58 protein-coding genes (1 of these 58 running past the window's edge) are annotated in these 57671 nt (G+C 40.6%); 27 read left to right on the top strand and 31 right to left on the bottom strand.

What is annotated here, in order from left to right:
• Both prmA and F993_RS09495 read right to left on the bottom strand, forming a co-directional pair.
• Positions 1–277 carry the start of a 50S ribosomal protein L11 methyltransferase gene (prmA, locus tag F993_RS09490; RefSeq protein WP_004654478.1) on the bottom strand. 629 nt of this gene lie to the left of the window's left edge, so only the first 277 of its 906 coding nucleotides appear in the window; it begins with the start codon at positions 275–277; the stop codon falls past the left edge of the window.
• 173 nt (positions 278–450) lie between these two features.
• Entirely contained in the window at positions 451–843 is a 393-nt protein-coding gene (locus F993_RS09495) for a hypothetical protein (RefSeq protein ID WP_004654477.1), read from the bottom strand.
• 252 nt (positions 844–1095) lie between these two features.
• Between F993_RS09495 and mnmG the strand changes: the two genes are divergently transcribed.
• Entirely contained in the window at positions 1096–2976 is a 1881-nt protein-coding gene (gene mnmG, locus F993_RS09500; protein WP_004654475.1) for a tRNA uridine-5-carboxymethylaminomethyl(34) synthesis enzyme MnmG, read from the top strand.
• Positions 2977–3083: 107 nt separating this feature from the next.
• Positions 3084–3416 (top strand): DMT family transporter, encoded by a 333-nt coding sequence (locus F993_RS09505; protein ID WP_004654474.1) that lies wholly within the window; start codon positions 3084–3086, stop codon positions 3414–3416.
• Positions 3417–3483: 67 nt separating this feature from the next.
• Here F993_RS09505 and F993_RS09510 read toward each other — a convergent pair whose 3' ends face one another.
• From F993_RS09510 to F993_RS09525, 4 genes are all read right to left on the bottom strand, one after another.
• The gene (locus F993_RS09510; RefSeq protein WP_004654472.1) at positions 3484–4107 is read right to left on the bottom strand and encodes a sterol desaturase family protein; all 624 of its coding nucleotides are present in this window, start codon (positions 4105–4107) and stop codon (positions 3484–3486) included.
• 96 nt (positions 4108–4203) lie between these two features.
• On the bottom strand, positions 4204–5205 hold the full coding sequence (locus F993_RS09515; protein WP_004654470.1) for an AraC family transcriptional regulator: 1002 nt from the start codon (positions 5203–5205) through the stop codon (positions 4204–4206).
• Between the two features lie 170 nt (positions 5206–5375).
• Positions 5376–5603, bottom strand: coding sequence for a DUF6500 family protein (locus F993_RS09520; RefSeq protein ID WP_004654468.1), 228 nt, complete (start codon positions 5601–5603; stop codon positions 5376–5378).
• 156 nt (positions 5604–5759) lie between these two features.
• On the bottom strand, positions 5760–7832 hold the full coding sequence (locus tag F993_RS09525; protein WP_004654466.1) for a TonB-dependent receptor plug domain-containing protein: 2073 nt from the start codon (positions 7830–7832) through the stop codon (positions 5760–5762).
• Between the two features lie 283 nt (positions 7833–8115).
• On the opposite strand from F993_RS09525, the gene F993_RS09530 reads away from it, so the two are divergent.
• From F993_RS09530 to F993_RS09545, 4 genes are all read left to right on the top strand, one after another.
• Entirely contained in the window at positions 8116–10314 is a 2199-nt protein-coding gene (locus F993_RS09530; RefSeq protein ID WP_004654463.1) for a TonB-dependent receptor, read from the top strand.
• Positions 10315–10629: 315 nt separating this feature from the next.
• Entirely contained in the window at positions 10630–10815 is a 186-nt protein-coding gene (locus F993_RS09535) for a hypothetical protein (protein WP_004654461.1), read from the top strand.
• Between the two features lie 325 nt (positions 10816–11140).
• Positions 11141–12460, top strand: a complete 1320-nt coding sequence (locus F993_RS09540) for an NCS2 family permease (protein WP_004654459.1) — start codon at positions 11141–11143, stop codon at positions 12458–12460.
• 123 nt (positions 12461–12583) lie between these two features.
• Positions 12584–13582, top strand: a complete 999-nt coding sequence (locus F993_RS09545) for an adenosine deaminase (protein ID WP_004654457.1) — start codon at positions 12584–12586, stop codon at positions 13580–13582.
• A 42-nt stretch (positions 13583–13624) separates the two neighbouring features.
• Here F993_RS09545 and F993_RS09550 read toward each other — a convergent pair whose 3' ends face one another.
• The gene (locus F993_RS09550; protein WP_004654455.1) at positions 13625–14179 is read right to left on the bottom strand and encodes a cytochrome b; all 555 of its coding nucleotides are present in this window, start codon (positions 14177–14179) and stop codon (positions 13625–13627) included.
• A 223-nt stretch (positions 14180–14402) separates the two neighbouring features.
• On the opposite strand from F993_RS09550, the gene F993_RS09555 reads away from it, so the two are divergent.
• Positions 14403–14786, top strand: coding sequence for a hypothetical protein (locus F993_RS09555; protein WP_004654453.1), 384 nt, complete (start codon positions 14403–14405; stop codon positions 14784–14786).
• Between the two features lie 37 nt (positions 14787–14823).
• Positions 14824–15390: a ribonuclease HII gene (gene rnhB, locus F993_RS09560; protein ID WP_004654451.1), complete on the top strand. Its 567-nt coding sequence runs from the start codon at positions 14824–14826 to the stop codon at positions 15388–15390.
• 57 nt (positions 15391–15447) lie between these two features.
• Here rnhB and csrA read toward each other — a convergent pair whose 3' ends face one another.
• The 3 genes from csrA to alaS form a co-directional block, all read right to left on the bottom strand.
• Positions 15448–15711: a carbon storage regulator CsrA gene (csrA, locus tag F993_RS09565; protein ID WP_004654447.1), complete on the bottom strand. Its 264-nt coding sequence runs from the start codon at positions 15709–15711 to the stop codon at positions 15448–15450.
• Positions 15712–15948: 237 nt separating this feature from the next.
• Positions 15949–17229 carry an aspartate kinase gene (locus tag F993_RS09570; RefSeq protein ID WP_004654445.1) on the bottom strand — a complete coding sequence of 427 codons (1281 nt, stop codon included), beginning with the start codon at positions 17227–17229 and terminating at the stop codon, positions 15949–15951.
• A gap of 66 nt (positions 17230–17295) precedes the next feature.
• A complete protein-coding gene (alaS, locus tag F993_RS09575; RefSeq protein ID WP_171066005.1) occupies positions 17296–19986 on the bottom strand; it encodes an alanine--tRNA ligase in 2691 nt (896 codons plus the stop codon).
• 257 nt (positions 19987–20243) lie between these two features.
• Here alaS and F993_RS09580 point away from each other — a divergent pair, with 257 nt between their 5' ends.
• The 6 genes from F993_RS09580 to F993_RS09605 all read left to right on the top strand — a co-directional run bounded on the left by F993_RS09580 (position 20244) and on the right by F993_RS09605 (position 25546).
• The gene (locus F993_RS09580) at positions 20244–21269 is read left to right on the top strand and encodes a type I glyceraldehyde-3-phosphate dehydrogenase (RefSeq protein WP_004654439.1); all 1026 of its coding nucleotides are present in this window, start codon (positions 20244–20246) and stop codon (positions 21267–21269) included.
• A gap of 39 nt (positions 21270–21308) precedes the next feature.
• Entirely contained in the window at positions 21309–21623 is a 315-nt protein-coding gene (locus F993_RS09585) for a hypothetical protein (RefSeq protein WP_004654438.1), read from the top strand.
• A 64-nt stretch (positions 21624–21687) separates the two neighbouring features.
• Positions 21688–22194 carry a GNAT family N-acetyltransferase gene (locus tag F993_RS09590; RefSeq protein WP_004654436.1) on the top strand — a complete coding sequence of 169 codons (507 nt, stop codon included), beginning with the start codon at positions 21688–21690 and terminating at the stop codon, positions 22192–22194.
• A gap of 418 nt (positions 22195–22612) precedes the next feature.
• Positions 22613–23779, top strand: a complete 1167-nt coding sequence (locus F993_RS09595) for an ATP phosphoribosyltransferase regulatory subunit (RefSeq protein WP_004654435.1) — start codon at positions 22613–22615, stop codon at positions 23777–23779.
• A gap of 59 nt (positions 23780–23838) precedes the next feature.
• On the top strand, positions 23839–25158 hold the full coding sequence (locus tag F993_RS09600) for an adenylosuccinate synthase (RefSeq protein ID WP_004654434.1): 1320 nt from the start codon (positions 23839–23841) through the stop codon (positions 25156–25158).
• A gap of 76 nt (positions 25159–25234) precedes the next feature.
• Positions 25235–25546, top strand: coding sequence for a putative quinol monooxygenase (locus tag F993_RS09605; protein WP_004654432.1), 312 nt, complete (start codon positions 25235–25237; stop codon positions 25544–25546).
• 325 nt (positions 25547–25871) lie between these two features.
• On the opposite strand, the gene F993_RS20625 is transcribed toward F993_RS09605, so the two are convergent.
• Positions 25872–26882 carry a helix-turn-helix transcriptional regulator gene (locus F993_RS20625; protein WP_032812482.1) on the bottom strand — a complete coding sequence of 337 codons (1011 nt, stop codon included), beginning with the start codon at positions 26880–26882 and terminating at the stop codon, positions 25872–25874.
• Between the two features lie 211 nt (positions 26883–27093).
• Between F993_RS20625 and F993_RS09615 the strand changes: the two genes are divergently transcribed.
• The 4 genes from F993_RS09615 to F993_RS09630 all read left to right on the top strand — a co-directional run bounded on the left by F993_RS09615 (position 27094) and on the right by F993_RS09630 (position 30841).
• Positions 27094–28644: a circularly permuted type 2 ATP-grasp protein gene (locus tag F993_RS09615; protein WP_004654428.1), complete on the top strand. Its 1551-nt coding sequence runs from the start codon at positions 27094–27096 to the stop codon at positions 28642–28644.
• Positions 28645–28711: 67 nt separating this feature from the next.
• Entirely contained in the window at positions 28712–29314 is a 603-nt protein-coding gene (locus F993_RS09620) for an alpha-E domain-containing protein (RefSeq protein WP_004654426.1), read from the top strand.
• Positions 29311–30090, top strand: a complete 780-nt coding sequence (locus F993_RS09625) for a transglutaminase family protein (protein WP_004654425.1) — start codon at positions 29311–29313, stop codon at positions 30088–30090. Before F993_RS09620 ends, F993_RS09625 begins: the two co-directional genes overlap by 4 nt.
• A gap of 16 nt (positions 30091–30106) precedes the next feature.
• Positions 30107–30841, top strand: a complete 735-nt coding sequence (locus F993_RS09630; RefSeq protein ID WP_004654423.1) for a proteasome-type protease — start codon at positions 30107–30109, stop codon at positions 30839–30841.
• A gap of 48 nt (positions 30842–30889) precedes the next feature.
• On the opposite strand, the gene F993_RS09635 is transcribed toward F993_RS09630, so the two are convergent.
• The 4 genes from F993_RS09635 to F993_RS09650 form a co-directional block, all read right to left on the bottom strand.
• Entirely contained in the window at positions 30890–31360 is a 471-nt protein-coding gene (locus F993_RS09635; RefSeq protein ID WP_004654420.1) for a DoxX family protein, read from the bottom strand.
• 61 nt (positions 31361–31421) lie between these two features.
• Positions 31422–32495, bottom strand: a complete 1074-nt coding sequence (gene alr, locus F993_RS09640) for an alanine racemase (RefSeq protein WP_004654419.1) — start codon at positions 32493–32495, stop codon at positions 31422–31424.
• Positions 32496–32553: 58 nt separating this feature from the next.
• Positions 32554–33999 carry a replicative DNA helicase gene (dnaB, locus tag F993_RS09645; protein ID WP_004654417.1) on the bottom strand — a complete coding sequence of 482 codons (1446 nt, stop codon included), beginning with the start codon at positions 33997–33999 and terminating at the stop codon, positions 32554–32556.
• A gap of 120 nt (positions 34000–34119) precedes the next feature.
• Positions 34120–34455, bottom strand: coding sequence for a winged helix-turn-helix transcriptional regulator (locus tag F993_RS09650; RefSeq protein ID WP_004654415.1), 336 nt, complete (start codon positions 34453–34455; stop codon positions 34120–34122).
• Positions 34456–34588: 133 nt separating this feature from the next.
• Here F993_RS09650 and F993_RS09655 point away from each other — a divergent pair, with 133 nt between their 5' ends.
• A complete protein-coding gene (locus F993_RS09655; protein ID WP_032812481.1) occupies positions 34589–35143 on the top strand; it encodes an NAD(P)H-dependent oxidoreductase in 555 nt (184 codons plus the stop codon).
• Between the two features lie 91 nt (positions 35144–35234).
• Here the strand turns inward: F993_RS09655 and rplI are convergent, their stop codons facing one another.
• From rplI to rpsF, 3 genes are read right to left on the bottom strand one after another with little or no spacing between them, the layout of a single operon-like run.
• Complete coding sequence (gene rplI / locus F993_RS09660; RefSeq protein ID WP_004654410.1) at positions 35235–35681, bottom strand: 50S ribosomal protein L9; 447 nt, start codon at positions 35679–35681, stop codon at positions 35235–35237.
• A gap of 12 nt (positions 35682–35693) precedes the next feature.
• The gene (gene rpsR / locus F993_RS09665; protein WP_000090661.1) at positions 35694–35921 is read right to left on the bottom strand and encodes a 30S ribosomal protein S18; all 228 of its coding nucleotides are present in this window, start codon (positions 35919–35921) and stop codon (positions 35694–35696) included.
• A gap of 11 nt (positions 35922–35932) precedes the next feature.
• Positions 35933–36316 (bottom strand): 30S ribosomal protein S6, encoded by a 384-nt coding sequence (gene rpsF / locus F993_RS09670; protein ID WP_004654408.1) that lies wholly within the window; start codon positions 36314–36316, stop codon positions 35933–35935.
• 177 nt (positions 36317–36493) lie between these two features.
• On the opposite strand from rpsF, the gene F993_RS09675 reads away from it, so the two are divergent.
• On the top strand, positions 36494–36988 hold the full coding sequence (locus tag F993_RS09675; RefSeq protein WP_004654406.1) for a hypothetical protein: 495 nt from the start codon (positions 36494–36496) through the stop codon (positions 36986–36988).
• A 154-nt stretch (positions 36989–37142) separates the two neighbouring features.
• On the opposite strand, the gene cyoE is transcribed toward F993_RS09675, so the two are convergent.
• The 7 genes from cyoE to ppsA form a co-directional block, all read right to left on the bottom strand.
• Positions 37143–38021 carry a heme o synthase gene (cyoE, locus tag F993_RS09680; RefSeq protein ID WP_004654405.1) on the bottom strand — a complete coding sequence of 293 codons (879 nt, stop codon included), beginning with the start codon at positions 38019–38021 and terminating at the stop codon, positions 37143–37145.
• Between the two features lie 10 nt (positions 38022–38031).
• Positions 38032–38361, bottom strand: a complete 330-nt coding sequence (locus F993_RS09685; RefSeq protein ID WP_004654404.1) for a cytochrome o ubiquinol oxidase subunit IV — start codon at positions 38359–38361, stop codon at positions 38032–38034.
• Positions 38361–38981, bottom strand: a complete 621-nt coding sequence (gene cyoC, locus F993_RS09690; RefSeq protein WP_004654401.1) for a cytochrome o ubiquinol oxidase subunit III — start codon at positions 38979–38981, stop codon at positions 38361–38363. Before cyoC ends, F993_RS09685 begins: the two co-directional genes overlap by 1 nt.
• Positions 38982–38985: 4 nt before the next feature.
• Positions 38986–40977 (bottom strand): cytochrome o ubiquinol oxidase subunit I, encoded by a 1992-nt coding sequence (cyoB, locus tag F993_RS09695; protein ID WP_004654399.1) that lies wholly within the window; start codon positions 40975–40977, stop codon positions 38986–38988.
• Between the two features lie 3 nt (positions 40978–40980).
• The gene (cyoA, locus tag F993_RS09700) at positions 40981–42036 is read right to left on the bottom strand and encodes a ubiquinol oxidase subunit II (RefSeq protein ID WP_004654397.1); all 1056 of its coding nucleotides are present in this window, start codon (positions 42034–42036) and stop codon (positions 40981–40983) included.
• Positions 42037–42335: 299 nt separating this feature from the next.
• Positions 42336–43097 (bottom strand): RDD family protein, encoded by a 762-nt coding sequence (locus F993_RS09705; RefSeq protein ID WP_004654395.1) that lies wholly within the window; start codon positions 43095–43097, stop codon positions 42336–42338.
• Positions 43098–43165: 68 nt separating this feature from the next.
• Positions 43166–45544, bottom strand: a complete 2379-nt coding sequence (gene ppsA / locus F993_RS09710; protein ID WP_004654394.1) for a phosphoenolpyruvate synthase — start codon at positions 45542–45544, stop codon at positions 43166–43168.
• Between the two features lie 158 nt (positions 45545–45702).
• Between ppsA and ppsR the strand changes: the two genes are divergently transcribed.
• Together ppsR and F993_RS09720 are read left to right on the top strand one after the other, a co-directional pair.
• Entirely contained in the window at positions 45703–46539 is an 837-nt protein-coding gene (ppsR, locus tag F993_RS09715; protein WP_004654391.1) for a posphoenolpyruvate synthetase regulatory kinase/phosphorylase PpsR, read from the top strand.
• 276 nt (positions 46540–46815) lie between these two features.
• Positions 46816–48894, top strand: a complete 2079-nt coding sequence (locus F993_RS09720) for a sensor domain-containing protein (RefSeq protein WP_004654388.1) — start codon at positions 46816–46818, stop codon at positions 48892–48894.
• Between the two features lie 70 nt (positions 48895–48964).
• Here the strand turns inward: F993_RS09720 and F993_RS09725 are convergent, their stop codons facing one another.
• Together F993_RS09725 and F993_RS09730 are read right to left on the bottom strand one after the other, a co-directional pair.
• On the bottom strand, positions 48965–49966 hold the full coding sequence (locus tag F993_RS09725) for an LLM class flavin-dependent oxidoreductase (protein ID WP_004654387.1): 1002 nt from the start codon (positions 49964–49966) through the stop codon (positions 48965–48967).
• A 137-nt stretch (positions 49967–50103) separates the two neighbouring features.
• Positions 50104–50616 (bottom strand): glycine zipper 2TM domain-containing protein, encoded by a 513-nt coding sequence (locus F993_RS09730; protein ID WP_004654384.1) that lies wholly within the window; start codon positions 50614–50616, stop codon positions 50104–50106.
• A gap of 247 nt (positions 50617–50863) precedes the next feature.
• On the opposite strand from F993_RS09730, the gene F993_RS09735 reads away from it, so the two are divergent.
• Positions 50864–51586: a pseudouridine synthase gene (locus F993_RS09735; RefSeq protein ID WP_004654382.1), complete on the top strand. Its 723-nt coding sequence runs from the start codon at positions 50864–50866 to the stop codon at positions 51584–51586.
• On the opposite strand, the gene F993_RS09740 is transcribed toward F993_RS09735, so the two are convergent.
• From F993_RS09740 to F993_RS09755, 4 genes are all read right to left on the bottom strand, one after another.
• On the bottom strand, positions 51578–52021 hold the full coding sequence (locus tag F993_RS09740) for a GNAT family N-acetyltransferase (RefSeq protein ID WP_004654380.1): 444 nt from the start codon (positions 52019–52021) through the stop codon (positions 51578–51580). The genes F993_RS09735 and F993_RS09740 overlap by 9 nt on opposite strands.
• A gap of 98 nt (positions 52022–52119) precedes the next feature.
• Positions 52120–52428, bottom strand: a complete 309-nt coding sequence (locus F993_RS09745; protein ID WP_004654378.1) for a type II toxin-antitoxin system RelB/DinJ family antitoxin — start codon at positions 52426–52428, stop codon at positions 52120–52122.
• A 61-nt stretch (positions 52429–52489) separates the two neighbouring features.
• Complete coding sequence (locus F993_RS09750) at positions 52490–53449, bottom strand: pseudouridine synthase (protein WP_004654376.1); 960 nt, start codon at positions 53447–53449, stop codon at positions 52490–52492.
• An 18-nt stretch (positions 53450–53467) separates the two neighbouring features.
• A complete protein-coding gene (locus tag F993_RS09755; RefSeq protein WP_004654374.1) occupies positions 53468–53761 on the bottom strand; it encodes a hypothetical protein in 294 nt (97 codons plus the stop codon).
• A gap of 120 nt (positions 53762–53881) precedes the next feature.
• Here F993_RS09755 and tsaE point away from each other — a divergent pair, with 120 nt between their 5' ends.
• The 4 genes from tsaE to hfq form a co-directional block, all read left to right on the top strand.
• Entirely contained in the window at positions 53882–54358 is a 477-nt protein-coding gene (gene tsaE / locus F993_RS09760; protein WP_004654372.1) for a tRNA (adenosine(37)-N6)-threonylcarbamoyltransferase complex ATPase subunit type 1 TsaE, read from the top strand.
• Complete coding sequence (gene mutL / locus F993_RS09765) at positions 54348–56303, top strand: DNA mismatch repair endonuclease MutL (RefSeq protein WP_004654370.1); 1956 nt, start codon at positions 54348–54350, stop codon at positions 56301–56303. The genes tsaE and mutL overlap by 11 nt, the downstream gene beginning before the upstream one ends.
• Before the next feature lie 6 nt (positions 56304–56309).
• Positions 56310–57254 (top strand): tRNA (adenosine(37)-N6)-dimethylallyltransferase MiaA, encoded by a 945-nt coding sequence (gene miaA, locus F993_RS09770; protein WP_004654368.1) that lies wholly within the window; start codon positions 56310–56312, stop codon positions 57252–57254.
• Between the two features lie 91 nt (positions 57255–57345).
• The coding region (gene hfq / locus F993_RS20745) for an RNA chaperone Hfq (protein WP_004654367.1) at positions 57346–57671 on the top strand (326 nt) is incomplete at its 3' end.

Genomic DNA, 57671 nt, shown 5'->3' with positions numbered 1-57671 from the left:
TTTCCAGATATTCATGGCGCATAGGCACATTTGGAAGTTGTGCTTTCAGGAATGCTTCTAAAGTATCGACATCAATTGGATCATCTTCTTCTTGTTGATAAATCCCTGTGACGATAACTTTATTCCAAAGTGGTGTTTCACCTGGTAATGGCTCAAGCAAGGCTTGGTCTTCAGCATCATCTAAAGTCACGCTCACCGCGCCTAGTGACAGGAGTAATGTTTCGGTCAGTTCGACTTGGTTTTGATCAACAGTAATATGAATTTGTAGCCAGTTCACAGGAAAACCTAAATAAATGTATTTGCGCTTATTGTAATAGATTCATGCATGTTAAAGGGATTATAAAGTAGACAGATTACAATTTTAAGATGAAATATTTTGCTGTAATGCCATCTATTATATTGTTTTTATATAAAGAAGGCCTAATGAGACCTTCTTTATCAGTTTAGCGATTAAGGTGCAGTTTGTTCAACATCAGGCGCCACTGGCGGTGCAGGAGCGACAGGCGGAGCCTCCACTGGTGCAGTACTATTGTCTACAGGTGCGCTACTGACTGGGCGAGGTGCCGACTGAGTTTCAGAAAGACGACTTTGAGTTTCAACGGCTGCATTAGACGCTGGTGTTGGTGGTTGGAATGCTAATTTACCAGCTTCATTTGGCTCACATGAACCATTGAAAACAACGCCTTTAAATGCAAATGAAACTGGATCACCTTGTTTTTTGCCTTTACAGACCTGTTGATATTTTTTGGCCTGTTGATCTTGGGTTGCTTTAGTATCTGCATGTGCAGCTACGCTAAAACATAGGCTACAAATAAGAGATGAAAATAAAAGCTTTGAGTTCATATCATTGTCCTAAAGTATTTTTTATACACTTTTTAGGATAAGAAACTGGGCAGATAAAACAGTGGTGTTCCAGTTAATAGTGATGAATCGCTGTGTGAAGTCTAAGAGGAAAATGCAACATAAGGTTTCTTTTTGTATATTCTGTAGCCAGAACAGAGGCTTGCAATCCTGAACAATCTTGACGGTTTTTGGCAATTTAACGCAAAACTCCTGTATAATGCTCTGTCATTTTTTGAATACACATTTACCACTATGCACTATCCTAAAGTTTACGACGTTATCGTAATTGGCGGCGGTCACGCTGGTACGGAAGCAGCGCTTGCTGCAGCACGTATGGGAAGACAAACATTATTGTTAACGCATAACATTGAAACTTTGGGCCAGATGAGCTGTAACCCAGCAATTGGTGGTATTGGTAAATCACATCTGGTTCGCGAGATCGATGCGCTTGGTGGCGCAATGGCACTTGCTGCGGATAAAGGCGGTATTCAATTCCGTATTCTGAACTCTCGTAAAGGTGCGGCTGTGCGTGCAACGCGTGCGCAAGCAGACCGTGTACGTTATAAAGCAGCGATTCGCGAAACTTTAGAAAATCAGGCGAATCTGGATATTTTTCAGCAAGCAGCAGATGATTTAATTGTTGAAGGCGATACCGTTAAAGGTGTTGTCACGCAAATGGGCATCCGTTTTGATACCAAAACGGTGGTATTGACGACAGGTACCTTCTTGGGTGGTGTGATCCACGTTGGTCTACAAAACTCAAGTGGCGGTCGGGCGGGTGATCCACCTTCTATTGCTTTAGCTCATCGTTTACGTGAACTTAAATTACCTGTAGGGCGTTTAAAGACGGGGACTCCACCACGTATTGATGCTCGCACCGTCGATTTTTCTGTAATGACGCCACAACCGGGTGATTTCCCATCACCAGTGATGTCATTTATGGGCGATGCATCCATGCATCCTGAACAAGTGAACTGCTATATCACGCATACCAGCGAAAAAACCCATGAGATTATTCGTGGTGGTCTAGATCGTTCACCAATGTATACTGGTGTAATCGAAGGTGTTGGCCCACGCTATTGCCCATCAATTGAAGATAAGATCCATCGTTTTGCCGATAAAGATTCACATCAAGTGTTCTTGGAGCCAGAAGGCTTAGATACCCATGAGCTTTATCCAAATGGTATTTCGACTTCATTGCCATTTGATGTGCAGTTCAATTTAGTTCGTTCGATCCGTGGTATGGAAAATGCGCATATCCTTCGTCCGGGTTATGCGATTGAATATGATTACTTCAACCCACAAGCCTTGAAATTCACACTTGAAACCAAAGCGATTCAAAACCTGTATTTTGCTGGGCAAATTAACGGTACCACTGGCTATGAAGAGGCGGGTGCACAAGGGTTGCTTGCAGGCTTAAATGCTGCACGCCGTGCTTGGGAACAAGACGAGTGGACACCAAAACGTGATCAAGCCTATATGGGCGTCTTGGTCGACGACTTGATTACACTCGGAACCAAAGAACCGTATCGTATGTTTACTTCACGTGCGGAATACCGTTTGATGTTGCGTGAAGACAATGCTGATCAGCGTTTAACCTCGATTGGTCGTGAACTTGGTTTGGTTGACGATGAGCGTTGGGCAGCTTATAGCGAAAAAATGGAAGCAGTTGAGCGTGAAACCTCTCGTTTACAACATTTATGGGCAGCGCCGAATAACCCAATGGGTAAAAAATTCGTTGAAATGACAGGTGCTGATCTGAGCAAAGAATGTAGTGCGATCGATTTGCTGAAACGTCCGAATATCAATTTCAGTCAAATTGCTGAATTAACGGGTTCAGAAGTATCTGAGCAAGTGGGCGAACAAATTGAAATTGCGGTGAAATATCAAGGTTATATTAATCGTCAGCATGAAGATGTGGCTCAATTAAAACGCCTTGAAGAAACTAGAATTCCAGCTGATTTTGAATATGAGGGTATTTCAGGTTTGTCACGTGAAATTACCTTGAAGTTGAAAACGGTTCTCCCAGAAACTTTAGCGCAAGCAAGTCGTATTCCAGGTGTAACACCCGCTGCGGTACAGTTATTGATGATCACGATTCGTAAAAACAATATGGCGAAGAAATCGGCATAATTGCCCGCATCGCCTATTGCTATGAATGTTAAAACACCCTTTATAAAAGGGTGTTTTTTTCTGCGATACAAATTCTGTTAGATTGTGTTTGATTGAGAGATGAGTAAATGAACAACTGGATTATTTTATTCATTGCCATTGCTGCAGAAGTGATTGCGACATCAGCCTTAAAAAGTAGCGAAGGTTTTACCAAGCCTGTTGCTTCTATTGTGGTTGTGGTGGGTTATGTCATTGCATTTTATTGCTTATCGCTAACCTTAAAAACGATTCCTGTAGGCGTTGCATATGCGATTTGGTCAGGCGTTGGGATTGTTTTGATTACCACCGTGGCGTGGTTTGTCTTTGATCAAAAGCTGGATATTTGGGGAATTGTTGGGATTATCTTGATTATGAGCGGTGTGTTGATTCTTAATTTACTGTCTAAAACCAGCTCGCATTAACTTTGTCACAATATCAAACCGAGTCATGCAAATACTCGGTTTGATTTAATCTTCTACTACAGCGTATTTATAACGTGACCTCAATCCCTTGTCGTAAATTCTGCTGATCGAATTGCGTATTGGCATCAATTTGAGCATAGGCTTTTGGTAAGAGGCGGCGTGCTATGCGATTTACTCTTTTTTCTAACCACTTCGGCATGTTGACCGCCAATGGATTAGTTTCCGTAATCGATACATTGGTCATTACTCGCGTTCCCATAATGTAATCAAACCATGGCTTGGTTACACACCAATTGGCATTTTGATTGCTGGTCATGTGATGATCATAATGCCAAGGAATGCGTTTTTTAGCATATTCTGGATCTAGATGTGATTTGGCATGTACCTTCCAATAATTCCAAATGCCATAGTACAGACCTGTGGTAAAGAAGGGTGCAACGGGTAGAAAAATGGTGGATGCAGCAGCTAAGCCGATGAGTGCTGATTTTTCATTATACATTTCAGAATTTTTAAACATCGACTCAGCATAACCTTCATCATGAAAGTCATTTAAGCGAGCGCGTTTATGATGCGCGATATGGGTAAAGAATGGACTGTTTCTATTTTTGCTTGGAAATTCATGTAACCAGACTTTGTGAAAATACCATTCCATACCATTAGCGACAAAAATACCGACTGGAAAACCGATCATGAGAGATTACCTCGTAAAACATGGATCGGATTTTAAGAAGGTTTACAGGAATTGTTTTGACTGATCTGGCAGCTTTTATTTGCCTGTTCAATCAATTCAAATTTGTTTGCGTTGGCGATATGCCGTTGGCGTTTCCCCAGTCCAACGTTTAAATGCTCTTGAAAATGCTGAGGGCTCAGAAAAGCCAGTCAGATAAACAATCTGGTCGATGCTTTCTTGGGTTTGGGAAAGTAGTCGCCGTGCCAGACGCTCACGATAATGGGCAATGACTTTTTCATAGCTGGTATTTAACAGTTGTAAATCAGCTCTCAAGCTACGAGCGCTGCGATTTAAATGTTGCGCTACACTATTTTGATCAAATTCCCCTGATTCTAGTAAACCACTAGCCAAGATCTTTTCGATTTCATAAATCAATTGATGTTTATTTAGTAACTCAAGTTGCGAAGCAGCATGGTGTTCGTGAACTTTTAGCAACTCGGCTTCATAGGCGGGAGAGGGTGTATTCAACTGAGTTGCATTAAAGCAGATATAGCCATTACTTTGATCGAGTTTGACGGGACATCCCCAGATTTTCTGATATTCCTCTTGATCTGCTCCGTTTAGATACGGCAAACCGATTTCAAGTGCTATAAATGTTCCGTCACTAATATATTTTAAGAAGTTAAGCAGAATCCCGATTGCACATTCTAGATAATGTCGTACTGGATGATTGAGACCTGAGATCATCGCTGTTGTTTCGTTAATGATATCAAGTTGGAAGGACATCGCGTCGGTGAGCAAGGCTTGATAACGAATCGTACGTTTTAAGCCTTCACCAAATGTGGGGCTGCTCAAAAAAAGATATTCAACGACTTGTCCCCGAAAAGGAGGAATATGGTGACCTACATGCAAGCCAATATCTGAATCTTGACTGATTTGTTGTGCTGCTTGCCAAAAACGCCGTTGTGTGGCGTTGTCTCGGCGGACAAACTTATCAGGTGGTTGATCAGGTAAATGAACCCGAGCAAAGATCGCGGCGGCATCCAGATTCATTTTTTGCATGGTTTGATAGACCATCCATAAAAAGATACCTGCATCACTGGTTTTTTTTGAAGTCATAAAACAGGATAAAGATGTGTTTTAAAATAATATACGCTGTTCTTTTTAAGATAGAAATGGATTGAATTTAAATCCGAGCGGGGAAGGTACTTATGCAAAGATAAGTACCTTGTAAATTATGCTGACTCATTCCATTTTAACAACGTTGTCAATGTGATGTGTATTCAGCCTTACAATAAATCAGATTGAGCTAAGACCAGTGCTTTAATCTTGCTGGCTTTTTCAAAGTGATCCAGTCGATACTCCATGATCCACCAATGGGCAGCCTCCATGAGAAGTTCAGGATCATCATTTTTATTGGCAAAGAAAGCATAAAATGAAAGTCCTACATTGCTACCTTTTTTGGCCATTTTTTCATCGCAGATATGGATGATTTTGGCTTTTAACTCGGCTCTCATGTTGTTCTAGGCTCTGATGGATAAGTTTGGCTGCAGTATAGCATTTTACATATAAGTGATTGTCCTCGTTCGCTTTACTGCTTATTTTATTGAAATTAAAAAGTCAGCGATGCATAAGCTGACTTGAGTGGTTTTAATCATGTTAAAGCGAAAAAATTAGAATTTTTTCTCTAGTGAGAGTTGGATAGAGGGGATACTTTCATTGCTTCTCGCCTGATATAAGCTGCCATCTGTTTGATTGGTGAGGCGTTCCTTATAATGGGTGCTTAAGAGATTATTTAGATTAAGGCTTGCTGCCCAACCATGAATAAAGCGTTTGGTTGCACTGAGATCTAAGCTAAAACGTTCATTGGTGGTGCGATCATACGTTTGACCATCTAAGGCGCGGGTAAATTCAGGCGTGTAACTCACGTTCACACTGGTCGAAAGTTGCCATGGTTTATAGCTATAAGATAAGCCCGCACTGGTATTATAAGGCGCAACATCACTGGCTAAGCGTTCACGGTGTTGTTCATCTTCAATTTTGGCGCGAATCGTTGAGACTTGTCCATTGAGCATAAATGAATGCCCAGCTTCAGTTTGTTTGAGTGCATAGCGTCCAGATAATTCAACACCATAGGTGGTCGCTTGATCTTGGTTTTGTGGGCGCTCCACATAACGTGTGCCTTCAAGTGCGATGACTTTCTCGATGTAATCTTTAATTTCACGATGATACGCCGTGACGCTCACACCACCACTGGCAGAGTCATAGGCGAGGGTAGATTCAGCTGCACGGATTTTTTCTGGTTTTAGATTTGGATTGCCGCCACGATCAGGATTATTCAAGCTACCTGCATCCGTATCCGTAGAGACAGTCACATTTGGAATCAGTCGATCGGTATTTGGGCTTTTAAACGCTTGGCTTAAATTGGTCTGAATCGACCATTGCTCTGTGAGATCAAAACGATAAGCCAAAACAGGACTTAAATGTTGATCTTGATAATCAACCAAGCCTGAACGATTCAGCCATTCTTGGCGTGCACCTACAGTGATAGTTTGGCGATCTGTAAAACGCCAGCTACCCTCACCATAAACAGCATAGCGTTGTTCATCAAGACTTTTGCTCACATTGCTATCGAGTTCGTTGCTACGTGTATCAAAACCAAATTTAATTTGACGGTCTTGATCTAATTTACGAACGCCATCATAGGCAAGACCATACTCATTGACCGTTTCATCGGTATAAATTGTATTTTGTGGCGAGCGGGTAAGTTGGGTTTCTGTTTGGCGTTCGACCGACAGACGGATTTTATCACTCAGATCTTTGTCTTTACGTTCATAACGTGTGTTTAAGCGAATACTATCATTCTTGTCATCTTGAGTTTGATTGGCTGAATAACCATCCATTTTGATACTGCGATAGAACAATTCTGCGATCAATTTTTGTTGATCATCCAGATCATATTGTAAGCGAGGAGAAAACATCTGCATGGTACGGTTGGTGGTGCGAAGTTGTTCACGCGTTCCCGTTGCTGTTTCTGTTTTGGTGATCGAAGTATTGTCTATCCACATTTGATTGGCAGAGATACTATAGGACCACTGGTTTTCACGGCCGTCTGCTTGAATGTTGATTTGCTTACGTTCCGTTTCTTGCTGATCACTATCACGCAGACCGTAGCCCAATTTCACTGAGCCAGTTAAACGGGTATTTAATGGTTCTTTTAAAATAATATTAATGACAGCGGAAGATGCAACTGAGGCCTGTGCAACACTAGGCTGCTTAATGACTTCAATTCTTTCGATCATTTCTGGCGTAATGGTATCAATAACAGACATACCACCACGAGGACCGCCTTGCACAGGTTCACCGTTGACTAAAAAGGTGGGTGCGCCACCACCACGGAAACGCATGCCTGAAGCACCACCGCCACCGCGTGGCCCTTGGCCAAAAGCAGGGATCTGAAAACCAGCAGCACGTCGTAAAGCATCCATCACCGACTGATCGCCATATTGCAGCATTTCTTCACGGCTAATGATGGTTTTAGGGACAGCACTAATGTCATCATCTTTGGCTTTTTGAGGTTCTGCAGAAGCTTTGAATGAAAGGGTAGGTAAAACCTGTGTACTTGATTCTGTTGATGTTGAAGGGAGCGCCTCAGTTTGGGGTTCGGCAGCATAAATTGATGCACTTATACTGAGTAAGGTTGAGCTGAGTACACTCAGTTTTCCATAACATGCAGAATTTTTCATTATTAAACCCCAAAAACTGATCAAATTATTTTCTGTGTAGCCTAATGTAAAATTGTGTAGAAAAATGGAATTTATTCTTCACAACTCAAAGATTTAAAAATTATTTTCAAGCTTGAGTTTGAAGATGAAAATGAAGCATAAATTTTAAATGCATAACAAATGGCCTATTAAGTCAAAAATTAATGCAAAAAATGATGAAAATGAGAATGATTTTTATTAAAATTGTAGCGTTTTTTATTTTTAATATTTTTTTAATTTTTGTCTGAGTTTTTTGAGAAATTTTATGCGTTCTTTACCTTTAAATATGCATCACAAGCCTATTTTTAAATTTAGCTTGTTAAGCATGATGCTGTTGCAAGCACAGTATGCTTTTGCCAGTGAGGCAGCGGCGCCAACGGCAGTGATGCCAACCATTAAGATCGAAGCAATGAGCGAGCTTGATCCGATCAAAAGTTATATCGATTATGATCAAGCAAGCGTGACCCGTAATGGTCTTAAGAAAAAAGACATCCCGCAGACCATCGATACCATTGATGTGCAAAAATATAAAATTTACGGGGCAAATGACCTTAGTGTCATGCTACAGGGGACACCTGGTGTATCAACTAGTTATGACATGCGTGGCGATGGGATTAATTTAAGAGGATTTAATGCAGATACAGGCGATATTTATCGTGATGGTATTCGTGAAAGCGGTCAAGTTCGTCGTAGTACTGCAAATATTGAACGTATTGAAATCTTAAAAGGGCCTGCATCTGTCCTCTATGGCCGTAGTTCGGGTGGGGGTGTAATCAATATGGTGAGTAAATTCGCTAACTTTGATTCAAAAAGCTCAGTAGGTGTCTATGGTGGTTCATATGATAACTATGGAACAACAGTAGATTTCAATCAAGTGCTCACAGATAACGTTGCTGTACGTTTAACTGGAGAATATGGAGAGTCTGATAGCTTCCGTTCAGGCATTGAAAATAAAATCGAAATGCTTTCACCAAGTTTTACTTATAAAAATGATGAGGGTTTAACTTGGACCATGCAATATACCTACGATAAATTACATCGTGTGCCGGATCGTGGACCATCTTATACAGCACTTCCGAAGGGAACCTCGATTAAAACAGGTTTTGCCCAAGATGGAGACTATGTAAACGATGTTTTACAAGTTGCGCGTTCTGATCTAAATTACGAGTTTGCACCAAATTGGAATTTTCATTGGGCACTAAGTTATCGTCAAGCAGAGCAAAACTTTGATCACTTTTATGCAGGTGGGTTATGTGCGACAGAAAGTACAACGGTAACTAATGCTGGAACATGTAAAGGCCATGTCGGTGATATCTCACAAATTTATTATTGGCAGAAAACCGATAATAAAACCACTAGCAATACTTTTGATATCCGTGGTGAGTTTGATACAGGTAGTATTAAACATAATTTATTGGTTGGTGCAGACTGGACTTATGAACAACGTGAGCCGCTTTTAGCCAATAAAAAAGATGGTGGTGCTATCTATGGTTATGTAAATCCGTTAACAGGCGAGCGCAGCAGTTCTAGAGGTTCGGGAAACTTAATATTGAATACACACAACTATAACCAAGGTGAAGGTTATGGCGTATTTATCCAAGACCTCATTAGTTTTAATGATTATTTTAAAGTGATGTTGGGCGGACGTTATGATTATTATCAATCGGAAACAACCAATCGTTTAAAGCCTAGTGACGCTCTGGATTATCATCGTAGTATTGATGGTGAAAGCTTTAGCCCGAATATCGGTTTTATTTGGCAACCTGTAGAAAGCCAGAGTATTTATGCCTCTTATAGCAAAAGCTTTGCACCATTTGGTGGGCGAGTGGGGGTAAGTGTTGTTTCAGCAAATACAGATGTAGATACATTTGATGCTAAACCACAATACAACGAGCAATACGAAGTTGGTATAAAAAGTGATTGGCTAAATGATCGTTTAAACACCCAGCTTTCTGTATTTGACATTCGCAAGAACAATATCCGTTACCAGCCAAACCCAGATGAGCCAGAAAAATGGGCTGTTGGTGCACAGCATCAGTCTAAAGGTGTTGAGTTTAGTTTTATTGGTCGAGCTTTGGATAATTTATTTGTTCGTGGTGGTTATAGCTATATGGACACAGAGGTTTCTAAAGATCCTAAGCCACAAAATGTTGGGAAGGAGTTAAACAATACACCTCGCCATACAGGTAATCTCTTTGTTCGTTATCTGCCAACCGATAAGATTTATGGTGAAGTAGGGGCAACGTATGTCGGTGATGCTAAAATTTATCCAAACGGGAACTTAGATAGAGAACCAACTGACTTTGCTGGTTTTACTCGATTAGATGCTGCGATTGGTTATAGTGCTGATCCTTGGAATATTACTTTCGCCGTCAATAATTTGACCAATAAAGAATACTGGCGTTCAGAATCTATGCCAGGTACGCCACGCAACTTCTTGGTACGTTTGAATTACCAGTTCTAATTTAAATACGTTATTGTGATTTTAAGCACTTTTGTCTAGACAAAAGTGCTTTCTTATTTTTAGATACTGAAAATGAACAGTTTTTTCTAATATAAAGATGGGTTTATATCTATCTTATTGAATTATATAAAAAGTCATTGCTAAAAAAACTGGAATATTCTAATATTTGATTGAACGAAAATTAAGCGAATAAATTATGAAAATAACTATATAATTGTGATGTAGTTATCATTTGTGATTTTAATATGCGTTTTTGTTCTCGTTTCCATTCTTTTTTGTTAAGATTAAAGAAAACTCATAATAGAGATAATAATAATGAAGATTAAAATTACCATCATCTTGACCTTTTTGGTGTTCATTTTGGGTTATGTCGCTTATGTGGATGCTCAAACAAAAAAACGCCAAGAACTACTTAAAATTGTTCAAGATGCTGAAAACAGCTTGAACACAATACAACATAGTCCTCATACGCATTTGTCTTCATACCAGCGTAGCCATTAATTTTCTAGCTCAGATGAGGTGATTATTGACTCAATGATCCAAGATTGAGCATGAAATGCGCTTTTTTTGTATTGTGCTACTCAAGTTTTGAGTAGAATCTGTTAAAATATTTACCATTAAATAAAAAGCTGCATTTTGAGATGCGGCTTTTTACGTTTTGATATCGGAATCGAATCTATACATATCCGCTGCGTAGCAAGTGCAAAACTGGCATATAGATTGCTTTGAGCCTTGTATACCTTTTTGTGTACATTCAAAAAAGATTGCAAACACAAACGTATAGGTTCCACATTCTACGATCTTAGATTTCAACAGGTGCTATGTTATGACAACGCCTAATGCTTCGGCTGGTTTGCTAGAACGCTTATTTAAACTGAGCGAGAACAAAACCAACTTTAGAACAGAAGTTCTAGCAGGTGTGACTACATTTTTAACGATGTGTTACATCATCATTGTAAACCCACTCATTCTTTCTGAAACTGGCATGGATCATGGTGCTGTGTTTGTTGCGACCTGTTTGGCTGCAGCAATTGGGTGTTTGGTCATGGGAATTATTGCGAATTACCCAATCGCACTTGCACCTGGTATGGGTTTAAATGCTTATTTTACCTATTCGGTCTGTTTAGGCATGGGCGTGCCTTGGCAAACTGCACTTGCTGCAGTCTTTGTCTCTGGTTTGGTTTTCCTCGCAATCAGCTTCTTTAAAATTCGCGAAGCGATTGTCAATGCGATTCCAATGTCACTGAAATTTGCAATTGGTGGTGGTATTGGTTTATTCCTTGCCCTCATTGCGCTTAAAAATGCAGGCATTATTGTTGCTAATCCAGCGACTTTAGTTGGTCTTGGTGATATCAAACAGCCAACCGTCTTATTGGCCTTATTTGGCTTCTTGATGATTGTGGTTTTACATCAGTTTAAAGTTCGTGGCGCGATCATCCTGAGTATTTTGGTGGTGACTGCAATTGCAACTGCAATGGGCTTGAATGAGTTTAAAGGCGTTGTTGGTCAAGTTCCTTCTCTAGCCCCTACCTTTATGCAAATGGACTTTGAAGGTCTATTTACTGCCAGTATGGTTGGGGTGATTTTCGTCTTCTTTATTGTCGATTTATTTGACAGTACTGGAACTTTGGTGGGGGTATCACATCGTGCAGGTCTGCTTCAAGATGGTAAATTGCCACGTTTGAAGAAAGCCTTATTTGCTGACTCAACTGCAATTGTTGCTGGTGCGGCATTAGGTACTTCTTCAACAACACCTTATATTGAATCTGCTTCGGGTGTTGCTGCTGGTGGACGTACGGGACTAACCGCAGTCGTTGTTGCCTTCTTGTTTATTGGTTGCTTGTTCTTGGCGCCATTGGCCCAATCAGTTCCAGGTTTTGCAACAGCACCCGCATTGTTATTTATTGGTGTGTTGATGATCCAAGGGATCACGCATATTGACTGGGATGATATTACTGAAGCTGTTCCTGCATTTTTAACGATTGTATTTATGCCATTTACCTATTCAATTGCTGATGGTATTGCGATGGGTTTTATCAGCTATGCATTGGTTAAATTACTGACAGGAAAAGCAAAGACCGTTCCTTATATGGTTTGGATTATTGCGGCTTTGTGGGTGTTTAAATTTGTTGCATTTGGCGGCTAAGCAAAACATTGTTATTCTTTTATCATTCTCTTTTTGAGCTGTTGTCATGATGGCTCATTTTTGAAGAGAGCTTAAAGGGCGTTATTTCGATAACACCCTTTTTTCTTTAGACGTGGAGTTAATATGAATCAAATCGAGCTGATTCGCGCTTTACCCAAAGCCGAATTGCATGTGCATATTGAAGGGACATTTGAACCAGAACTGATGTTTGCTATTGCACAGCGTAATCAGATTCAGATTCCTTATCAATCGGTTGAAGAAGTGAAGCAAGCCTATAACTTCCATAATCTTCAATCATTCCTTGATATCTATTATGCAGGCGCAAACGTGCTGGTGCATGAACAAGATTTTTATGACCTTGCTTGGGCATATTTTGAAAAATGTGCTGAAGACCGTGTGGTACATACCGAGATGTTTTTCGATCCACAAACGCATACTGAGCGTGGGGTTGAGTTCGCAACCGTGTTGGCTGGTTTAAAACGTGCTTGTACAGATGCAAAAGAAAAGTTGGGGATCAGTTCTCAATTGATCATGTGTTTCTTACGCCATTTAAGTGAAGAGAAAGCATTTGAAACGCTTGAGCAAGCATTGCCATTTAAAAATGACATTATCGCGATTGGTTTAGACTCAAGTGAAGTTGGGCATCCTCCTGCAAAATTTGAGCGTGTTTTTGCCAAAGCGCGTGAAGCAGGCTTCTTGATTGTGGCACATGCTGGTGAAGAGGGGCCACCAGAATATATCTGGGAAGCGCTGGATTTATTGAAAGTGAATCGTATTGACCACGGTGTTCGCTCAGAAGAAGACGAAGGTCTGATGACGCGTTTAATCGCTGAGAAAATGCCTTTAACAGTTTGCCCTTTAAGTAACTTAAAGCTTTGTGTCGTCGATGATATGGCTGATCACAATATCCGTCGTTTATTACAGAAAGGCGTGCATGTGACTGTGAATTCGGATGATCCTTCATATTTCGGTGGTTATATGAATGACAACTTTGTGGCGATTCAGCAGGCTTTGGATTTAAGCAATGATGAATTAAAGCAACTGGCAATCAACTCTTTTGAAGCTTCATTCATTTCGAATGAAGAAAAGCAAAAGTGGATTGCAGAAGTGAAAAAGATCTAAATTAAAAAAACCGCGTAAAGCGGTTTTTTTATGTCTGAAGAATTATTTAGGTTGGCGCAACATACTGAGTAAGACATTGTCTTTATCAATCAAGTGATGTTTGATTGCCGCTAAAGCATGTCCTGCAACCAATAAGCCAGCAAACCATGAGAGATAAATGTGAATTGGTTTAACAATTGCAAGTAAGTCTGGATTGTCTTGTACTATACGCGGAATTTCAAACAAATATAAAACAGGTGCAGGGTGCCCAGCGCTCCAGCTAAATAAACAGCCTGTAATTGGCAGTGCAAGCAGCATTAAATAAAGCAGGAAGTGGCCCACATGTGCCAAAGTTTTCATCAGCGGCGACATGGTGTCTGGCAATTGAGGGGCAGGATGGGTATAGCGCCAAAAGATGCGAATCACAACCAAGAAAATGATGGTGGTCGCGATATTCTTATGTAGTGTAATCACATTGCCCTTAAAGCTTCCATCAACCTCATAGCTGAGGAAGTTGCCGCTATAGAAACCAATCAACCAGGCAGCAATGAAAATAGCAGCCATGAGCCAATGAATAATTTGTGCCGTTCGGGTGTAATATTGTGCTGAGGTTGGCATTGCAACATCCTAGCTTTGTTTTGATGATTTGTTTTAATTCTAGATAGCCCTTGTTGTTTCGCATACAACGGAAATGTAACGGAGCGTTTTATGCTTGGAACAGTCAGATGGCTATTGTTAAGTTATAATTGTTATATTATGTAAAGATTACATAGAGTCATATCATAACGCGTGTCATTTAGGCACAATACGCCTGCCAAAAATTAGATACAGGTTAGAAATCATGAAAAAGTTGGTACTTATTGTTGCCCCTGTCGTTTTAGCTTTAACAGGATGTGTTACACCAGATGGAAGTAATTCTGCTGGAGCAACGTCTCAGCAGTTAGGTATGGCGGCATTAAAAGTTGCAGTAAATGCAAAATGTATTAATGAAATCAATGCACTTCCAGCATGGAAAACAGCGACCCGTTTAATGACAGCAGAACAGCGCGATAACATCCAAACTGAAGTGTGTGGTTGTGTCAGCGAAAAAGCGCCAAATAGCGTTACAGCGGTTGAATTAGCGACAGCAGCAATCGATCCAACTGCGCGTGCGACGATTGTGACTCAAGTTGTTTCACAAACCGTGAATGCTTGCGTAGCAGAAACTTTAAAGAAAGCAAGTTAAGCAAATAGGCTGAGCCATCAGCCTTTAGAGATTTTTTATGAAAGTTGCAGGTGTAGATGAGGCGGGGCGTGGACCATTAGTAGGTTCTGTTGTTGCCGCCGCAGTCATTTTAGATCCAAATAATCCGATTGAAGGTTTAAATGACTCTAAAAAGCTAACCGAAAAAAAACGGGAAAAGCTTTTTATTGAAATTCAGGAAAAAGCACTTGCTTGGTCAATTGCTGAAGCAAACCATGCTGAAATTGATGAATTAAATATTTTACAAGCCACATTCCTTGCCATGCGTCGTGCAGTAGAGGGCTTGGCAACCCAACCGATCAAAGTGATTGTAGATGGGAATCAGATTCCAAAAGGAATCACCATTCCTTGTGAAGCGATTGTGGGTGGGGATGCCAGTCATGCAGAAATCAGTGCCGCCAGTATTCTGGCTAAAGTAACGCGTGATCGTCAAATGCAGGAACTTGATCAACAATTTCCTGACTATGGTTTTGCCAAACACAAAGGTTATCCAACCAAAGCACATTTTGAAGCCATTGCAGCCCATGGTGTGATTGATCAACACCGCCGAAGTTATGGACCAGTCAAGAAAGTTTTGGGTCTGTAAAAACAATTAAAGCGACTAAGAATAGTCGCTTTAATCATTCGAGAAGCATTCTGCGCATTAACGATTGAAGTTATTATGACGAGGGAACTCATTATTCTCTTCTTCATAAGAATGTTGATAATCTTGATCAAGATGTTGCAGATGCTCATGCATGGCACGTTCATGTTGGATACGTTGGTAAATTTCCTCACGATGCACAGAAACTTCTTTTGGAGCATTTACACCAATACGCACCTGATTGCCTTTTACGCCAAGCACAGTAACACTGACTTGATCCCCAATCATTAATGTTTCTCCGACACGACGGGTCAGAATCAGCATGTTTATCTCCTTGCTAAACGCTTAAACTTGCGACAGGGAATTCATTGTTTGAAAGCACAGCCTAATATACAGAAAATTCTAACAGAAATATGTAAAAAACATTTTTTTTAGTAAGTTCTGTGAGAAGCTTCTTAAAAACCTCAAGGCTAATATAACAGAGCCACTATAAAAAAAACTATAGTGGCTCTGTTTTTTTTCTTATTTACTTGCGAGTAAATATGTTTAAGCAGCTATTAATTAAGCACGTGCACTGCTTTCGCCGTGTTCACGGTCTAGGCCAAAAGCTGTATGTAAACAACGTACTGCCAATTCCAAGTAGTTTTCTTCGATGATGACAGAAACTTTGATTTCTGATGTAGAAATCATGAGAATATTAATGCTTTCTTCTGCCAATGCAGTGAACATTTTGCTCGCTACACCCGCATGAGAGCGCATACCAACACCTACGATAGACACTTTTACGATGTCATCACGTGTTACAACTTCGCAGCCTTCGATGCTGTTTGCAGTTTGCTCTAAAATTGCTTTTGCTTTCGCCAAGTCGTTACGATTCACGGTAAAAGTAAAATCAGTTGTACCATCTTCTTCAACATTTTGGATAATCATATCCACTTCGATATTGGCATTGCTAATCGGTGACAAGATTTTAGATGCGATACCTGGTTCATCAGGAACACCCAAAATAGTGAGTTTTGCTTCGTCACGGTTAAATGCAATACCTGCAATGATTGGTTGTTCCATATCGTCTTCTGCCTCAGTCGTAATTAGTGTGCCTACGTTTTGTTTGAAATCATCATCAAATGCGCCATCATTCTCGTTATCAAAACTTGATAACACACGTAATGGCACTTGATATTTGCCTGCGAATTCAACAGAGCGGATTTGTAGCACTTTTGAACCTAAAGATGCCATTTCCAGCATTTCTTCAAAAGAGATACGGTCAACTTTTTTCGCTTTAGGCGCTACGCGCGGGTCGGTGGTGTAAACACCATCTACATCGGTATAAATCTGGCATTCATCTGCTTTCAACGCTGCTGCAAGTGCAACGCCTGAAGTGTCAGAACCGCCACGACCTAAAGTGGTAATATTGCCATTGTCATCGTAACCTTGGAAACCAGCAACGACGATGACACGACCAGCATCTAAATCTGCAGTCATGACATCTGTGTCGATGGATTCAATACGTGCTTTGGTAAACGCGCTGTCGGTTTTAATCCCAACTTGACGACCTGTATATGACTTAGCTTCTACACCAATTGAATTGAGTGCCATCGCTAACATGGAAATCGTTACTTGTTCACCCGTTGACACCATTTGATCTAATTCACGTGGGTCAGGGGTGCTGGTAATGGCCTTGGCAAGCGCAAGTAAGCGGTTAGTTTCACCACTCATTGCTGATACGACCACGACCACTTTGTGACCATGGTCATGCCAACGCTTGACACGACGAGCAACATTTAAAATGCGCTCAGGAGTACCCATAGAGGTACCGCCATATTTTTGAACGATTAATGCCATAGTTGTTCCATATAAGCCATGACCCTGAGAGGCATCAGGGTCAGTTACACAAAAGTGAAGTCTTTATTATTGCGCAAGCCATGCAGGTAAAGCTGCAATCACTTGATCAAACTTCTCGTTAAGTGGCGCGCCACCTTGTGCTAAGTCAGGTTTACCACCACCTTTACCACCAAGCTCTTGAGCCAAGTGTTTAATGATGTCACCTGCTTTTAGAGTTGCAGTATATTGTTTAGCGACAGAGGCGATTAAACTCACTTTATCACCTTCAACACCAGCTAAAATAATGACTGCATCTTCTAATTTTGATTTTACGCTATCATGAAGATTGCGTAATGATTTGGCATCTAAACCTTGTACAGTGGTAATCAATGTTTGACGACCAGCAATGTCTTTGACTTGATCCAAGAGTTCAGCTGCTTGGAAGCTGGCTAACTTTTGATTCAATTGTTCAATTTGCTTTTGTAGGTTAGAAGCAGTTTCAACAATCGCTTCAACTTTCTCTACGGTTTGCTCTTTTTGCGCTTTCAGCAAACCATTGATGGTTTGGATATCAGTTTCTGCTTTTTGAACCACTTCAAGCGCTTTGGTGCCAGTCACAGCTTCAATACGACGAACGCCAGCAGCGACACCACCTTCAGAGGTGATTTTGAACAGGCCAATATCACCTGTGCGTTTTACGTGAATACCACCACACAGTTCGATCGAGAAGTTTTTCTCATCAATCACTGAACCCATAGAAAGTACGCGAACTTCTTCACCGTACTTTTCACCGAATAGCATCATCGCACCTTTGGCTTTTGCTGTTTCGATATCCAGCAGTTCAGTGCTTACCGCTGTATTGGCAATCACTTCAGCATTGACTAAACGTTCAATTTGCTGCAATTGTTCAAAAGAAACAGGTTGGTCATTGGCAAAGTCGAAACGTAAAATATCGCTGGCAACCAAAGAACCCTTCTGTTGAACATGCTCACCAAGAATCTGACGTAAAGCTGCGTGTAAAAGGTGAGTTGCAGAGTGATTGCGTGCTGTTGCTGCACGAATATCCGCTTTAACCGTTGCTTCAACATTTTGAGTGGCTTTGAGGCTACCCATGGTCACGATACCTTGGTGTACAAAAGCACCGCCAGATTTTTTGGTATCTTGAACTTCAAAGATACCTGTATCGTTTTTGAAGATACCAGTGTCACCGATTTGACCACCGCTTTCTGCATAGAAAGGGGTTTGGTTCAATACGATAAGCGCTTCGTCACCTTCGTTGATTTCATCAACTTGCACGCCATCTTTATAGATCGCAACAATTTGACCTTGGCCTTGAGTCGCATCATAGCCATCAAATTGAGTTTCGCCTTCAACTTTGACAATACTGTTATAGTCAACTGCGAATTTACCCGCATCACGTGCGCGTTGGCGTTGTGCAGCCATTTCAACTTCGAAACCAGCTTCATCAATGGTCAGGTCACGCTCACGTGCAATATCAGCGGTTAAGTCGGTCGGGAAACCGTAAGTATCGTATAGTTTAAATACGGTTTCACCAGCAATCACATTGCCTTTCAGTTGTGCTAATTCACCTTCTAACAACTTTAAGCCTTGCTCAAGTGTCTTCGCGAATTGCTCTTCTTCTTTAAGAAGCTGTGCTTCGATGCGTGCTTGCTGTGCTGCAAGTTCTGGATAAGCATCGCCCATCACTTCAATTAGCGGCTGTAACATCTTATAGAAGAATGAACCTGTTGCACCTAACTTGTTACCATGACGGACGGCACGACGAATAATACGACGCAACACATAACCACGACCTTCATTTGAAGGGTTAACACCGTCAGCAATCAAGAATGAACATGAACGCGCATGGTCAGCAATGACTTTTAACGAGGCTGGGTATTCAACAGGTTTATTTTGTGCTTTCGCTTCTGCTTCAATGGCAGTGGTATCTAAACCAATGATTTCAGCAGCAGCTTTTAATAAGTGTTGGAACAAGTCAATTTCATAGTTTGAATTGACATGTTGCAGTACAGCCGAAATACGCTCCAAGCCCATGCCTGTATCCACAGAAGGTGCTGGAAGAGGGTGCATGACACCATCCGCAGTACGGTTGAACTGCATGAAAACGTTGTTCCAGATTTCGATGAAACGGTCACCATCTTCTTCTGGTGTGCCTGGTAAGCCACCCCAAATATGGTCACCATGATCATAGAAAATTTCAGAACATGGACCACAAGGACCTGTGTCACCCATTGCCCAGAAGTTGTCTGATGCATATTGGCCACCTTTGTTATCGCCAATACGGATAATACGTTCAGCATCGATCCCGATTTCTTTGTTCCAGATATCAAATGCTTCATCATCGGTATGATAAACTGTGACATATAAACGATCTTTAGGTAAGCCTAACCACTGTTCGCTGGTCAAAAATTCCCAAGCAAATTTCAGTGCATTTTGCTTGAAATAATCACCGAAAGAGAAGTTACCTAACATTTCAAAGAAAGTGTGGTGACGTGCTGTATAACCGACGTTGTCGAGGTCATTGTGTTTACCGCCAGCACGGACACATTTTTGTGATGAAACAGCACGAACATAGTCGCGCTTTTCTAAACCTAAGAAACAATCTTTAAACTGGTTCATACCAGCATTGGTAAACAGCAAAGTTGGGTCGTTGGCGGGAACGAGAGAACTCGAAGCGACACGTGTATGCCCTTGCGATTCGAAATAACGCAAAAATGCTTCACGGATTTCAGCTGATGTCATAAAGCGAGTACTCACAACCAAGACACTCCATAATTTTGAATTTGGCTATATGCAACAAGGTACATTGTATCTAACGTTCTACAATCGAACCCAGTGCGTGGCATAGATTTTAAAAGTGCTAAATTATAACGGAAAATACCTGCCTCACCAACGATTTTACAAGCAATATCATATAAAACTGTGTTTAAGCTAAAAATCTATATTCAACAATGTGCTTGATGTTTTACCATATAGCATAGAAAAGATGATGTTTTTATGAATAAGGACGCTACATGCAACGTATCGCTATCAATGGATTTGGTCGAATTGGTCGGAATGTATTACGTGCGTGGTTTGAGAGTCCTAAGCAATTTCAGTTTGATATTGTTGCCATTAATGATATTGCTGATGTGCAGACCTTGGTGCACTTGTTCAAATACGACACCACACATGGTCGTTTTGCAGGAAAGGTTGAAATTCAAATTGAAAATCAACATATTTTTTTGAATATCCAGTCCAATCAACGCCAGTTAAAACTACAGGTTTTTAAGCAGGCGCAGCCAGAATTATTGCCTTGGACCGACTTACACATTGATGTGGTACTTGAATGCACAGGTCTATTCCGCTCCCGCGCCGATGCGACTCGCCATGTTGAGGCTGGTGCCAAGCGTGTGATTATTGGTGCTGCGCCTTTTGATTCTGTGGACGCGGCGATTGTCTATGGTGTCAATCACAATGACGTAAAGGCCACAGATCAAATCATTTCTAGTGTCTCATGTACCACACAGGCTTTAGTGCCGTTGGTCAAAATTATTGATGATGCCTTTGGCATTGATACCGCATTAATGACAGAAATCCATGCGGTCACTGCAGATCAGTCGGTATTAGATCATGCGCACCGAGATTTACGTCGCGCACGTGCCTCAGGGCAGAATATTATTCCAACCACATCGAGTGCCTTAGGGGCATTGAAACAGGTCATGCCGAAAATGGAAGATCGGATCAATGGTTATTCCATTCGTGTACCGACCATTAATGTGGCTGCCATTAATCTCACTTTTGTTTCGCATTCACCGATTACCGTACATAAAATCAATGAAGTTTTGAGCAAAGCGGCGCAATATGACTATGCACAGATAATGCAAGTGACAGATGAGGATCTGGTGTCAAGTGACTTTAACCATTCACCTTATTCTTTGATTGTAGATTTAACTCAAACCATGGTGGTGGGACATCAAGCAAAAGTTTTTGCGTGGTATGATAATGAATGGGGGTATGCAAATCGCTTGCTAGATTTGTGTGAAACTTTTTGTGATTAATATTTTAAATAAGATATAAAAAATAATGTGGGGTGTCGCATGACATTGATGTTGATTTGGGGATTTATTGCTGTTTTATTGATGGCGGTGGCTTTTTTATTCTGGCTTCAGTTTAAAAGCGTAGACGTACCAAACTCAGATAGTCAGGTACTACATCTTGAAGAAAAGGTTATACACCTAGAGCTACATCTGAAAAAGAGTTTGGAAATTATGCAAGATCTCGCCAAAAAGATGCATGTACAACAAGAGGTTTTAGATCGAACGGTGGCAAATATTGCCGCTTTAGAAAAACAGAATGTTGAAATGGTGAATTTGCTAGAAATTGTAGTAAAAGGTGGGAAAGGAACTGAATAAATCTAAGCTAATTTCTGAGAATCTTTTATAAAAATTCAGATTTGCGATTAGTTCGAGGTATTTTATGAGCCAAAACTTGGATGAATTGGTAGTTGTTCGTCTCACCACCGAGGAGGATTGGAAAATCCTTAAAACTGTTCGTTTAGAATCTCTATTGGATAGTCCTAATGTTTTAGCTGTTAATTATGCCACTGCAGAGAAATATAGTGAGTCAGAATGGCGTAATCGTGCCTCGCACAAGAATCAACATCAATATATTTTAGCAATTAAAGAAGGACAGGCAGTTGGTATTATTGGTGGAACTCAAAACACTGCAGATGAATTTAATGTGATCGCTATGTGGGTTAATCCTATGTTCCGTGCTAGAGGGGTAGCCGATCTGCTGATTTCTGCAATTAAGAATTTAGCAGTTTCTAAAGGGTACTCTAGGATTGTATTAAGTGTATCTCCAAAAAATGAGCGAGCAGTGAATTTTTACTTTAGACATAGTTTTGTGTTTATACCCGAATGGGAGTCTTTGGCTCTTGGTTCAGGTGAAAGAAATCAAAAAATGGAATGTGTGATTTTTTAATATATAAGCGGAGAACAGGACTTTAGGGTATTTCATTTATTTCGGGTGATAGCTGTTTAAGAGGCGCGGAATTTTGGATAGGCTTTTTTGCGTTTAACCCCCTAGTAATCAATGCTATAGAAAATCAAACTTGATCAATTATAACTAGGACGATAGTTCAGATGTTAGGCAGTTCTTAGCGATAAGAACATGGGCTTATACTCTTGGTGTGTGGTTTTAATTTATTGAATCTATTCATAAATTTCATCTCGATGATTAAGTGAATAAGGCATTAAACTATAAATATTTATTCAAATTCGAAGGTGCATCACAGAAATCTTCGTGCTACACTACGCTGAATCGGGCATTCACCCGATTTTTTTATGTGGTTGCTTTTTGTGTGGATGCTTCCACATTGAACAGATTTTAGGTTTGGAACATGGCCATTTCAGAGACATGGTTGCTCCCTGACGGGGTAGCAGATGTATTGCCAGAACAAGCGCAAGTGGTTGAAACCTTGCGTCGAGAAGCGTTAGATTTCCTCGCAGTTCGAGGTTATCAATTGGTGTATACGCCATTTATTGAATACATCGAATCGCTCTCGCTACTTTCAGAATCTAATCAAGATTTAGATTTAGTCACTTTCAAAGTTATTGATCAGCTTTCAGGTCGTCTACTCGGCGTTCGTGCGGATATGACGCCGCAAGTGGCACGTATTGATGCGCATGTTCGACCAATTGAAGGTGTGGCGCGATATTGCTATGCAGGTTCAGTACTGCATACCAAACCACAGAATTTTAATGCAACACGTGCGCCATTACAGTTAGGTGCAGAGTTGTATGGTCATGACAGCATCGAAGCCGATGTTGAAATGATCAATGTTATGCTCGCATTAATTGAGCACACCCATACTTTAGAAGGGGCTCACTTAGACTTAGGTCATGTGGGTTTATTCCGTAGTCTGGTTAAGCATGCTGGCTTAAATAAAAATACAGAAAGTGAACTTTCTGATTTATATCAGCGTAAAGCATTGCCAGAGCTGGAAGCGTTCACCCAAAATTTAGTAATGGGTACGGATTTTTATGCATTAGGTCGTTATGCAAGTGATCTTGATGCATTACAGGCACATTTAAGCCAAGATATTTTAAACGATGTTGACTTTAAAACGGCTTTAGATGCCTTGAAATCGACATTGGCACAAATCCAATCGCGTTGGTCTGACCTCAATGTTGGCATCGATGTAGTGGAGTTGCGTAGTTATCACTACCATACAGGTTTGATGTATGCCATTTATGCACCAAATCGTGCAGCACCACTGGCTCAAGGTGGTCGTTATGATGGTATCGGTGAACACTTTGGACGTGCACGTCCAGCAACAGGATTTAGTTGTGATTTATATGCCTTAGGCGCGACACAGTTTGTTGAAATTGAAACTGTGGTTGCTCCAAAAGGGAATGATCAAGATTTATTAAATGCAATTGCAGAGGCGCGTGGCCAAGGTTCACGTGTGGTGCAGTTGTTGGGTAATGATGATTTAAGCTCAGTACCATATGCGACCCATCAGTTGGTGTCTCAAAATGGGCAATGGGTAATTGAAAAAATTTAATTGCCAAGTGATTTAAGACTTGGTTTCCAATTTTAACAGCATGATGTAATGAGGCTATTATGGGCAAAAATGTTGTGGTACTTGGTACCCAATGGGGCGACGAAGGAAAAGGTAAAATCGTCGACCTGCTCACAGATCAAGCGGCTGCGGTAGTTCGCTATCAAGGCGGACACAACGCAGGTCATACACTTGTCGTAGGTGGTAAGAAGACTGTATTACACCTCATTCCATCAGGTATTTTACGTGAAAACGTATTGTGCTTAATCGGGAATGGTGTCGTTCTTTCTCCTGAAGCTTTGATTAAAGAAATGGCGATTTTGGAACAAGAAGGCGTACCTGTTAAAGAACGTTTACGTATTTCTCCAAACTGTCCATTAATCTTGCCAAACCACATCGCGCTTGATCAAGCACGTGAGAAAAAACGTGGTAACGCAAAAATTGGTACGACAGGTCGTGGTATTGGCCCAGCTTACGAAGATAAAGTTGCACGTCGCGCTGTACGCGTTGCAGATTTGATTCGTGGTGGTGCGTTACTTGAAGAAAAACTTCAGGAAATGCTTGAGCTGCATAACTTCCAACTTTCTCAATTCTATGGTGTTGAAGAAGTGAAGTTTGAAGACGTACTTGCGCTTTGCAACGAATGGCGTGAAGTGCTTGCACCATTAGTCATTGACGTGACTAAAGTATTACATGATTACCGTAAAGAAGGTAAGGCAATCATGTTTGAAGGTGCACAAGGTTCATTGCTTGACATCGATCATGGTACGTATCCATTTGTGACCAGTTCAAACACGACTGCGGGTGGTGTGAGCTCTGGTTCAGGTATGGGTCCATTACATTTAGACTATGTGTTGGGTATCACTAAAGCCTATACCACACGTGTGGGTGCTGGTCCATTCCCAACTGAGTTGCACTACAATGCAGCGACAGATACGGGCGATGCGATTGGTCGTCACTTAGGTACTGTTGGTCATGAGTTTGGCGCGTCTACTGGCCGTCAACGTCGTTGTGGGTGGTTCGATGCAGAAATTCTACGTCGTTCAGTTGAAGTGAACTCATTGTCTGGTATTTGCTTAACGAAGCTTGATGTATTAGATGGTTTAGAAGAAGTTAAAATCTGTGTGGGCTATGAAGATGTAGATTCAGGCTGTGCAGGTTCTTCTGATGCGATTTCATTCGAAAGCTTGAAACCAATCTATGAAACCATGCCAGGTTGGAGTGAGTCGACTGTCGGTTTGACTCAGATTGATCAACTTCCTGCAAATGCATTGGCTTATGTACGTCGTATCGAAACGCTAATTGGCTGCCCAATTGATATCGTTTCTACAGGTCCTGACCGTGCAGAAACAATCGTATTGCGTCATCCATTTTCAGCATAAGCTGAGTAGATGATAAAAAAGCTCTCATGAATTTGAGAGCTTTTTTTATGGGAAATATTTAGGGAGAGTGAGTTAAATGACGTTAAAACTGATTGCTGAAGATTTCATTCAACCAGAACATATCAATGTGGTACTGCCGCTCTATCAAGAACTTGTTGAGAAAACCAAAGTCGAGACAGGATGCATTGCCTATGATCTGTATCATGACCATAAACATAAAGGGCATTTTGTTTTCATTGAAGAATGGGTTGATCGTGAAGCACTGGATTTGCATGTCCAGTCGGAACATTTTCAACGCTTGGTGCCTCAGATTGATCAGTATCAAATACAGGTGGGACGTTTTACCCATTTGTATCGTTTTGAAGCTTTGTTATCTGATAAAGACTAAGCTGATCTTGACTCCAAGATAAACAATAGCAAAAAAACAGCTTTTGATTCCAATCTTTGTTATTTCACAGCCCAAATAATCCTCGTTATATTAGCCTTACGTTCAAACAAAGAGGGTTTTAACTATGACCAAAAAGAGAATCCGCTACAATGGCTATGAATTAGCGTGCCGATGTTGATTTAAATCAAAGCGCTTAAAAAGGTACAAACCAATTTTGATCAAGGCGGGGAGAGAGGTTGGTTTGAACATTTAAACAATAAAAATAATACTGAGTGTTTGATAATAAAATTTATAAAAATCGAAGAGAACCGAAAGGTTCTCTTTTTTATTGGGACTGTTCGTCAATCTCTTTGACAGCATTGTAGACTGCAGCAGGTTCAATATTCAGCATTTTTTTACCAAAGCTTCTGAGCCACCACACTAGTTGTGAGGTAAAAGGAACGGTTGCAGAAACCTCAACAATATTCTCTTCCAAGTGTTGGATGATCTGATCTTTGCTGAGCTGGCTTTCGTAGAAGCTTTTGGCTGTACTTTCTGTCATGGTCAGTTTTAACTGAATTTGCTCTGTCGGTTTGTTATAGTCCACGCGGAATCCGAGTGCACCTGATTCAATATAATTATCAATTTCAAAGTTGACAGGGTGTAAGGCACGGCTTTCCAATACTGTTGCTGCCTTAAAGCGGTGCAATGCAAAAGTTTGTACTTCAGTTTTATCATTACGGGTACAGATTAAATAAATCACTGCACCTTTTTGAACCAAGGCTAATGGATTGAGAATATAGCTCTTGTCTTCGCCTTGATGGGTTCGGGCACGATAAATACATTCGATCTGTTTGTCTTGTAATAAACCTTCGTAAATCGCCTGTTGCGCGTGTTTATCAACGACTGGCGGAATCAGTGGTTGAGTTGCGGGTACAATACGAACACGATTAATCCATTGTCTGACATTGTTCTGTGTCGATAAGCTACGTTTGGCCAGATCAAACCAAGGGGTCATTTCTTCTAATAAACTCGGTGGAAGTAAATGACGCAAATGTTCTTCAACCATCATAAAAGTAACGGCTTGTGAACTGGTCATGTGTGGCAAGCTCTGAATCGGTGCATCTGAGCGCCAACGCCAGCCTTGTGGTACGGTTTTGTTGCTTTCAATTGGGAAGCGTTGGGCAATCTGGTTTAAATCGCGCTGAATGGTACGCAAGCTGATATCAATACCTTCCCGCTCTAATATTTCTTGTAATTCACGAGTACCCATCCATTTCCCAGTTGAAAGGCGGGATAAAATTTGCCATTGGCGATAAAGGCTATTGGATGTTTCTTTTTCTTGTACGGATGACATAAGCGTAATACGTAATTCAATGGTCTAAAGCAGACACAATAAAAAAACTATCCTTAATTATCAAGTCCCTCTGATCCAGATTACGTATTTACGACTGAAATGAGGACATTTTTGCTTAAAGATTCTAAAACTGGTTGAAATTTGACCATTTGTATAAGTGGCATTGAAATTGCTTTGTTTAAATATAAATAAATGATGAGACGAGGTTTCTATGTCAGAACAAGAGAACAGCCTACATATCAGTACAGATTATTTTGCAGCAGAGCCAAATCCAGCAGTTCCCGTTGATACGTCTACATTTATTCCCCAGCTCAATGTAAGTACAAATCTATTTGAGCAATTGAAATCAGAATTTTTTAATGAAATGTTAGATGATAAAAGTTTTAACGGTGAAGCATCGAAAAAAATTGAACAATGGCTGAGTATCCGTAGTCTTGAAGATTTAAAGACTTTAGAAGCACAAGCTAAACAGCATTTTCTTTATCAAGGGATTACCTTTAATGTCTATGGTGATCAGGAGGGTGCAGAACGAACCATTCCGTATGACCTTATTCCACGTGTGATTGAAAAGAAGCAATGGGAAAAAATCGCAACAGGCTGTGCACAACGAGTAAAAGCCCTGAACTTGTTTTTAGATGATATCTATCATGGTCAGCATATTTTAAAAGAAGGTTTAATTCCCGCGGAACAGGTGATTGCCCATGAGGCTTTTCAGCCGCATATGTTAAAACATCAGCTTAAAGGCAAGGTTTATTCGCAAATCAGTGGGATTGATATCATTCGTGATGGTCAAGGTGATTTTTTTGTACTGGAAGATAATTTGCGCACCCCATCGGGCGTATCTTATATGCTGGAAAGTCGCAAAATCAGCCAGAAACTGATGCCAGATTTATGTAGTAGCAATAATTTACAAGGGATTGAGCAATATCCAAGTCTGTTAAGAGCAATTTTGGAAGAAAATGCCTATGTTGATCGACCTTTGATTGTGGTGCTCACGCCTGGACGTTTTAACAGTGCCTATTATGAGCATTCATTTCTAGCACGTGAAATGGATGTGCCGCTAGTGACCAGTCGGGATTTATTTGTTGAAGACGAGAAAGTCTTTGTCAAAACTATCCGTGGCCGTCAGCAAGTGGATGTGATTTATCGCCGTGTTGATGATGAATTTCTTGATCCGCTCAGCTTTAGACCTGACAGTACTTTGGGTGTACCCGGACTCATGTCTGCCTATCTACAACATAATGTGGTGATTGCCAATGCGCCAGGAACTGGAGTTGCAGATGACAAGTCGATTTATCCTTATGTTGATCAAATGATTCAATTTTATTTGAGTGAAGTCCCGATTTTAAATAATGTGCCGACCTATCAATGCCGAGAGGCTGAGCAACTCGATTATGTATTGACTAATTTAGAAAAACTAGTGGTTAAAGAAGCACAAGGTTCAGGTGGTTACGGCATGTTGATTGGTCCGCAAGCAGATCAACAACAAATTGATTGTTTTAGACAAAAGCTGATTGAAACACCACATTTATATATTGCCCAACCAACTTTGGCTCTTTCAGTCGCTCCAACAATGACAACAGAAGGCGTTGCTGAACGCCATATTGATCTACGACCTTTTGTGCTTAGCTCTCCTTATCGAACAGAAATTGTACCAGGCGGTTTAACCCGCGTTGCTATGCAGGCGGGTTCTTTGGTGGTGAACTCTTCTCAGGGTGGTGGAATTAAAGATACCTGGGTGGTTGAAAGCTTACGTTCCTAAGCGGTATTTCCACAGCTTAAATGCAAGTTGAGCTGTGGCATTGATATAAAGAAAAGGGAGGAAATTTATGCTTTTACTTAGTTCAAGTGCTCAACATATTTACTGGTTAGGACGTTATTTATTTCGTATTGCCTATGTGGCAGAACAACTGCCTTTTGTAGATGATCAGCAGGCCTTAAAATTTGCACAAGCGCTTTGTTTGTATATTGAAGATGCAGAGAACTTGAACCGATTCATGTTAGACCGACAGCAACCTTACTCTTTGTTGAGCCAGTTTGAGATTGCACGTGATAATATTCAGGAGTTAAGAGGTTTGTTGACGGCACAGGCCTATGCTGAACTCAATTATCTGATTAAAAATACGCATGCAGATGGATTGGCAATTCAAAGTTCAGTACAAAGTTGTTGTGATATTCTAAAAGCGGAGCAAGAAGATATTTTCCTGTTCTTTCATATTGGGCAATGCATTGAGCAAATCGATACTTATTTTAGATTCCAACACAATCTTCATACTGTGTTTGATGCCATAGATCCAACCATTGAGCAGCTATTTCGATTGGGTTGGCATGATTTACAACCGTGTTGGGAGGGTTTAAAGGATCAGCCACACTTGGATCAGTTTTATGCATTTACCTATAAATTGGAAAATCAATTTGAGGCATCCTCATGAAACTTATGGTGAATCACCAGACGCATTATCGCTATAGTGAAGTTGCACGGAATAGTGTCCAGTCTATCAAGATGATGCCGCAGAGCTCTCGGCATCAAAGTATTGAAAATTGGCATGTCAGTGTTCCAGGGCAATATTCGTGTCAGCGTGATGCGTTTAATAATTTGTGGATTACTGCAACGCAACGTCATGACTATCTTTACTTGACGATTATGGCGCAAGGAGTGGTTGATCTGCATGCGACTGAGTTGGGTCATGTCGAAACAGATATTTCACCGATGTTATTTTTACAGCGTACACCGATGACCTGTTGTGACCTGACCATGTCAGACTTCGCCCATTCGATTGTGACTATAAAAGATAGACAGCATTTGATTGTTTTATCAGAAAAAATTCTAGAACAAGTGCCTTATCAGCCAGAAAGTACTTCAGTCACGACCTCTGCAATTGATGCATTTTATTCAGGTCAAGGTGTTTGCCAAGACCATGCACATATATTAATTGCCATGTGTCGTGCGCTACAATTACCAGCACGTTATGTATCAGGCTATATCTACGATGAAAATCAACCGCACCTTGCCAGTCATGCATGGGCTGAGGTTTTTGTGGATAATGAGTGGTATTGTTTCGATGTAAGTAACCAGATATTTACACCCCAAAATCATATTTATGTTGCGGTCGGGCGCGATTATTTAGATGTTGCACCAGTGCGAGGCATTCGCGAGCAAGGTGGGGTGGAAAACATGATGTCTGTGGTACAGGTTTTGGCATGTTAAGTATAAAGAGAGAAAGATGACCTATTGTTGCGCATTAAGATTAGAGCAGGGTTTGGTATTGATTAGTGATACTCGAACCAATGCCGGGGTCGATCATATTTCTGTATTTCGTAAGTTGCACACTTTTGGGGTGGAAGGTGAGCGTTTTATCGCGCTACAAACATCAGGCAATTTAGCAACGACTCAGGCCGTGATTGGCCATTTGCAAAATGCTTTAGCTTTGCAGCAAGAACCAAATTTATATAGTGCCAATACCATGTTTGAAGTGGCTGAGCTGGTTGGGAAAACGCTACGTAAAGTTTTGGAAGATATCACGACAGATACACAAGAACAAATGAATTACTCATGCAGTATCTTAGTGGGTGGGCAGATCCAAGGCGAAGAAATACAACTATATAATGTATATCCTCAAGGAAATTTCATTTGTGCAACGACAGATACACCTTATTTCCAGATTGGTGAAAGCAAATATGGCAAACCAATTTTAGATCGTGCTTTACACTACGATATGCCTTTGGATGATGCACTGCGCTGTTCACTCATTTCTTTTGATTCGACTTTGCGCTCGAATGTTTCAGTGGGACTGCCTCTAGATGCATTGGTTTATCATAAAGACAGCTTTAAAATTCCAGAAGGTAAGCGCATAGGTGAAGATGATCCTTACTTCACCCAGATCAGTCGGCAGTGGTCAGAGACTTTACGCCGTGGTTTGCAAGAGTTGCCAAAGCCAACTGCGGACTATGGTTTGTAAATAATAAATCCCAGCAAGCTCATCTATGAACAGTGTTGGGGGAGATATCTAGGTTTTATTTATTTTTTTGCTGAGCACTCGATCCAGCGACAATATGCTTGGTCGAGATGTAATCAGGATCGCCAGAATAAACATATACAATAAGTCATGTAGGTAGAAGAACCAACTGAGCCAAGTGATCGTGTCTAGTCCATTGGGTAGGGTATGTATTCCGACCGTGTATAAAGCGGTTAGACAGATTATAAACAATAAAATACTACTGATTTGCGTCAATAAACCGATAATCAAAAATAAACCTGCGAGCATCTCAGTGGCTGACACAAAGCTGCTCATAATTTCTGGAAATGGAATGCCTGCTTCGGTCATCGTTTCCAGCATAATCAGTTTGTTTTTTTCAACGAAAAGCTTGTTGAAACCTGTAGTAAAGAAAAAAATGCCGATCGAAATTCGGATCAGAAACAGAACCAATTGCTGGATCGACATTTTATAAAGCGGATTATCGTAAATCAGTTTGAGCATGCTGGATCTGATTGGTAAAACCCTTATTAGAGGTAAAACCCAAAAATTGATCAAGTTATGTTTAGTTATCTAATTGACGTACTGGGCGTTGGGTGAGGCGGCAAAGTAGCTCGTAGCCGATGGTTCCGTTGGCTGCTGCAACATCATCAACCAAGCGAGATTGGCCCCAAAGCTCAACTTTAGTGCCAATCTCTGCTTTAACATGACTGATATCAATGGCAATCATGTCCATGCTGACACGGCCGACTACAGGAACAAGTTGCTGATTGATGGCAACAAAGTTTTGCTTGATATAAGCACGTGGATAGCCATCGCCATAACCAATTGAAACAATGGCAATTTGTGATGTACACGACGCTGAGTAGGTCGAACCATAACCGACAAATTCACCTTGTTGAACCTGATTCAGTGCAATGATTTCGGCGCTAAAGGTCATGACTGGCTTTAGGTTCAGTTCATGTACGTTTTTATCGGCAAAAGGTGATGCGCCATAAAGCATGATCCCGGGACGAACAAAATCAAAATGCAGTTCAGGATATTTATAAATTGCAGCCGAATTACAGCAAGACGCCAATATTGGTGCACAGGCTTGTTTGACCTGTAAGAACTGTTGTTTCTGCTGTTCATTTAAAGGATGCTCTACATCAGCATTGGCAAAATGCATGGCAAGTACACAGGTAAAACCTTCAATTTTTAAGCGTTGAATCACGTCAATGATTTCATCGACTTTGAAACCGAGACGATTCATTCCGCTATTCAGTTTTACCCAAACCTTTAAACCTAATGCGTTATAAGCAGTTTTATGTTGAATCAACCATTCAACTTGCTGTGCGTGATGAACAATACATTCAAGCTTATGCTCAATGACTTGTGTCATTTCATCTTCAGCAAATAAACCTTCAATCAGCGTAATGGGTTGAGTATATCCCAGTTGCCTGATCTCCAAAGCTTCTTCTAAACAGGCGACACCAAAAGCGTCCGTGGCCTCTAAGGCGGCTAAACAGTTTTTAACTCCGTGTCCATAGGCATTAGCTTTGACCATACTGACGATTTTTGAATGTGGAGCAAGTTGTTTAACACGGTTTAAATTATATTGCAGTGCTGCACTGTCAATATAAACTGTTGCTTGGCGCACCCTGAGTTCTCCTTTGGGTCGACTTGGATTGTATATAAAATAGGATATGGTTTAGATATTATTCGTCATCTTCATACTGAGCATAGAACTCAGGCGAGAGGTTACTAAAACGGGTATATTGGCCTTCGAAGGCAAGGCGAACGCTACCAATTGGACCGTTACGCTGTTTACCAATGATAATCTCGGCAGTACCAGCCTCTTTGGATTCTTTGTTATAGACTTCATCACGATAAATAAACATGATTAAGTCGGCATCCTGCTCGATCGCACCCGATTCACGTAAGTCTGACATAACTGGGCGTTTGTTTGGTCGGTTCTCCAAACTACGGTTCAACTGCGATAGAGCAATCACAGGACATTGCATTTCTTTGGCTAAGGCTTTTAAGCTTCGTGAAATTTCCGAGATCTCACCAACACGGTTATCGCCCATACCTGGGACTTTCATCAGCTGTAAGTAGTCGACCATGATACAGCCGATTTTGCCATCATGCATTTTAGCAACGCGACGTGCACGTGCACGAAGTTCAGTGGGTGGCAGGGCAGACGAGTCATCGATATAGAGATGCATTTCTTGTAACTGCAGAATCGTCCCTGTAACTTTGGTCCATTCGTCTGCATCTAGATTACCTGAACGCAAATGTCCTTGATGGACTTTACCCATTGCTGAGATCAAACGCATGGCAATCGAGTCTGCTGGCATCTCCATCGAGAATACGAGTGCAGGCAGACGGTTGTATTGCAATACACTTTCAACCAAGTTCATGGCGAACGTGGTTTTACCCATCGATGGACGTGCTGCAACAATAATTAAATCACCAGGCTGCATGCCTGAGGTTTTATTATCCAGTTCCAAGAAGCCTGTGGTTAAACCCGTAATGTTGCCATCAAGTTTAGATAATTCATCTAATTTGGTAATGACATCCGCAGTTACAGAGCTGATGGATTTTGGTCCAGAATCTTTTTTGTTGTTATTGTGCTGTTCGGCCAAAGAGAAGATACTGGTTTCTGCTAAATCAAGAATTTCGCTAACTGGACGACCTTTGGTGTCATAAGCATTTTGTAAAATATCACTGCTGATCTTGATCATGTTACGCAGAGTTGAAAATTCCTTGATTTTATTTGCATAAATTTCAAGGTTATAGAAACTTGATGGTGAATCTGCCATCAATTGCATTAAATATTCTTCACCACCAATGGCATCTAACAAGTTTTGTTTAAGCAACCAATCATTGACCAAAACGGCATCATAAGGTGAGTTTTCTTGTGCCAGTTTCTCAATGGCACGATAAATATATTTGTGACGTGTTGCATAAAAATCATTTTCTTTGAGTAAGTCACTGACTTGCTCAAAAGATTCTGCAACCGTCATTAATGCTGCCAAAACCGCTTGCTCGATGGCAAGGTTATGTGGCGGGGTACGGAATTCTTTTAGCTGACCTGAGTCACTCACTTTACTCTCTGTGTTTGGAGAATTTTTTGTAAAATTGGCATTCGCCTGTGACATAACAAGACCTAATAAAAAGATGAAACGATACCGAGTGACTATCTTAATCCAAATGGAGCGCATCGGCACAATTTAATTCAGTGAAAATTGTGTAAGTGGTGAAAAAGTGTGGTTTAGCAGTTAGAGCCGATTGGATGCACCCCATTGGCACATCATGTCTAATAATGGAATTAAGGAGAGTCCGCGTTCAGATAAGCTGTATTCGACTTTGGGTGGAATTTGTGGATACTCCTTACGAATAATTAATTGGTCACGTTCCATTTCTTTTAAAGTCAGACTTAAGGTTTTAAAAGAAATATTACCGATGGAGCGTTTTAATTCATTGAATCGCATGATGGATTTATGCTGATAAAGCCAATACATGATAATCATTTTATATTTGCCATTGATTAGGGAAAGCGTATATCCAAAATCTGTTTGCTCTAAGTCAATCTGGGGTGGGGCACAAGTTTCCATAATTTTTTCCGACACTAACTTTTAGTCTAGTATATAACTATAATGACCGTACTTATATTATTTCTAGCATACTTCTATAATCTATTTCATATTGATTGCAGAAAGACTCGGATGTCCGATGGGATGCTTTGAAATGAAGAAAACACTCGTGATTGTTGCTCACCCAGATATTGATAACGCTGTTATTAATAAACGTTGGATTGAGGAATTGAGTCAATATCCAGATGAATTCACGATCCATCAACTTTATCAGCACTACCCAGATGGTATTATTGATGTCACAACAGAACAAGCTTTGGTGGAAGCACATCAAAATCTGGTCTTTCAATTCCCGATCTATTGGTTTAACTGCCCACCGTTATTAAAGCAATGGTTAGATGATGTGCTGACTTATGGTTGGGCCTATGGTTCAGCAGGAAATCAGCTAAAAGACAAGAAAATAACCCTTGCAGTTTCTGCAGGTATAAAAGAAAAAGACTATGCCGCAGATGGTCGTTATCAATTTTCACTACAACAGTTGTGTCTACCATTTGAATTAACTGCACGGTATGTGAAGGCCGATTATCAGCCGATGTTTGCTTTTTATGGAATGGATACCAATCCAGAACAAGGACAGGCTCAACCTACGGGGAATGAAATCAATCAGAGTGCAGTGAATTATGTGAAATATTTATTAGAGATGCGCTAACTGCATTTTCAATGAATAGGAGTATTTAAGAAAACAAAAACAATAGACATAAAAAAAGAGCATGTAAAACATGCTCTTTTTTTTGCAGAAATTACTCAGATACGATAGTAACGAGAACTTCAGCAACAACATCATGATGCAATTGGATTGCGATGTTGAATTCACCAGTGTGACGAAGCGCACCGTTTGGTAAACGAACTTCTGCACGGTCTACAACGAGACCAGCATTCGTTAGAGCATCAGCGATGTCACGAGTACCGATAGAACCGAAGAGTTTACCTTCGTCACCAGCTTTCGCAGTGATCACGATGTTAACTTCGTTCAATTGTTCAGCACGTGCATTCGCAGCAGCTAATACTTCAGCTTCTTGTTTCTCAAGTTCAGCACGACGAGCTTCAAAAGCAGCAGTGTTTGCTTCTGTTGCAGCTACAGCTTTACCTTGAGGGATCAAGAAGTTACGACCGTAACCAGCTTTAACTGATACTTTGTCGCCTAATTTACCAAGGTTCTTAATGCGTTGTAATAAGATAACGTCCACAGCTCACCTCACTTACTTATGGTTGTCAGTGTACGGAATCAAAGACAAATAGCGAGCTTGTTTAATAGCTAACGCTAATTGACGTTGATAACGAGCTTTAGTACCTGTAATACGGCTAGGAACAATCTTGCCGTTTTCAGTGATGTACTGTTTTAAAGTGTCGATATCTTTGTAGTCGATGTACGCAACATTCTCAGCTGTAAAGCGGCAGAACTTGCGACGACGGTAAAAACGTGCCATTGAGGTTCTCCTTATTCAGCTTCTTGAATTGCTTGTTGTGCTTCTTCACGTTGAGCTTTACGCGCACGTTTTTCTTCAGCACTCTTAGCAAGTAAAGATTCTTCAGTAATTGCGTGTTCACGACGGATGATGATGTTACGAATGATTGCGTCGTTATAACGGAATAATTCTTCTAATTCATCAAGAGTCGTTTGACCACATTCAACATTCATAAGAATGTAGTGTGCTTTGTGAATTTTGTTAATCGGGTAAGCCAATTGGCGGCGGCCCCAATCTTCTAAACGGTGAATTTGACCTTCAGCTTCTTTGATCTGAGAGATATAGCGTTCAACCATACCTACAACTTGATCGCTTTGGTCTGGATGTACCAATAGTACGATTTCGTAGTGACGCATTGTCAGCTCCTTACGGTTTAAGCAGCCCCTAATAATATTAAAAATTAGAAGCAAGGAGTCATAACTTTGGAAGTTATGTCGCAAATTGCGAAGCGGGGATTATATTCAAATTGACGCTATAAAGCAAATTTGCCATAGTCTTTGCACGATATTTTTTAATTAAAATAGGCAATAAGCATGGAGCAGCACTTTTTAAAGACAGTTGAGTTGATCGAGGCAATTTTACAGTCAGGTACTGAGGAGGCATACTTCGAAGTGTTTGAGCAATACGAGGGAGATATTTATCAAATTTTAATGATTGTTGATTGGCGAGAAGAAGATGAAGCAATTGTCGAATATTGCGAAAAAATCTTGCAAACAGGGGAGTTAAGCGTAGAGACAGAAAGTGCTGACAATGCTCAAGGTTTTATCATTCGGCTTCATTATAAAGACCAAGCATTGATCATTCCTCATCAAGGCGAGGGCGCTGATCGAGATACCACCTTAAAAGCACTTAATCAAATTTTACAACCAGATTATGAAATCCGCTTTTGTGAGCCCTCCGATGGCTCCGATACCTTGGAATTCATCCCATTACCAAAAGTTTTATGGCAAAAATTAGATCAAAAATATTCACATCAGATCGATCAATTTTTTAGACGATTTGAGCCAGAGAGTGTGTTCTTTGGCTAGAATAATGTAACAGAGTGATTTTTTACGATTGTAAAAATGGGGTGGAGTTTAAATAATGCTTAGTTTTCATTTAGGCAATAAGAAGCAAATGTTTTTATTGCACGAAATGATCACAACGAAGGGAGAATAAAAAGATAGAGCATTCTCTATCTTTTTAAAAAATAGGGAAGAGTGGTGCAGGGCTTTTAAAAGTAAAGCTAAAGCTTAAACTGATGACAGTAATTAAAATTACTGAAAAAAGAAAAAAGCGTTTTGCCCAAAGCTGATCATTTTCAGCCTTGAATCCTAAAATACCAATGTAGAACCAGTAAATACACAACGCATTACAGATCACCAAGAAAATTGTGTTGGTATATCCATAAACATATAGTGCATTCATCGCAACGGTAAATAGAACCACATAAATCAGCGATTCGATTTTCGTACGTAGAATTGAACGGGCTACAGGTAAAATCGGAACTCCTGCGTTTTTGTAATCATCAAAACGATAAATTGCGATCGCCCAAGAATGTGGCATTTGCCATAAAGCATATGCAACAAAGATCAGTAGCGCCGCCATGTCGAATTGATGACTTACAGCCGTATAACCAATAACAGGGGGACTCGCTCCGGAAATACTACCAATAACGGTTTGATGAATGGTGGTACGTTTCGTCCACAAACTATAAAAACCGACATAGACTACAAAACCAATGACAGCGAATAAAAATGCATAAGCATTGACATAGAACCAGAGCATGCTAAAGCCAATTACACCTAGAACCAGTGCATAGCACAGGGCAACAGTCGGGGAAATGGTTTTTGTCACAAGCGCGCGATTCATGGTGCGCTGCATTTTTTGATCGATATCTTGATCAATAACGTTATTGACCACACAACCAGAAGCAACCACAAAAGTTGTTCCGAGCAGGGTAAGCAATAATAAGAGGTAGTCTATAGAGCCTTGGGCGGCTAAGAAGAAGCCGCCCAAGGTGGTAATAAAATTACCGAAGAGAATTCCTGGTTTAGTCAGGAATAAGTACTTTTTCCACATGACAATCAGTTTAGATCATCATGTTGTAGTGTAGGTAATTCATAATCCACACAGAGCCGACTAGAAGTACAGCGATACATAAGATTGTGTAGATAAATGCAATAAGGTTCCAGCGTTGTTCAGAGGATGTATTCATGTGCAAGAAGTACACAAGTTGTACAAGTACCTGAGCAACCGCAGTAATTGCAATTACTGTAACTAAAACGCCACGACTGAAACCGCCAGCCATCACCATCCCGAACGGGATGATAGTGAGGATAACAGAAAGGATAAATCCAACAGTGTATTGTTTGAAGTTACCGTGTGACGCACCTGCAGCATTATGGTCATGACTACTCATTAGAGAACTCCCAGTAAGTAAACGACGCTGAATACACAGATCCAAACGATGTCTAGGAAGTGCCAGAACAAGCTTAAGCAAGCAAGACGACGTGTATTCGGTAAGGTCAAACCATTCTTTTTGATTTGATACATCAATACCAACATCCACACTAAACCAGAAGTTACGTGGATACCGTGTGTACCAACCAAAGTAAAGAACGATGATAAGAATGCACTGTGAGTCGGGCCGTGACCTTCATGTACAAGGTGACGGAACTCATAGATTTCCATACCAATGAACGATGCACCGAAAAGGAATGTAACGAATAACCAAGTGATGACTTGATTTACATTCTTTTTATAAGATGCAAGTACAGCAAAACCAAAAGTTACCGATGAGATCAATAAGGCAAATGTTTCAGTTAACACGAAGCCTAATGAATCATGGAACAGGTCATATGCACTTGGAGTTCCTGGTGGAATATGACTGCTTAATACAGCGAACGCAATGAAGAGTGATCCGAAAAGAATCAAGTCACTCATCAAGTATGTCCAGAAACCAAAGACCGTTAAGTCTGTATCATCATGTTCATGATGACCATCGTGGCCGTGGTTGTCGTGATGAAGTACTTCAGCCATTTCCTTAGTCCTTCTTCAAGTGTTTTTCAAGTAAAGCATAGCGTTCGTTTTCGATACGCTCAACTTCAGCAGCAGGAACGTAGTAGTCAACATTCTTGGTGAATGAGCTTACGATCAAACTAACAATAGCTGAAACGAATGAAACGACAGCGAGCCACCAAATATGCCAGATAAGTGCAAAGCCAAGTAATGTAATGAACATTGCAATGACAAAACCAGCAGCACGATCAGTCGGCATGTGGATGTCTTCATATTTAGTGTTACGTGCGTATGCTACACCATTTTCTTTGTCAGTCCAGAAACGGTCAACGCCGCTAGCATCTGGTTCATGCGCAAAGTTATAGAATGGAGCAGGAGATGACGTCGCCCATTCAAGGGTACGGCTATCCCATGGATCGCCTGTATGGTCCATGTTGTCCTTACGTTGTAAGAAACCAACGATGATTTGCATTAAGAAACATGCAATACCGATTGCGATAAGAACAGCACCAAACAATGCAATCGCCAAGTACGGATCCCACTCAGGGTTGTCATAAGTATTCAAACGACGCGTCATACCCATGAAACCAAGGATATAAAGTGGCATGAATGCAAAATAGAAACCGATGAACCAGAACCAGAACGCAGCTTTACCCCATGCTTCGTTGAGCTTCCAACCAAACATTTTTGGCCAGTAGAAGATGATGCCGGCAAACATACCAAACACCACACCACCGATAATTACGTTATGGAAGTGAGCGATCAAGAATAATGAGTTGTGTACAAGGAAGTCCGCAGGTGGAACAGCCATAAGTACACCAGTTAAACCACCGATACCGAATGTTACAAGGAAGCCAAGCGTCCATAACATAGGTGTTGTATAGGTGATGCGACCTTTATACATCGTGAATAACCAAGAGAAGATTTTCACACCTGTAGGAATCGCAATAACCATGGTCATGATACCGAAGAACGCGTTAACGTTCGCACCAGCACCCATGGTGAAGAAGTGGTGAAGCCATACAACGAACGCAAGTACAGTAATTGCAATCGTCGCATACACCATAGACTTATAACCGAACAACGCTTTACGAGAGAAGGTTGCAACGATTTCTGAGTATAGACCAAATGCTGGCAATACCAAGATATATACTTCAGGGTGACCCCATGTCCAGATCAAGTTCACGTAAAGCATAGGGCTACCGCCAAGCTCATTGGTGAAGAAATGGAAGCCGAAGTAACGGTCAAGTGTCAGCATTGCAAGCGTACCTGTTAATACAGGGAATGATGCAATGATGAGTACAGCCGTACAAAGTGAAGTCCACGTGAAAATCGGCATATCCATCAATTTCATGCCAGGTGCACGCATTTTGATGATGGTAACAAAGAAGTTAACACCAGATAAAAGCGTACCTAGACCAGAAACCTGAAGTGCCCAGATATAGTAGTCAACACCCACACCAGGAGAATATTGAATGCCAGACAGAGGAGGGTAAGCCATCCAACCAGTCGCAGCAAATTCACCCAATACAAGTGAAAGCATCATCAAACCAGCAGCGCCTGCGAATAACCAGAAGCTCAAAGAGTTTAATAATGGGAAAGCAACGTCACGAGCACCAATCTGTAAAGGTACAGAGATGTTCATCATACCCACAACAAGACCCATTGCGACGAAGAAGATCATGATTACACCGTGTGCGGTGAAGATCTGGTCGTAGTGGTCAGGATGTAAGTAACCTTCGCCGCCGCCTTTCGCGAGGAAAAGCTGCAGACGCATCATGATCGCATCGGCGAAACCACGCAATAGCATGACTACAGATACGATGATATACATGATACCAATCTTTTTATGGTCTACAGTGATAAACCACTCATTCCACAAATATCCCCATTTCTTGAAATAGGTGATACCGCCTAAAACAGCAATTGCACCAAGTGCCATAAAGACCATGGTGACAAGTACAAGGGGTTCAGTCGGGATAGAATCCCACCCTAATTTACCAAAAATCATATCCATGTCTTATTCCCCTTGAGCAGCGTGTTCTGCTGCAGCATGAGTTTCTGCTGTTGCATCATGGCCAGCAGAATGGTCAGCACCGTGATAGTTACTCATGTAGTGGTTGATGATTGTTTCAAACAATTTTGGCTCAACTGATGAGTAATAAGTCACTGGGTGTGGCTTAGTCGGGAACGGTTTCATCGCTTCAGCTTTAGCAAGTGCTTCTTCATCACCAGCAGCTTTAGCACGATTCACTAAATGCTCGATCTGATGCTTAGAACGATCGCCATCTTTAAGCGTTGCTAACTCAGCTTGGTCAAGTGTGCCTTTTTGAATTGCTTCAGGGTTAATACTTGTACCATTACCAGCTTTAACTGCTTCTACCCATTGTGCAAATTCTGGCTCAGTCACGCTATGTGCTTTAAAGCGCATTTGTGAGAAACCGTAACCTGAATAGTTTGCTGAGAAACCACGGAAGATACCTGGTTCATCGGCTAATAGGTGAAGGTGAGTTTGCATACCAGCCATTGCGTAAATCTGACCGCCTAACTGTGGGATGAAAAACGAGTTCATCGTGAAGTTAGAAGTGATTTTAAAGCTTACTGGTGTTTGTTCTGGGAAGCGTACTTCGTTTACCGTTGCAATGTTTTGCTCAGGATAGATAAAAATCCATTTGAACTGTTCAGCGACAGCTTGAATAGTCAATGGTGCTTTATCTGATTCTAACGGACGGTAAGGGTCGTACTTGTGGGAACCCCACCAAGTTAACCAAGCTAAAATACCAATAATAATGACAGGTACACCCCATACAACGATCTCAATTGTCGTAGAGTGTGCCCAAGTAGGTTTATAGTCTGCATCTTTATTCGACGCGCGATATTTCCAACCAAACCATAATGCCATAATGATTGATGGAATTACCACCAATAGCATTAAATAGATCGCAGTCATCATCAGGTTACTTTGACCTTGACCAACTGGACCTTTATTGTTTAGAAGTACCATATCACCGCCACACCCAGTTAAGAGTGCAGCCATCGTTGATAAAGACAATACAGCTAAAATCGTTTGTCTCATTTTACAACCTCGGTGAAGAGTCCCATTCCCTAATTAAAATTATGGGATAGCGATTAAAGTGTCGCGTGATTGATAAGAATTGTTTAAAAACTGCTTAGCAATCACGCGACACCGCAACGTTGTTGGGCATTATGCCTCATATTGAAAAACTAAGCTACTGATAAAGTGGTCTGAAATGCTTGTTTTAAAACCCGATTTATCTTGTAGGGATTGTTGTTTCGGTGCATTCTTTTTCTATAGATATCAATTTAATATATAAAAAAAGAGGAATAAATCCTCTTTTGTTTATTGATTTGTGATTACTGCTTAATTACCTTAGTTTTCGCCAATTTATCGTGCAAAGTTTGACGGTTTTTTGTAAAAGCGAATAAAGCATAATCAATCACAGTAATGATTGGTACAAGGATCAGATTAAGAATGATAAACAACACACTTCTCAACCAAAAGGCCCGAATTGTACTAACCTGAGTAGCGGTTTCAGCATCTACAATTTTAATCTTAGCGATTTTTTTACCAATGCTCTGACCTGATTTTGCAATAAAGAAAGCCTGGATCATAAGCATGATAATCAGATAAGCAAAGATCATCATCCATGCTTCATTCGGAATTAATTGCATCAGTTGGTGCTGTAATTCGACTGCTTTGTCTGATGCCATTTGAGTGGCTTGCATCTGCTTTTGAATTTCAAATAATTCTTGGTATTGGCTTTCATTAAAAAAGAAAGACGGGATTGAAGCCATCGGTAGCCAGAGGATGAGATCAAAAACTTTCGCTAGCACACGCGAATGAAAAGGTGCGAGTTCAGGTGCTTTTTGTTCGACTTTGATTTTGTAAGTTGGTTCGTTCGTTTCAGTTTTAATTTGAGAACTAAAAGGAGAGTAACCTACAGGTTCGTAGACAAGTTTACCTTGGGTGAGTTCACCAAGTGTTTTCCATTCAGCCATACCTTCATGCCAAACTAAATCGGTCAATAAAACTTGTTGACTGGCAAGCATTTGGTTCACTTGTTCTAAACTGTATGGTCCTGCTTGTTGATTGTTACGAGCCAAGTAAATTTGCATAATTTTAAAATCTCAATTACGAAAGATGAAAAAAGACCCTGCGAAAGAGGGTCTTTTTCTAAAAAAGACTAGGCTTTCTTGATTTGTTCTTCAGCAAGGAAGAACCAAGTATCCAGTACTGAGTCAGGGTTAAGTGACACAGATTCAATACCTTGTTCCATGAGCCATTTAGCAAGGTCAGGGTGATCCGAAGGACCTTGACCACAAATACCAACGTATTTTCCTGCTTTGCGGCAAGCATGAATTGCCATAGAAAGGAGCGCTTTAACTGCTGGATCACGCTCATCGAATAAGTGTGATACGATACCAGAGTCACGGTCAAGACCGAGTGTTAATTGTGTTAAGTCGTTTGAACCGATAGAGAAACCATCGAAGTGCTCAAGGAATTGCTCAGCCAATAATGCATTGGTCGGTAATTCACACATCATAATGATTTTTAAACCATTCTCACCACGTTTCAAGCCGTTTTGAGCAAGTAGTTCAATCACACGTTTTGCTTCAGAAACAGTACGAACGAATGGAATCATGATTTGGATATTGGTTAAACCCATTTCATCACGTGCTTTTTTCAAGGCACGGCATTCAAGTTCAAAACAGTCGCGGAAGTTATCAGATACATAACGACTCGCACCACGGAAGCCCAACATTGGGTTTTCTTCTTCCGGTTCGTAGAGCTTACCGCCGATCAAGTTTGCATATTCATTCGATTTAAAATCAGACATACGTACGATGACTGGTTTTTCTGCAAATGCAGCAGCAAGTGTAGAAATACCTTCAACCAATTTCTCGACATAGAATTCGATTGGAGAAGAGTAGCCTGCAGTACGTGCCATTACAGCAGCACGAGTCTCACGTGGTAGGCTTTCAATATTTAACAATGCTTTTGGATGCACACCGATCATACGGTTAATGATAAATTCAAGACGTGCAAGACCGATCCCTTCATTCGGGATTTGAGCAAAGTCAAATGCACGGTCAGGGTTACCGACGTTCATCATGATTTTGAATGGTAGTGATGGCATTGAGTGAATCGAGTTACGTTGAACTTCGAAATCTAATGCGCCTTCATAGATGAAACCAGTATCGCCTTCGGCACAAGAAACAGTTACTTCTTGACCATCAGAAAGGACTTCAGTGGCATTACCACAACCGACAATTGCTGGAACACCTAACTCACGCGCAATAATCGCGGCGTGACAAGTACGACCACCACGGTTAGTGACAATCGCAGCAGCACGCTTCATTACTGGTTCCCAGTCCGGGTCAGTCATGTCAGATACAAGTACGTCACCGTCCTGAACCTTATCCATCTCTTTAATTGAAGTGACAACGCGAACTTTACCTGAACCGATACGTTGACCGATTGAACGACCTTCACAAATCACAGTACCACGTTGCTTTAACAGGTAGCGTTCCATTGTGCCGACGTTTTGACGGCTTTTTACTGTTTCTGGGCGTGCTTGAACGATATAGATTTGACCGTCATCACCATCTTTCGCCCATTCGATGTCCATTGGCGAACCGTAGTGCTGCTCAATGATTAAGGCTTGTTTAGCCAACTCATGTAATTCATGATCATTTAAGGCAAATTGTTGGCGCTCTTGTTTTTCAACATCAACCACAACCACTGATTTACCCGCTGCACCTTCTTCACCATAAATCATTTTTTGGTGCTTAGAGCCAAGGTTGCGGCGTAAAACAGAGTGCTTACCCGCATTTAGAAGTGGTTTAGACAGATAGAATTCATCAGGGTTAACCGCGCCTTGCACGACCATTTCACCCAAACCGTATGATGCAGTGATAAATACCACATCACGGAAACCAGATTCGGTATCAAGCGTGAACATGACACCTGCCGCACCAGTTTCTGAACGAACCATACGTTGTACGCCAGCAGAAAGGGCAACAACACTATGTTCAAAACCTTGGTGAACGCGATAAGCAATCGCGCGGTCATTATAAAGAGAAGCAAAAACTTCTTTGATCGCGATTAGGATATTATCAATACCACGAATGTTCAGAAAGGTTTCTTGTTGACCGGCGAAAGACGCATCTGGTAAGTCTTCAGCAGTAGCAGAAGAACGTACCGCAACAGCAATGTCTGGGTTGCCGTTTGAAAGTGCAGCAAAAGCTTCACGAATTTCTTGTTCTAATGTCGCAGTAAGCGGAGTTTCAACAATCCAGTTACGGATTTTTGCACCAGTTTCAGCAAGTGCATTTACATCTTCTACATTTAGCTGAGTAAGTTCAGCCTGAATACGAGCGTTTAAGCCGCTTTGATCCAAGAACTCACGATAGGCAGCAGCAGTCGTTGCAAAGCCACCAGGTACCGATACACCAGCATTGGATAAATGGCTGATCATTTCACCCAAAGATGAGTTTTTCCCACCTACGAGTTCGACATCGTGTTTTCCTAATTTTTCCAGACCGATTACGCGCGCTTCCAAAGTATTTACTCCACTTTTTTTGCAGTATGAATGACCATCATTGGTATGAAATTATACAAAAGTGCTTAGATTTAGTGTTTTACTAAGCGACAGTCATGTTAGATGAGTTTACTATAAAGATTATAGAGCACTAAGACAAATGTTTAAGGAGAATTTTGATGCCCGTAAGTAAAGAAATTAAACGGAGCGTTTTTTTTATTTCAGATGGTACCGCAATTACCGCAGAAACCCTTGGACATTCACTACTTGCGCAATTTCCAAACGTCGATTTTGACATTCATATTATGCCCTATATTGCCACCGAAGAAGCAGCGATGGTGGCCGTGGCCGAGATCAATGCCTGCCAATCTCGAGATGGTTCTTTACCGTTGGTTTTTGATACTTTGGTCGATCCACATGTCCGTGAAATTATCAATACAGCCAAGGCGGTCAATTTAGACGTTTTTGAAGGTCTTATTAGTAAATTAGAACAAGAGTTGGGTACACCGCCGACGACCTTAGTTGGACAAACGCATGCTGTTACCGATTCAGAATATTATAAAGCACGTATTGATGCGGTACATTTTGCGCTAGACAATGATGATGGGGCCAGAACACGTCATTATGATAAAGCCGATATTATTTTAATTGGTGTGTCCCGTTCAGGCAAAACACCGACCTCAATTTATTTGTCATTACAATTCGGTATTCGTGTTGCAAACTATCCTTTAACTGAGGAAGACCTAGATGACAATCGTTTACCAAAAGTTCTACGCGAACATAAAAACAAGTTGTTTGGTTTGATGATTGATGCGGAACGTTTGGTTGCAATTCGCAGTGAACGTAAGGCCAATAGTCGTTATTCAAGTTTTAGTCAGTGTCAAATGGAACTCCGTGCCATTGAGGGAATTTATATCTCCGAGGGGATTAAATATCTGAATGTAACTGAAATGTCGATTGAGGAAATCTCAACACGTGTCTTACAAATGACGGGTTTAAAACGTCGTATTGGCTAATCAGGCCTGACTACCTCAATCATTTAGATGGGGTAGTCTGTCGTTTTTTAGATCATTTTTCTTAAAGAAAGTTTGATAAAGATCGTTAATCTAAAATAAATAATTGATATTAAATAATAAAGTAAACCTAACTGATCAGTGCTGTAATTGGTGATAATTTTATTGCATTTCTGCTACAATACTGTGATTTAATTCTCACTTTTATTGTTGGTGGTCTATGGCTTTTATTGCAACTGAATATCTTGATAGAAAGAGTTCTGTTTGGAACAGAAGTCTGTGAACTTGGCTATTCCTTTTCACTCTAATTATCAACTGAGTGAGGCCCAACAAAGTATTTTTAACCGTATTCCGAGTCTGGTCTGGCTGCTCTCGGAGTACGGAGATGCGTATTTTTTTAATAGTTTAAGCCAAGAATATATTGGTTTTAATGACTTAGAACATTTTGCAAAAGACTGGATCGATTTAATTCATTCAGAGGATAGATCAATCTTCCAAAGTGAATGGCAGCAGGCATTTACTGATAAATCGTCATTTCAAATTGAATGCCGATTAAAACATCAGTCTGGTGCGTATCGATGGTTTTTATTGTCAGCAAAATTTATAACGGCAAATTCAGAGGAAAAAGCGCATTGGTTTATTAATAGCGTTGATATCCATGAAACCAAACAGTATCAGCAGAACTTGGTGCAGTGTATTAATGCACAGACCAATATGCTGGATAATAGTATTGATTGTATAAAATTATTAGAAGCAGACGGCTCATTACTGCATGTGAATAAAACAGGTTGTATTGCACTCAATATTCCTCAGGGCCAAGATAGTTTTGGAATGAAGTGGGCTGAACTTTTACCTTCTGAAATACGTTCAAAAGCAATTTATGCCTTGAAAACAGCACTTAAAGGTAAAACAGCACGCTTTCGTGGAATGAGTGGCGAGGGTTCAGAACGGCAATATTGGGATAATTTACTAACGCCGATTTTGAATGACCAAGGTCAGATCGTGCAGGTTTTATGCTTATCTCGTGATGTGACCGTACAACGACTGACTGAAATACAACTACGTCTTTCAAGTGAAATGGATGATTTAACTGGACTCTATAATCGTCGTTTCTTTAAACAACAACTCAAGCGTTCTTTACTTCGACATAAAAAGGGTGAAAAGCGTGTTGGCTTAATGCTGCTAGATCTGGATTATTTTAAACATATTAATGATACCTTAGGACATGCGGCAGGGGATCATTTACTGCGTGTTCTATCAAAACGAATAGAACACATCTTGCCAGACAATACTTTTGTGGCACGGTTAGGCGGCGATGAATTTGCAATTGTTGTCAACGGCATTGACTCAGAAGCAGAACTTGAGAAAGTAGCGATAGATGTCAGCCGGCAGTTGGATGCACCGATTACTTATGCAGGGAATTTAATTAATGGCAGTATGAGTATCGGTTGTGCGATTTATCCGCGTGATGCAAAAGATTCTGCAAATCTAATGAAATGTGCCGATACTGCATTGAATGATCTGAAAGCGACAGGCCGTGGTGGTTTCCGTATGTTTAATCAACACATGCAGATCGCAGCACAAAATATTGCCATTCAACTAAATGAAGCACGTCATATTATTCGTGATGATTTGATGGTGCCTTTCTATCAGCCAAAAGTTCGCTTAACTGATTCGAAAGTGGTTGGATTTGAAGCATTATTACGTTGGAAAACGGAAGATCAGCAGATTCATTCGCCTCGTAATATTGAACAAGCTTTTCAAGATTATATATTGGCAACAAAAATCAGTGATGCAATACAAAATAAAGTTTTTAAAGATATTGCTATGTGGATTGAGCAAGGGTTGGAGGTCGTTCCCGTTTCAATCAACGCAGCGCCAGTCGAATTTTTAAAAGATAATTATGCTGAACGTTTATTACAGCGCTTGAATTTATATAAAATTCCACACCATTTAGTGGAGATTGAAATCACAGAGCATATTTTGGATGATCGCGGCTCTGATTATGTGGTTCGCGCATTAAATTTATTAAAACAACAAGGCGTTAAAATTTCACTAGATGATTTTGGGACAGGGCACTCGTCTTTAACCCGCTTGCGTGATTATCCTGTCGATTGTCTCAAAATTGATTGTGAATTTATCCGTCAGATGAATGAGGATGATGCGATTTTAGCCATCGTTCAAGCCATTATTGCCTTAGGGCCAAAGCTTTCCTTGGACATTGTCGCTGAGGGGATTGAGAATATTGCACAACTCGAATTGCTCAAATCATCTGGATGTTCGATTGGTCAGGGTTATTTATTTAGCCCTGCGGTCAATGTACAACAAGCCACAAAAATGCTGCAACGTGGGATCTGAGTGCTTGATTGCATCATGAAAAAAGCCAACAAGACACATAAAAATATAAGTTTTGTTGGCAGCTAAGCATTTAGTTGGTTTTAATATCCATCAATCGGCTGAAGTTTTCTAAGCGTTTTTCAGTATCGTAAATATCACAGGTAAAGATAAACTCATCGACATCATATTGTGCCGCGATTTTATTTAAACCCGATTTAACGGTTTCTTGAGAACCAATTTGTGCCATGGCATAAAAATTCTGAATTGCCAGTTGTTCAGCACTGGTTGCAAGACCTTGGGTCGAGTCAATCGGTGGTTTGAGCTTTAAGCTGTGACCACGGATCAGATTTAAAATGCGTTGATAAGAACTGGTCGCCAAATATTGAGCTTGCTCATCCGTTGCAGCAACGACTGTTGGTATCCCCATAGAAACATAAGGCTTGTCCAGATATTCAGAAGCTTGGAAATTATCACGATAAAGTTCGATGGCTTGACCCAACATTCTCGGGGCAAAGTGCGATGCAAAAGAATAGGGAAGCCCGAGCTTGGCAGCCAGTTGTGCACTGAACAAACTTGAACCCAGTAACCAAACAGGGACATGGGTATTTTGGCCCGGTGTAGCGATAATTCTTTGATTTGGTTCAGGTGCTTTAAAATATTGTAAAATTTCCATCACATCTTGAGGAAATTGATCTTCAGTTTCTTGACGGCCACGACGTAAGGCACGCATGGTCATTTGATCGGTACCAGGGGCACGACCTAGACCGAGTTCAAAACGATTTGGATATAATGTCGCTAGTGTCCCGAATTGTTCCGCAACCACCAATGGTGCATGGTTGGGTAGCATAATACCGCCTGAACCCAGACGAATATGTTGGGTATTAGCAGCAATAAAGCCTAATAAAACCGCTGTCGCTGAGCTGGCAATCCCATCCATATTATGATGTTCAGCTAGCCAAAAACGTTCATAATCTAATTTTTCAGCATGTTGTGCCAGTTCGAGTGCATGACGGAGTGAAAACTCGATACTTTTATCATCCCGAACTGGTGCGAGTTCCAGAATAGAGAACTTTATATCTTGTAGTGATTTCATTATCGATTCTCAAAACTATATATCGAAATAATACGATATAAGTTGAGCTTTGTATATCGTTTTTGATCGATATATTTTTATTATTTGAAATAAAAAAAAGCGCCCGAAGGCGCTAAAGGGGTAAAAATTTGATCTGATTAACGGTGTTTGTACCAACCACGGTGGCGACCATTGTCATGGCGATAGCTTTCACGAGAATTATAATAACGGCGATCATCATAAGAACGACGGTTGTCATAACGGCGGTCATAGCGACGATCATCATAACGGCGATCCGCATCGCGGTCTTGACCTACCTTTTGACCTAAAGCAGCCCCACCAGCAGCTCCTAATGCAGCCCCGATATAGCCACCATTGCTTCCACCCATATTACGGCCAACGGTATAACCGCCCACACCACCTAAACCACCACCAATGGCAGCTTCAGTCCGGTCACGCCGATTACTTGATGCAGCTGCACCACCCGCACCACCAATAGCTGAACCAATCATGGCACCTGTATCACCACCGAGTTGTTTGCCTAGGGCAGTACCGACTACACTTCCTAATGCAGAGGTTGCAGCAACACGCGTCGTATTGTCAGCATGTGCAACGGTGATCATTGAAGATGCCGCTAAGATAATACTACATAACCACATATTCGATTTCATGGTGAAACTCCTTATCCATTCTTTTGGACAATATTCTTTTTTGCTTGCGATAAATGTAACAAGACTTTTGAGCGAAAATATGGAGCGCAATATCTAGATTGAGAGAGTTTGACGATGGTTTTGTATGTGTTGTATTACAAGTGAAGAGATTGTGAATAAATTATAAAAATAAAGAATGAATAAGCAACAGCCAACGATGCGCGCAGGAATCGAGTACAATAGGTGCAGTTTAGATTAGGGTGTATTTATGCTGCTGGAAAAAATTTTGCAATCACAAGGCTTTGGTTCACGTAAGTATTGCCAGCAGTTAATAAAAAATGGTTCTGTGCAAATAGACAATCAGGTTTGTGATAATCCGAAGCAGAATATTGGCACGGATCAACTTTGCTTTCAGGTATTCGGTGAGCAATATCAATATCGAGAGCATGTCTATATTATTTTAAATAAACCTCAAGGTTATGAATGTTCGCATCAGGCGACACATCATAAAAGTGTATTCAGTCTTTTTCCTGAAATTCTGCTACATCGTGGTATTCAATGTGTCGGTCGTCTGGATCAAGACACGACGGGTTTATTGTTACTGACCGATGATGGGCAATATCTACAAGCGTTAACTCACCCACGTAAACATGTGCCAAAAGTTTATCACGTCACCACTGCCGAGCCTGTCACAGCTGAACAGAAAATCGGATTAGAGCAAGGTGTTGAACTGCGGAATGAAAAAGGAATTTATGCTGCAACAGACATTCAACTTTTCTCATCTCATCAATTGGCGATGACCATTCATCAAGGGGTGTATCATCAAGTGAAAAGAATGTTGGCGGCGGTCGGAAATAAAGTTGAAGTTTTGCATCGGCATCAAGTGGGTTTACTTGAATTACCTGAATTAAAACAAGGTGAGTGGATGTATCTTACACCTTCTCAAAAACAGTTAAGCCAAAATATTGCGCTTGAGCAGTTATCACTTTAAAAAACAATGAAAGGTCTTGAACTCACTGTCTTGGATAAAGCCCATTTGTTCATAGAGACGGTGAGATTGATAATTGTTTTTTTGCGTTTCAAGGCTGATGCGCTGCGCATTTTCATGGCGTGCAAACAGGATAGCAGTATCAATCAATTGTTTTGCCGAGCCTTGTTTGCGGTAAGATGGCGTGACATACACATCATCAAGGATGTAATAGGTTTCACAAGCCACTGAAGAAAAAGCTAGATAGAGCAAGACAAAGCCTGTAAATACGTCATCTTTAACATGAATAAAAATAACACTGTCTTTGTTGTCAAAGCGATGTTTTAAAAATTGATACGATTGTTCAATATTTGATGATGCACCGTAGAACTGACGGTATTCGTCAAACAAGACAGCAAGTTGATGAAGATCTTCCTTTGTTGCTCGCTTAACAATCATTCCTGTCCATCCTTACACTTATAATTTTATTAGGACTGTCAGGATAGCGAAAAAAATTCAGCTTAAAAAATAAAAACTTGTTTATAAATGCAACATTGTTAAGTTTTGTCACTCTCACCAAGCAGTGCATTTAACTCTTCAAATAAATCTTCATGATCATCTTCAATTTCGGTCAAAGATGGATTTTCAGCGCTGGCTGCGGCTTTCGATTTACGCAGTTTCAGCAACTGTTCCATGTTGATGTTCTGATTTTCGATTGCAAAAGGAATTGACTTGGTCAGCACCACTTGTTTGAAGAAAAGGCGAACGGCCTGAGCAGGGGAGATCCCCAACTGTTTAAATACAGCAAAAGCTTGTTTCTTTTCCTGTGAATCGAGGCGAACCTGATAAACTTCTGTTTTTCGCATGAAGAATGTAACCACATATTTTTAGTTATCGTCATGTATTTTAAACCATTGCAATGTAATTTCAATATTTTTGAAGTGAAAAAATAGAATTTTTGTCATTACGTTGTGGTGGCAATGCAAGTTCAAAGTGTGAACTAAACAACATTTCCTGTTTTAAAATCGGGTCAATAAATTGAATTTCTTTGGCCAGTAATTGTAAAGGATGGCTAAAATCATCTTCTGCTTTATGTTGAATATTTGGGTAAAACGAATCATTAAGTATTGGAATATTCAGATAATTTAAATGAACACGCAATTGATGTTGTTTGCCTGTTTTAGGGCTGAGTTTATATTTGGCATAGCATTGATCATGCATCAATAATTCAAGCAAAGTTTCAGTATTAGCTGGTTTTTTTGGATCAATTTGCATGGTGTAAAAAGGCTGACTTTTTTCTAAATGGAGCTGCAAAATTTGCGGAAAATGCAGTTCAGAGCGATAAGCTGCGATTGCATGGTAGGTTTTTTGCACTTTTCTGTCGGCAAAAAGTTGTTGATAGATGCCTCTTGAGCTTGCCTTTTTACAGAATAGAACCACACCTGCAGTTTCACGATCAAGTCGATGAATGGGGGTGAGATCGACGTAGCCTGTTTGTTTTTTTAGTCTGACCAAAAGGGTTTCTTGCACATATTGACCTGTCGGACTCATGGTTAAAAAGTGCGGTTTGTCGACGACAAGTAGATCATCATTTTCAAATAAAATTTCATGCTGAAATGGCACATGAATTTCGTGAGCAAGGAAACGATAGTAGAAAATATGCGTATTGGGGGTATAGGGGCTGTCAAATTTGAGTTTGGTCCCATCTGCTGCATAAATTAGCTCATCTGCAAAACGCTGTTGCCATTCGCTCGCTAGAATATGGGGGAAGTGTTGGCAGAGATAATCAAAAATGGTATGTACCGAAACATCATGAGGTAAAAAGACTTTACTGGCGCTGACACCATTGATGAGCGGGGGATGGAAGAGAATTGTAGAATCAATCATATTTAGTAAATAGCAGCTTTATGAAGATTGCAGAACTGGGTAGATATCATGTTTACTCTTTATCTCGTTATAGCATTGAGTGCATACAACAGTCATTTTATTAAAATTATGAAACTTATCTGTCATACCATTTTCTTGAGTAAAAACATATTCACATGCTAAACACCATCCTTGCAGATTTGTTGGGTTTGAAACATTTTCAATAAAGCCTAGAGGTTGATTATTGTTATTATGAATCAAATGTCCACATACAACTGCAGCGTAATTTTGACCATGACATTCACACTCTATATATAAAGATTCGGAAGACATTTCTATCCTTTAAAATTGAAATAGTAATTGGATTAAAAAGTAGCAACTTCTTTCTATGGATTAGGCTTTAAAGCAGGGCAATGTTATCATAGCTGCCATTCCAATTTTATTTTATTTGCCATGTCATCTTCAGTGAAATTTACTCTAAATCATGAACAGGACACTCAACATTTTGCACAAATACTGTCTCAGCATGTGCACTCAGGCATTATTTATTTAATTGGTGATTTGGGTGCAGGAAAAACCACATTTACCCGTTATTTTCTACAAAAGTTAGGGCACCTGGGTTCGGTCAAAAGTCCAACTTATACCTTGGTTGAACCTTATACCATTCAAGGTAAAGAGATCTTTCATTTTGACCTGTATCGTTTGAATGATCCCTATGAGTTAGAGTTAATGGGTATCCGTGATTATTTAGATACACCTGATGCTTTATTTTTATTTGAATGGCCATCGAAAGGTGGTGATGAAATTCCAAAACCAGATATTGTGATTGATATTCAAAAATCGGAAGATGAACTGACTCGATTTGTGACTTTAACCACAGAGTCTGAAGCTTTATCTCAAACTTTGCAGGAACAATTGAATGGCGCATGATTCAACTCGTCGTATTCATACCTTAGATGCTGCCTTAGCCAACCAGATTGCTGCGGGTGAGGTGATTGAACGTCCCTCATCAGTAGTCAAAGAATTATTAGAAAACTCGATTGATGCTGGTGCAACTGAACTGATTATTCGAGTGGCACAAGGCGGCTCGACCCTGATTGAAATCATTGATAATGGTAATGGTATTCACGCTGAGGATTTACCTTTGGCTGTGATGCGTCATGCCACCAGTAAAATTCAAACTGCAGATGATTTACATGCCATTGTTAGTTTAGGATTCCGTGGTGAGGCATTGGCCTCAATTGCGGCTGTGTCACGCTTAACTTTAACCAGTAGCCAAGATGAGCAAGGTGTGGGTTATCAGGTAGAAGTGAATGGCACAGCATTCGATCATCAACAGATCCAAGCAGTGGCTGCACAAAAAGGCACTCATATTCGTGTCCAAGATCTATTTTTTAATGTGCCAGCGCGTCGTAAATTCTTAAAAAAACCAAGCACTGAATTTAATCATATTGAAGAAATTGTGCGCCGTTTGGCACTGACACATTTTGATATTCGCTTCGTACTGGAGCATAACGATAATATTCGTTTAAATCTGCCTGTGGCGGATAGTGGAGAGTTGCGTTATCAGCGCGTGCAGCAATTATTGGGTCAACAGTTTATTCAAAATGCCTACTGGATTGATGCTGAAAGTATCAATATGCATTTGTCGGGTTGGTTGGGACACCCTTCTGACGCACGTGCGCAGGCGGATATGCAGTATGTCTATGTGAATGGTCGTATTGTCAAAGATAAAACCATTTCACATGCGTTGCGTATGGCCTATGAAGGAATTTTGCATGGTCATCAACATTCCTCTTATTTGCTGTTCTTGGAAGTTGATCCTGAAAATATTGATGTGAATGTGCATCCAACCAAGCATGAAATCCGTTTTCTAAACCAGCGTGAAGTGCATGAATTTGTACGTCACTATGCCAAAGCAACCTTATCGCAATTTCAGACGGCAACTGCAGATTTAGCACAGGCCATGAAAACAGATGAGGCCACAGCAGAAAACTTTAATTATCAGCCTCAACCCAAATACCAAGAACAATTCAATTTACATCGAGCAGTGGTTGAATCTGAACCACAAGTCAATCAGCAAGTGGCTGTTTCGACTGACTTATTGACTGAGTTTAATCAAAGTCGTCCACAAGTAGTGCACTATAATTCAACACCACAAGAACCACGTTATAATGGTTCTGCGCAGTTGAATAATGCACTCAAAAGCTATTTAGCACCTTTACGTGATGAGCAATTTGATAAAGATGGGGCAATAGATGATCACACGATGCCTTCTCGTATTGACGAGTTTCCATTAGGGATTGCGATCGCACAACTGCATGGCATTTATATTTTGGCGCAAAATACTGAAGGCCTGATTATTGTGGATATGCATGCAGCACATGAGCGTATCTTGCTACAACAGATGAAGTCGGCATGGGATAAACCTGAATTCTGGACCTCGCAGCAACTGCTTATTCCTAAAGTTGTTTCGATTACGCGTATGCAAGCAACGCGTGTTGAAGATTTACAACCGCAATTACAGCGTTTAGGTTTGGAAATTGATCAATATGGTGATGAGCAGGTGATTGTCCGTGGCGTACCCGCCATATTGCATAAGGCTGATTTTGGTAATCTAGTGCCTGAGTTGTTAAATGATCTTGATCCGAATGACGAGGCGCGAGGTTTATTGCAAAAACGTGATGAGCTACTTGCAGGTATGGCGTGTCATGGCGCTGTACGTGCACATCGTCAGTTAAGCCTATCTGAAATGAATGCTTTATTGCGTCAAATGGAACAAACCGAGTTTGCCAGTCAATGTAATCATGGGCGTCCAACTTGGAGGGCATTTCCACTGAATCAATTAGATAAATTATTTGCTCGAGGAGAGTAGTTTTACATGTCAAATCAATTGCCCGTCATCAATTTAATGGGGCCTACCGCAAGTGGTAAAACTGCATTGGCATGCGAACTTTATGAGCGTGGTAATTTTGAGCTGATCTCGGTTGATTCGGCTTTAGTGTATAAAGATATGGATATTGGCACAGCAAAGCCGACTAAGGAAGAGCAACAACAATATCCACATCATTTAATTGATATTATTACCCCTTTGGAGGTCTATTCAGCAGCACAATTTGTTGAAGATGTCTGCCCATTGATTGATGATATGCATGCACGTGGTAAAACCCCGATTTTGGTCGGTGGTACAATGCTATATTTTAAAGCTCTGTTAGAAGGTCTGGCCAATAATTTGCCAAATGCTGACCAAGAAATCCGCGATGCAATTGTTGCCAAGGCTGATCTTGAAGGCTGGCAGGCAGTTTATGATGAGTTGGTGGCTGTCGATCCTGTTGCGGGGCAAAAATTTAAAGTCTCAGATAAACAACGGATTATTCGTGCACTTGAAGTCTATCGAATAACAGGCGAGCCGATAACAAAATTACAAGCTGAGCAGCCTAAAAATCAACCATATCGTTACATATTTCATAACTACGCATTGATGCCTGATCGTTTAGAATTACATCAACGCATTGAGCAAAGATTAAGCAAAATGTGGAACATTGGTTTTTTAAATGAAGTAGAGGAATTGATTAAAAAATACGATTTAAATGATAATTTACCGTCCATGCGGTCCGTCGGTTATCGTCAAGCTTTGGATTTTTTACTAAAAAGTGATCTAAGTCTCAAAAATAAAGTAGAAATGGAGAACAAAGCCCTTTTTGCGACGAGGCAATTAGCTAAACGTCAATACACTTGGTTACGTTCTTTGCAAGAATTACACGATTTTAAAACTTACATGACGATAATGCAGGCGAAAGAAGACTTGCGAAACTTCTTTGGATAAAGCAAAATTCGCAGGCTGTCTTTTTATAATTTTTAGTTGAAAAATAAAGATAGTTTTTTTGCGCTGATTTAAAAATTTTTTGGAGTTAAAAATGTCTAAAGGTCAAACTTTACAAGATCCGTTCTTAAATTCTCTCCGTAAAGAACGTATTCCAGTTTCTATTTTCCTTGTGAACGGTATCAAATTACAAGGCCATATTGAGTCATTTGACCAATATGTTGTTTTGTTGAAAAACACTGTAAGTCAAATGGTTTATAAACACGCGATTTCTACAGTTGTTCCTGCGCGTAACCCACGTCCAGCTGGTGCTCAAGGTACTGCTGGTGGCTTCCCTGCACAAGGTGCTGCTGGTGGCTTCGGTGGTCAAGGTGCTGCTGGTGGCTTCGGTGGTCAAGGCGGTGGCTTCGGTGGTCAAGG

This window comes from Acinetobacter proteolyticus, assembly GCF_000367945.1.
GTDB lineage: Bacteria > Pseudomonadota > Gammaproteobacteria > Pseudomonadales > Moraxellaceae > Acinetobacter > Acinetobacter proteolyticus.
This window is presented reverse-complemented; position numbering and strand designations above follow the sequence as displayed.

Excerpts from the sequence above, each read along its gene's own strand:
- F993_RS09495 (WP_004654477.1), bottom strand. The coding sequence starts at position 843 with ATGAACTCAAAGCTTTTATTTTCATCTCTTATTTGTAGCCTATGTTTT.
- mnmG (WP_004654475.1), top strand. The coding sequence starts at position 1,096 with ATGCACTATCCTAAAGTTTACGACGTTATCGTAATTGGCGGCGGTCAC.
- F993_RS09505 (WP_004654474.1), top strand. The coding sequence starts at position 3,084 with ATGAACAACTGGATTATTTTATTCATTGCCATTGCTGCAGAAGTGATT.
- F993_RS09510 (WP_004654472.1), bottom strand. The coding sequence starts at position 4,107 with ATGATCGGTTTTCCAGTCGGTATTTTTGTCGCTAATGGTATGGAATGG.
- F993_RS09515 (WP_004654470.1), bottom strand. The coding sequence starts at position 5,205 with ATGACTTCAAAAAAAACCAGTGATGCAGGTATCTTTTTATGGATGGTC.
- F993_RS09520 (WP_004654468.1), bottom strand. The coding sequence starts at position 5,603 with ATGAGAGCCGAGTTAAAAGCCAAAATCATCCATATCTGCGATGAAAAA.
- F993_RS09525 (WP_004654466.1), bottom strand. The coding sequence starts at position 7,832 with ATGAAAAATTCTGCATGTTATGGAAAACTGAGTGTACTCAGCTCAACC.
- F993_RS09530 (WP_004654463.1), top strand. The coding sequence starts at position 8,116 with ATGCGTTCTTTACCTTTAAATATGCATCACAAGCCTATTTTTAAATTT.
- F993_RS09535 (WP_004654461.1), top strand. The coding sequence starts at position 10,630 with ATGAAGATTAAAATTACCATCATCTTGACCTTTTTGGTGTTCATTTTG.
- F993_RS09540 (WP_004654459.1), top strand. The coding sequence starts at position 11,141 with ATGACAACGCCTAATGCTTCGGCTGGTTTGCTAGAACGCTTATTTAAA.
- F993_RS09545 (WP_004654457.1), top strand. The coding sequence starts at position 12,584 with ATGAATCAAATCGAGCTGATTCGCGCTTTACCCAAAGCCGAATTGCAT.
- F993_RS09550 (WP_004654455.1), bottom strand. The coding sequence starts at position 14,179 with ATGCCAACCTCAGCACAATATTACACCCGAACGGCACAAATTATTCAT.
- F993_RS09555 (WP_004654453.1), top strand. The coding sequence starts at position 14,403 with ATGAAAAAGTTGGTACTTATTGTTGCCCCTGTCGTTTTAGCTTTAACA.
- rnhB (WP_004654451.1), top strand. The coding sequence starts at position 14,824 with ATGAAAGTTGCAGGTGTAGATGAGGCGGGGCGTGGACCATTAGTAGGT.
- csrA (WP_004654447.1), bottom strand. The coding sequence starts at position 15,711 with ATGCTGATTCTGACCCGTCGTGTCGGAGAAACATTAATGATTGGGGAT.
- F993_RS09570 (WP_004654445.1), bottom strand. The coding sequence starts at position 17,229 with ATGGCATTAATCGTTCAAAAATATGGCGGTACCTCTATGGGTACTCCT.
- F993_RS09580 (WP_004654439.1), top strand. The coding sequence starts at position 20,244 with ATGCAACGTATCGCTATCAATGGATTTGGTCGAATTGGTCGGAATGTA.
- F993_RS09585 (WP_004654438.1), top strand. The coding sequence starts at position 21,309 with ATGACATTGATGTTGATTTGGGGATTTATTGCTGTTTTATTGATGGCG.
- F993_RS09590 (WP_004654436.1), top strand. The coding sequence starts at position 21,688 with ATGAGCCAAAACTTGGATGAATTGGTAGTTGTTCGTCTCACCACCGAG.
- F993_RS09595 (WP_004654435.1), top strand. The coding sequence starts at position 22,613 with ATGGCCATTTCAGAGACATGGTTGCTCCCTGACGGGGTAGCAGATGTA.
- F993_RS09600 (WP_004654434.1), top strand. The coding sequence starts at position 23,839 with ATGGGCAAAAATGTTGTGGTACTTGGTACCCAATGGGGCGACGAAGGA.
- F993_RS09605 (WP_004654432.1), top strand. The coding sequence starts at position 25,235 with ATGACGTTAAAACTGATTGCTGAAGATTTCATTCAACCAGAACATATC.
- F993_RS20625 (WP_032812482.1), bottom strand. The coding sequence starts at position 26,882 with ATGTCATCCGTACAAGAAAAAGAAACATCCAATAGCCTTTATCGCCAA.
- F993_RS09615 (WP_004654428.1), top strand. The coding sequence starts at position 27,094 with ATGTCAGAACAAGAGAACAGCCTACATATCAGTACAGATTATTTTGCA.
- F993_RS09620 (WP_004654426.1), top strand. The coding sequence starts at position 28,712 with ATGCTTTTACTTAGTTCAAGTGCTCAACATATTTACTGGTTAGGACGT.
- F993_RS09625 (WP_004654425.1), top strand. The coding sequence starts at position 29,311 with ATGAAACTTATGGTGAATCACCAGACGCATTATCGCTATAGTGAAGTT.
- F993_RS09630 (WP_004654423.1), top strand. The coding sequence starts at position 30,107 with ATGACCTATTGTTGCGCATTAAGATTAGAGCAGGGTTTGGTATTGATT.
- F993_RS09635 (WP_004654420.1), bottom strand. The coding sequence starts at position 31,360 with ATGCTCAAACTGATTTACGATAATCCGCTTTATAAAATGTCGATCCAG.
- dnaB (WP_004654417.1), bottom strand. The coding sequence starts at position 33,999 with ATGTCACAGGCGAATGCCAATTTTACAAAAAATTCTCCAAACACAGAG.
- F993_RS09650 (WP_004654415.1), bottom strand. The coding sequence starts at position 34,455 with ATGGAAACTTGTGCCCCACCCCAGATTGACTTAGAGCAAACAGATTTT.
- F993_RS09655 (WP_032812481.1), top strand. The coding sequence starts at position 34,589 with ATGAAGAAAACACTCGTGATTGTTGCTCACCCAGATATTGATAACGCT.
- rpsR (WP_000090661.1), bottom strand. The coding sequence starts at position 35,921 with ATGGCACGTTTTTACCGTCGTCGCAAGTTCTGCCGCTTTACAGCTGAG.
- rpsF (WP_004654408.1), bottom strand. The coding sequence starts at position 36,316 with ATGCGTCACTACGAAATCGTACTATTGGTACATCCAGACCAAAGCGAT.
- F993_RS09675 (WP_004654406.1), top strand. The coding sequence starts at position 36,494 with ATGGAGCAGCACTTTTTAAAGACAGTTGAGTTGATCGAGGCAATTTTA.
- cyoE (WP_004654405.1), bottom strand. The coding sequence starts at position 38,021 with ATGTGGAAAAAGTACTTATTCCTGACTAAACCAGGAATTCTCTTCGGT.
- F993_RS09685 (WP_004654404.1), bottom strand. The coding sequence starts at position 38,361 with ATGAGTAGTCATGACCATAATGCTGCAGGTGCGTCACACGGTAACTTC.
- cyoC (WP_004654401.1), bottom strand. The coding sequence starts at position 38,981 with ATGGCTGAAGTACTTCATCACGACAACCACGGCCACGATGGTCATCAT.
- cyoB (WP_004654399.1), bottom strand. The coding sequence starts at position 40,977 with ATGGATATGATTTTTGGTAAATTAGGGTGGGATTCTATCCCGACTGAA.
- cyoA (WP_004654397.1), bottom strand. The coding sequence starts at position 42,036 with ATGAGACAAACGATTTTAGCTGTATTGTCTTTATCAACGATGGCTGCA.
- F993_RS09705 (WP_004654395.1), bottom strand. The coding sequence starts at position 43,097 with ATGCAAATTTACTTGGCTCGTAACAATCAACAAGCAGGACCATACAGT.
- ppsR (WP_004654391.1), top strand. The coding sequence starts at position 45,703 with ATGCCCGTAAGTAAAGAAATTAAACGGAGCGTTTTTTTTATTTCAGAT.
- F993_RS09725 (WP_004654387.1), bottom strand. The coding sequence starts at position 49,966 with ATGAAATCACTACAAGATATAAAGTTCTCTATTCTGGAACTCGCACCA.
- F993_RS09730 (WP_004654384.1), bottom strand. The coding sequence starts at position 50,616 with ATGAAATCGAATATGTGGTTATGTAGTATTATCTTAGCGGCATCTTCA.
- F993_RS09735 (WP_004654382.1), top strand. The coding sequence starts at position 50,864 with ATGCTGCTGGAAAAAATTTTGCAATCACAAGGCTTTGGTTCACGTAAG.
- F993_RS09740 (WP_004654380.1), bottom strand. The coding sequence starts at position 52,021 with ATGATTGTTAAGCGAGCAACAAAGGAAGATCTTCATCAACTTGCTGTC.
- F993_RS09745 (WP_004654378.1), bottom strand. The coding sequence starts at position 52,428 with ATGCGAAAAACAGAAGTTTATCAGGTTCGCCTCGATTCACAGGAAAAG.
- F993_RS09750 (WP_004654376.1), bottom strand. The coding sequence starts at position 53,449 with ATGATTGATTCTACAATTCTCTTCCATCCCCCGCTCATCAATGGTGTC.
- F993_RS09755 (WP_004654374.1), bottom strand. The coding sequence starts at position 53,761 with ATGTCTTCCGAATCTTTATATATAGAGTGTGAATGTCATGGTCAAAAT.
- tsaE (WP_004654372.1), top strand. The coding sequence starts at position 53,882 with ATGTCATCTTCAGTGAAATTTACTCTAAATCATGAACAGGACACTCAA.
- mutL (WP_004654370.1), top strand. The coding sequence starts at position 54,348 with ATGGCGCATGATTCAACTCGTCGTATTCATACCTTAGATGCTGCCTTA.
- miaA (WP_004654368.1), top strand. The coding sequence starts at position 56,310 with ATGTCAAATCAATTGCCCGTCATCAATTTAATGGGGCCTACCGCAAGT.